49 protein-coding genes, 2 tRNA genes and 1 pseudogene (2 of these 52 running past the window's edge) are annotated in these 56,980 nt (G+C 66.3%); 33 read left to right on the top strand and 19 right to left on the bottom strand.

Going from position 1 to position 56,980, the window contains the following annotated elements; genetic code table 11:
• Positions 1-39, bottom strand: the beginning of a protein-coding gene (gene pilV, locus AC3WT6_RS08955; RefSeq protein WP_492653232.1) for a type IV pilus modification protein PilV. Its footprint begins 606 nt before the window's first position; the window shows 39 of its 645 coding nt (coding positions 1-39); its start codon is at positions 37-39; its stop codon lies off the left edge, out of view.
• A complete protein-coding gene (locus AC3WT6_RS08950; RefSeq protein WP_492653231.1) occupies positions 30-542 on the bottom strand; it encodes a GspH/FimT family pseudopilin in 513 nt (170 codons plus the stop codon). Before AC3WT6_RS08950 ends, pilV (AC3WT6_RS08955) begins: the two co-directional genes overlap by 10 nt.
• A 407-nt stretch (positions 543-949) precedes the next feature.
• On the opposite strand from AC3WT6_RS08950, the gene AC3WT6_RS08945 reads away from it, so the two are divergent.
• Genes AC3WT6_RS08945 through AC3WT6_RS08920 form a run of 6 tightly spaced genes read left to right on the top strand, consistent with a single transcriptional unit; the run spans position 950 to position 8,926 of the window.
• The gene (locus AC3WT6_RS08945; RefSeq protein WP_492653230.1) at positions 950-1,654 is read left to right on the top strand and encodes a pilus assembly FimT family protein; all 705 of its coding nucleotides are present in this window, start codon (positions 950-952) and stop codon (positions 1,652-1,654) included.
• A 25-nt stretch (positions 1,655-1,679) separates the two neighbouring features.
• Complete coding sequence (gene pilV / locus AC3WT6_RS08940) at positions 1,680-2,123, top strand: type IV pilus modification protein PilV (protein ID WP_492653229.1); 444 nt, start codon at positions 1,680-1,682, stop codon at positions 2,121-2,123.
• A complete protein-coding gene (locus AC3WT6_RS08935; RefSeq protein ID WP_492653228.1) occupies positions 2,120-3,163 on the top strand; it encodes a PilW family protein in 1,044 nt (347 codons plus the stop codon). Before pilV (AC3WT6_RS08940) ends, AC3WT6_RS08935 begins: the two co-directional genes overlap by 4 nt.
• Positions 3,160-3,756 carry a pilus assembly PilX family protein gene (locus AC3WT6_RS08930; protein ID WP_492653227.1) on the top strand — a complete coding sequence of 199 codons (597 nt, stop codon included), beginning with the start codon at positions 3,160-3,162 and terminating at the stop codon, positions 3,754-3,756. Before AC3WT6_RS08935 ends, AC3WT6_RS08930 begins: the two co-directional genes overlap by 4 nt.
• 11 nt (positions 3,757-3,767) lie before the next feature.
• Positions 3,768-8,417: a pilus assembly protein gene (locus tag AC3WT6_RS08925; protein WP_492653226.1), complete on the top strand. Its 4,650-nt coding sequence runs from the start codon at positions 3,768-3,770 to the stop codon at positions 8,415-8,417.
• Between the two features lie 11 nt (positions 8,418-8,428).
• The gene (locus AC3WT6_RS08920) at positions 8,429-8,926 is read left to right on the top strand and encodes a type IV pilin protein (protein ID WP_492653225.1); all 498 of its coding nucleotides are present in this window, start codon (positions 8,429-8,431) and stop codon (positions 8,924-8,926) included.
• Between the two features lie 36 nt (positions 8,927-8,962).
• Here AC3WT6_RS08920 and AC3WT6_RS08915 read toward each other — a convergent pair whose 3' ends face one another.
• The 8 genes and pseudogenes from AC3WT6_RS08915 to AC3WT6_RS08880 all read right to left on the bottom strand — a co-directional run bounded on the left by AC3WT6_RS08915 (position 8,963) and on the right by AC3WT6_RS08880 (position 15,071).
• Positions 8,963-9,427, bottom strand: coding sequence for a GspH/FimT family protein (locus AC3WT6_RS08915; RefSeq protein ID WP_492653825.1), 465 nt, complete (start codon positions 9,425-9,427; stop codon positions 8,963-8,965).
• Between the two features lie 15 nt (positions 9,428-9,442).
• A pseudogene (locus AC3WT6_RS08910) lies at positions 9,443-9,577 on the bottom strand (prepilin-type N-terminal cleavage/methylation domain-containing protein); the annotation flags it as partial.
• A 140-nt stretch (positions 9,578-9,717) separates the two neighbouring features.
• Positions 9,718-10,953 carry a SufS family cysteine desulfurase gene (locus tag AC3WT6_RS08905; protein WP_492653224.1) on the bottom strand — a complete coding sequence of 412 codons (1,236 nt, stop codon included), beginning with the start codon at positions 10,951-10,953 and terminating at the stop codon, positions 9,718-9,720.
• Positions 10,950-12,089: a SufB/SufD family protein gene (locus tag AC3WT6_RS08900; RefSeq protein ID WP_492653223.1), complete on the bottom strand. Its 1,140-nt coding sequence runs from the start codon at positions 12,087-12,089 to the stop codon at positions 10,950-10,952. The genes AC3WT6_RS08905 and AC3WT6_RS08900 overlap by 4 nt, the downstream gene beginning before the upstream one ends.
• Before the next feature lie 14 nt (positions 12,090-12,103).
• On the bottom strand, positions 12,104-12,883 hold the full coding sequence (gene sufC / locus AC3WT6_RS08895) for a Fe-S cluster assembly ATPase SufC (RefSeq protein ID WP_492653222.1): 780 nt from the start codon (positions 12,881-12,883) through the stop codon (positions 12,104-12,106).
• Between the two features lie 12 nt (positions 12,884-12,895).
• On the bottom strand, positions 12,896-13,087 hold the full coding sequence (gene thmT, locus AC3WT6_RS08890; protein WP_492653221.1) for a 2-hydroxymuconate tautomerase: 192 nt from the start codon (positions 13,085-13,087) through the stop codon (positions 12,896-12,898).
• Between the two features lie 3 nt (positions 13,088-13,090).
• Positions 13,091-14,584, bottom strand: a complete 1,494-nt coding sequence (gene sufB / locus AC3WT6_RS08885) for a Fe-S cluster assembly protein SufB (RefSeq protein ID WP_492653220.1) — start codon at positions 14,582-14,584, stop codon at positions 13,091-13,093.
• The gene (locus AC3WT6_RS08880; protein WP_492653219.1) at positions 14,568-15,071 is read right to left on the bottom strand and encodes an SUF system Fe-S cluster assembly regulator; all 504 of its coding nucleotides are present in this window, start codon (positions 15,069-15,071) and stop codon (positions 14,568-14,570) included. Before AC3WT6_RS08880 ends, sufB begins: the two co-directional genes overlap by 17 nt.
• A 109-nt stretch (positions 15,072-15,180) precedes the next feature.
• On the opposite strand from AC3WT6_RS08880, the gene AC3WT6_RS08875 reads away from it, so the two are divergent.
• Positions 15,181-15,636: an acyl-CoA thioesterase gene (locus tag AC3WT6_RS08875; RefSeq protein WP_492653218.1), complete on the top strand. Its 456-nt coding sequence runs from the start codon at positions 15,181-15,183 to the stop codon at positions 15,634-15,636.
• Positions 15,637-15,643: 7 nt separating this feature from the next.
• On the opposite strand, the gene AC3WT6_RS08870 is transcribed toward AC3WT6_RS08875, so the two are convergent.
• A complete protein-coding gene (locus AC3WT6_RS08870; protein WP_492653217.1) occupies positions 15,644-16,093 on the bottom strand; it encodes a DUF3293 domain-containing protein in 450 nt (149 codons plus the stop codon).
• Positions 16,090-16,611 (bottom strand): alpha/beta fold hydrolase, encoded by a 522-nt coding sequence (locus AC3WT6_RS08865; RefSeq protein WP_492653216.1) that lies wholly within the window; start codon positions 16,609-16,611, stop codon positions 16,090-16,092. Before AC3WT6_RS08865 ends, AC3WT6_RS08870 begins: the two co-directional genes overlap by 4 nt.
• A 54-nt stretch (positions 16,612-16,665) precedes the next feature.
• Here AC3WT6_RS08865 and AC3WT6_RS08860 point away from each other — a divergent pair, with 54 nt between their 5' ends.
• The 21 genes from AC3WT6_RS08860 to AC3WT6_RS08760 all read left to right on the top strand — a co-directional run bounded on the left by AC3WT6_RS08860 (position 16,666) and on the right by AC3WT6_RS08760 (position 40,061).
• Positions 16,666-16,980, top strand: coding sequence for a hypothetical protein (locus AC3WT6_RS08860; protein ID WP_492653215.1), 315 nt, complete (start codon positions 16,666-16,668; stop codon positions 16,978-16,980).
• Positions 16,981-16,993: 13 nt separating this feature from the next.
• Positions 16,994-17,296, top strand: a complete 303-nt coding sequence (locus AC3WT6_RS08855) for a hypothetical protein (RefSeq protein ID WP_492653214.1) — start codon at positions 16,994-16,996, stop codon at positions 17,294-17,296.
• Complete coding sequence (locus tag AC3WT6_RS08850) at positions 17,293-17,868, top strand: NADPH-dependent FMN reductase (RefSeq protein ID WP_492653213.1); 576 nt, start codon at positions 17,293-17,295, stop codon at positions 17,866-17,868. The genes AC3WT6_RS08855 and AC3WT6_RS08850 overlap by 4 nt, the downstream gene beginning before the upstream one ends.
• Positions 17,865-19,286, top strand: a complete 1,422-nt coding sequence (locus tag AC3WT6_RS08845; protein WP_492653212.1) for an alpha/beta hydrolase family protein — start codon at positions 17,865-17,867, stop codon at positions 19,284-19,286. The genes AC3WT6_RS08850 and AC3WT6_RS08845 overlap by 4 nt, the downstream gene beginning before the upstream one ends.
• 90 nt (positions 19,287-19,376) lie before the next feature.
• Positions 19,377-20,498 (top strand): beta-ketoacyl-ACP synthase III, encoded by a 1,122-nt coding sequence (locus AC3WT6_RS08840; RefSeq protein ID WP_492653211.1) that lies wholly within the window; start codon positions 19,377-19,379, stop codon positions 20,496-20,498.
• Positions 20,499-20,580: 82 nt separating this feature from the next.
• Positions 20,581-21,273, top strand: coding sequence for a phosphate regulon transcriptional regulator PhoB (gene phoB, locus AC3WT6_RS08835; RefSeq protein ID WP_492653210.1), 693 nt, complete (start codon positions 20,581-20,583; stop codon positions 21,271-21,273).
• 21 nt (positions 21,274-21,294) lie between these two features.
• Complete coding sequence (gene phoR / locus AC3WT6_RS08830; RefSeq protein WP_492653209.1) at positions 21,295-22,620, top strand: phosphate regulon sensor histidine kinase PhoR; 1,326 nt, start codon at positions 21,295-21,297, stop codon at positions 22,618-22,620.
• Positions 22,621-22,736: 116 nt separating this feature from the next.
• Entirely contained in the window at positions 22,737-23,699 is a 963-nt protein-coding gene (locus AC3WT6_RS08825; protein WP_492653208.1) for a PstS family phosphate ABC transporter substrate-binding protein, read from the top strand.
• 103 nt (positions 23,700-23,802) lie between these two features.
• Positions 23,803-25,080 (top strand): OprO/OprP family phosphate-selective porin, encoded by a 1,278-nt coding sequence (locus AC3WT6_RS08820; protein WP_492653207.1) that lies wholly within the window; start codon positions 23,803-23,805, stop codon positions 25,078-25,080.
• 130 nt (positions 25,081-25,210) lie between these two features.
• A complete protein-coding gene (locus tag AC3WT6_RS08815) occupies positions 25,211-27,475 on the top strand; it encodes an ABC transporter permease subunit (RefSeq protein WP_492653206.1) in 2,265 nt (754 codons plus the stop codon).
• A gap of 3 nt (positions 27,476-27,478) precedes the next feature.
• A complete protein-coding gene (gene pstA / locus AC3WT6_RS08810) occupies positions 27,479-29,206 on the top strand; it encodes a phosphate ABC transporter permease PstA (protein ID WP_492653205.1) in 1,728 nt (575 codons plus the stop codon).
• A gap of 84 nt (positions 29,207-29,290) precedes the next feature.
• Positions 29,291-30,097, top strand: a complete 807-nt coding sequence (gene pstB, locus AC3WT6_RS08805; protein ID WP_492653204.1) for a phosphate ABC transporter ATP-binding protein PstB — start codon at positions 29,291-29,293, stop codon at positions 30,095-30,097.
• Positions 30,098-30,177: 80 nt separating this feature from the next.
• Positions 30,178-30,900, top strand: coding sequence for a phosphate signaling complex protein PhoU (gene phoU, locus AC3WT6_RS08800; protein WP_492653203.1), 723 nt, complete (start codon positions 30,178-30,180; stop codon positions 30,898-30,900).
• A 64-nt stretch (positions 30,901-30,964) separates the two neighbouring features.
• A complete protein-coding gene (gene mrcB, locus AC3WT6_RS08795; protein WP_492653202.1) occupies positions 30,965-33,283 on the top strand; it encodes a penicillin-binding protein 1B in 2,319 nt (772 codons plus the stop codon).
• Positions 33,280-33,873: a tetratricopeptide repeat protein gene (locus AC3WT6_RS08790; RefSeq protein WP_492653201.1), complete on the top strand. Its 594-nt coding sequence runs from the start codon at positions 33,280-33,282 to the stop codon at positions 33,871-33,873. Before mrcB ends, AC3WT6_RS08790 begins: the two co-directional genes overlap by 4 nt.
• Entirely contained in the window at positions 33,870-35,816 is a 1,947-nt protein-coding gene (yoaA, locus tag AC3WT6_RS08785) for a DNA repair helicase YoaA (RefSeq protein WP_492653200.1), read from the top strand. Before AC3WT6_RS08790 ends, yoaA begins: the two co-directional genes overlap by 4 nt.
• Positions 35,817-35,868: 52 nt before the next feature.
• Positions 35,869-36,891: an SRPBCC family protein gene (locus tag AC3WT6_RS08780; protein ID WP_492653199.1), complete on the top strand. Its 1,023-nt coding sequence runs from the start codon at positions 35,869-35,871 to the stop codon at positions 36,889-36,891.
• A 280-nt stretch (positions 36,892-37,171) separates the two neighbouring features.
• Entirely contained in the window at positions 37,172-39,058 is a 1,887-nt protein-coding gene (gene uvrC, locus AC3WT6_RS08775) for an excinuclease ABC subunit UvrC (protein WP_492653198.1), read from the top strand.
• 83 nt (positions 39,059-39,141) lie between these two features.
• Entirely contained in the window at positions 39,142-39,708 is a 567-nt protein-coding gene (pgsA, locus tag AC3WT6_RS08770; protein ID WP_492653197.1) for a CDP-diacylglycerol--glycerol-3-phosphate 3-phosphatidyltransferase, read from the top strand.
• Between the two features lie 150 nt (positions 39,709-39,858).
• Positions 39,859-39,934 (top strand) — tRNA-Gly (locus AC3WT6_RS08765).
• A 53-nt stretch (positions 39,935-39,987) separates the two neighbouring features.
• A tRNA-Cys gene (locus tag AC3WT6_RS08760) sits at positions 39,988-40,061 on the top strand.
• Between the two features lie 62 nt (positions 40,062-40,123).
• Here the strand turns inward: AC3WT6_RS08760 and AC3WT6_RS08755 are convergent.
• From AC3WT6_RS08755 to AC3WT6_RS08740, 4 genes are all read right to left on the bottom strand, one after another.
• Entirely contained in the window at positions 40,124-40,246 is a 123-nt protein-coding gene (locus tag AC3WT6_RS08755) for a hypothetical protein (RefSeq protein WP_492653196.1), read from the bottom strand.
• 47 nt (positions 40,247-40,293) lie between these two features.
• On the bottom strand, positions 40,294-42,975 hold the full coding sequence (fdhF, locus tag AC3WT6_RS08750; protein WP_492653195.1) for a formate dehydrogenase subunit alpha: 2,682 nt from the start codon (positions 42,973-42,975) through the stop codon (positions 40,294-40,296).
• A complete protein-coding gene (locus AC3WT6_RS08745) occupies positions 42,963-44,420 on the bottom strand; it encodes a complex I 51 kDa subunit family protein (RefSeq protein ID WP_492653194.1) in 1,458 nt (485 codons plus the stop codon). The genes fdhF and AC3WT6_RS08745 overlap by 13 nt, the downstream gene beginning before the upstream one ends.
• Before the next feature lie 319 nt (positions 44,421-44,739).
• Positions 44,740-45,015, bottom strand: coding sequence for a hypothetical protein (locus AC3WT6_RS08740; RefSeq protein WP_492653193.1), 276 nt, complete (start codon positions 45,013-45,015; stop codon positions 44,740-44,742).
• Between the two features lie 73 nt (positions 45,016-45,088).
• On the opposite strand from AC3WT6_RS08740, the gene AC3WT6_RS08735 reads away from it, so the two are divergent.
• On the top strand, positions 45,089-47,134 hold the full coding sequence (locus AC3WT6_RS08735) for a peptidase M19 (protein WP_492653192.1): 2,046 nt from the start codon (positions 45,089-45,091) through the stop codon (positions 47,132-47,134).
• Positions 47,135-47,171: 37 nt separating this feature from the next.
• Here AC3WT6_RS08735 and AC3WT6_RS08730 read toward each other — a convergent pair whose 3' ends face one another.
• The 3 genes from AC3WT6_RS08730 to AC3WT6_RS08720 all read right to left on the bottom strand — a co-directional run bounded on the left by AC3WT6_RS08730 (position 47,172) and on the right by AC3WT6_RS08720 (position 52,222).
• Complete coding sequence (locus AC3WT6_RS08730) at positions 47,172-48,608, bottom strand: hypothetical protein (RefSeq protein ID WP_492653191.1); 1,437 nt, start codon at positions 48,606-48,608, stop codon at positions 47,172-47,174.
• A 227-nt stretch (positions 48,609-48,835) separates the two neighbouring features.
• A complete protein-coding gene (locus tag AC3WT6_RS08725) occupies positions 48,836-51,067 on the bottom strand; it encodes a CHASE domain-containing protein (RefSeq protein ID WP_492653190.1) in 2,232 nt (743 codons plus the stop codon).
• A gap of 126 nt (positions 51,068-51,193) precedes the next feature.
• Positions 51,194-52,222, bottom strand: a complete 1,029-nt coding sequence (locus AC3WT6_RS08720; protein WP_492653189.1) for an AraC family transcriptional regulator — start codon at positions 52,220-52,222, stop codon at positions 51,194-51,196.
• Between the two features lie 203 nt (positions 52,223-52,425).
• Here AC3WT6_RS08720 and AC3WT6_RS08715 point away from each other — a divergent pair, with 203 nt between their 5' ends.
• The 4 genes in view from AC3WT6_RS08715 to AC3WT6_RS08700 are tightly spaced (at most 48 nt apart) and all read left to right on the top strand, a layout consistent with a single transcriptional unit that may run on beyond the window.
• Complete coding sequence (locus tag AC3WT6_RS08715; protein ID WP_492653188.1) at positions 52,426-53,634, top strand: acetyl-CoA C-acetyltransferase; 1,209 nt, start codon at positions 52,426-52,428, stop codon at positions 53,632-53,634.
• Between the two features lie 48 nt (positions 53,635-53,682).
• The gene (locus AC3WT6_RS08710) at positions 53,683-55,845 is read left to right on the top strand and encodes a 3-hydroxyacyl-CoA dehydrogenase NAD-binding domain-containing protein (RefSeq protein ID WP_492653187.1); all 2,163 of its coding nucleotides are present in this window, start codon (positions 53,683-53,685) and stop codon (positions 55,843-55,845) included.
• 6 nt (positions 55,846-55,851) lie between these two features.
• Positions 55,852-56,565, top strand: coding sequence for an acetoacetate decarboxylase family protein (locus AC3WT6_RS08705; protein WP_492653186.1), 714 nt, complete (start codon positions 55,852-55,854; stop codon positions 56,563-56,565).
• 3 nt (positions 56,566-56,568) lie between these two features.
• A protein-coding gene (locus AC3WT6_RS08700; protein ID WP_492653185.1) for an acyl-CoA dehydrogenase family protein crosses the window boundary here: on the top strand, positions 56,569-56,980 show its beginning. It continues 728 nt past the right edge of the window; 412 of the gene's 1,140 nt are visible here — the first part of the coding sequence; the start codon lies at positions 56,569-56,571; its stop codon lies off the right edge, out of view.

Here is a 56,980-nt window from a genome sequence, read left to right as displayed (position 1 = left end):
GGTATAGCCGCGTGCGCTGACCGTGCGGCTCAGCTGCATGTGCTGGCCTCTTCAAGCGTAATGCCGCCGCTACGGCTCAGGCGCACCAGCCGGGCACGGTCGTCGCGGGCGCCGGCCGGCGCGCAGACCGAGAACTGGGCCTCCGCCGTGGCCCGGCCGCCAGCGTCAAAGGCGATGCTGCCGCTGGGGGCTTGCTGCAGGCGCAGCTGGTCGGACACCGGCCGCTGCACGGCGATGGCCTCAATGCCGCCGCCATCGAGTTCGATATAGGTGATCCAGCCATTCAGCCAGTTGCCGGCGCTGGCGCAGCTGGGCGTGCTCGCCGCCAGATCCTGCGCGCAGACCTTGACCGTGCGGTTGCGGGCGATCGCCTCCGAGCGCGCGCGGTTGAGGCTGATGTAGAGGCCGGTGGAGGCCTCGCGGCGGGCAGCGCTGATCAGAAATTCGCGAAAGCTCGGCAGCGCCATGCCCAGCAGCAGGCCGGCGATGGCGAGCACGACCAATAATTCCAGCAACGAGAATCCTCGACTTGGATTTTTCATTAAGAGGCTCCGAACCCGTTTGGGTATAGCAAGCCTGCTTTCGAGCTTGGACGCGGACCGATGGACGGCGAAGGAGGATGAGATGGGAGGCGTCATTTTTTTGACAGCACTTATCTCAGTGGTTGGGTTCTGTCCAAACCGACGGCAAGCCCGTGCCCCGCGGCCTGCCATTGCGTCGCGTTAGGTTAACAACATTGCCCCGCCGACTTTGACCGCCCCAAGGCTTTGGGACTAGGTGCGCCTTAGTAGATCGGCGCGGGAGCCGCGCCGCGCCGGTGCGCATGCAAGGGCGGTGGCGCGAGCGGGCGCCAGCAGCCGCTTAGCGGAGAAGAGGCCCCGATGGATTTGGATTATTCATTTACTAGTTGTGTTACCTTCAAAAACGAGTTTGGACTCGTAAATTTACGATGCTCGGAGTCGGAGATCGCTCGCAGATGAGTGGTGGGGAATCGCCCGGAGTTAGTCAGTCCCTTGGCTGGGTCAGGGATCTTGCTGGACCGTCGCCGGCCGGTCTTGTCAGTCGAAGGGCAGGCGGGCAGGCGGAGACCGGATTTTCTCTGTTGGAGCTGCTCATCGTGATTTCCATGAGCGGCATCATTCTGGCCTTCGGCATTCCCAGCTTCCGCACCGTCATCGTATCCAATCGGCTGTCGACAGCCGCCAATGCCTATGTGAGCGGCTTCAACGAAGCTCGCCTGGAGGCGATCCGGCGCAACCGGGCCACCCAGTTCTGCAGCAATGTCGCGACCAAGAACGGCACGGATGCGCTTGGCGCTGCCTGTGGCACCTCCGCCGGCGCGGCCTATGCCTTGAATGCCAACGGAACCAGCGTCACCCAGATCTACGATGCCCCGACGGTCCCGGAGGGGCTGACGCTGGGGACAGGAACCTCGGCGGTCGCCGCCCTCCGCTACAACGCTCAGGGATTCGCGCGTGCCGCGGTCGGCGGGACGGGCCCTTACACCGGGCTGTTGCTTGACCTGTCCGCCAGTTCGATCGCCACCAATAATCGTCGCTGCCTGTACCTGACCACCGGTAGCATCATCAGCAGTTGCACCGTAACCGACAGTGGAGCCTGTCCGTCCAGTGAACCCGCTTCCTGCCAGCAATAGAGAAGGCCGCTCGCGAGTGGCCCCGGTGTTCCAGAAAGGAGTGGGCCTGATCGAGGTCCTCGTCGCTGTGCTGATCCTGTCGATCGGCCTGCTTGGCATCAGTATGGTTCAGGGTCGGGCGCTGTCCGCCAACAACAACTCGGTCGGGGTTTCCATGGCCGTGATTGCCAGCTATTCGATATTGGAGGCAATGCGCGCTGATCGGCTGAATGCGCTTGCGGGCTCCTACAACCGCACCGTGACTGGCGATAGCGATTGCACACTGTCCGCGACAACGACGACCTTCGCGACGGCGCAGCTTTCCAGTTGGTGTGCGGAGCTTAGAACCGCCCTGGGCGTCGCTGATACCACGATCGGAACCATCGCCTGCGACGCCGGAGACTGCACAATCACCATCCAGTTTGATGATAGTCGCCTGGGTGCTGGCAGCAGCAATGCCCAGCAAGTCATCACTAGAGCGGTGCTATGAGCACGACGCAGTCTGCCATGTCCACCATACCTGCCCTGACCCAGATGCCGCGTGGGCGCCAGGGGGGATTCAGCCTGGTCGAGTTGATGATCGCGCTGGTGCTGGGTTTGGTCGTCGTCCTGGGCGCCAGCACGGTGTTCCTCTCCAATAAGCAATCCTTCCGGACCAACCTGGCGCTGGGCGAGGTCCAGGAGAACGCGCGGATCGCCTTTGAGCTGATCGCCCGTGACATCCGCCAAGCCGGAGTGACCGGCTGCGGCAACTTCGGGCGCGTTGGCAATGTGCTCAACAATGGAACCAATGCCGGTGGCACCGTGGCTTGGTGGGCGGATTTTGGCAACGCGATCCGTGGTTACGACGCCGGAACCGAGGATCCGGTGGTGGCCAGCGGCAGTGCCAGTGCACAACGGATCTTGGCGACCAGTTCGCTGACGCTGATCGGGGCGGCGACCACCGGGGGAAGTATCGCCGCCTACGACGCCAGCACGTTCAGCTTCACCCTCATCGGGGCCAATCCGGGCATCCAGGCCGGCGATACCGTCATCGTCTGCGACCCGGACCACGCCGCCATTGTCCAGATCAGCAGCATCGACGGCAGTGACCTGTTCGTCGATACCAATACCACCACGCCTGGCAACTGTTCGCGAGGCCTGGGCTTTCCGACGACCTGTACGACCGCCGGCAACGCCTACTCCTTCGTTCGGAACTCACAAATGTCGCCGTTGACGGCGACCGACTGGTACATCGGCAACAACCCTGTGGGCGGCCGCTCGCTATACCGGCGGACCTTGGTGAACACCGCTGGCACACCCACTCCCACTGCCCAGGAGATGGTCCGCAACGTTACCGACATGCAGCTTGCCTTCCACATCGCCGGGGCCGACAGCTTCGTGAGCGCGGCCGCGGTGGCGGGCAACTGGGCGACCGTCGATGCCGTCCGCATGACTCTGAGCCTGCGTGGTTCGGATCGTGCGACTGGTACTGACGGGCAGCCGATCACCCGTCTGATGACCGCCACCGTCAACCTGCGCAACCGATGAAGCCGACACTGCAAGATTCAGCATCGCACCTGCCCGCCCGGACAGGGGCACCATCAGGGCGGCTTGGGCAGCGCGGCGTCGCCTTGGTGGTGTCGCTGGTGCTGCTGATTCTGGTCACTCTGATCGGCTTGGCAGCGGTGCGCGGCACCACCTCTCAGCAAAGGATGACGGCGAACTTCTATGATCGTTCGGTCGCGTTCCAGAGCGCAGAGGCGGGGCTGGCCGCTGGTGCCGCCGCGCTGGAGGCGGGTACCACCAACATCCGCAATTGTGGGCAGGGCGGTGGCGCCTGCGGCGCCAATCCCTTCGAGGATTCCACCCTGCCTACCGCCAACATCGTCACCGTCGATGCCGCCGTGTTCCTTAAGGCCGCGAATGCCGTCAGCCAGCCGCAGTATGTGATCGAGAATATGGGCACGTTCATCGACCCCAGTTCCAGTACCGGTTTCGGGCAGACCGCGAACGCCGCACAGTACGGCGCCCAGGGCGCATCCACGACCGCGATCTACTATCGCATCACCGCCCGCAGCGGTAATCCCGCAGTGATCGGGGACCGCGCGGTTGCGGTACTGCAGGCGATGTACAAGCAGTGAAGGAAAACGTCATGAACCAGCGCGTTTGGTCCTCTAGCAAGTCCGTCGAATTCCGACTCCGGATCGGCGTTGCCGTCGCCCTGCTCGCGGCCTTGGTGACAACACCGGCCGCAAGGGCTGTTGACATCGAGCAGGCGCCGCTGACTTCGCAGCTGCAGCTGCAGCCGAACATGGTGCTGATGTTCGACGATTCGGGATCGATGCGATGGAACGCCATGCCCGATGAAATGAGCAACACCAATGTCAACGAGGGTTTCATCAGTTCCAGCATCAACGGCGTCTACTACAACCCGGCGATAAGCTACGAGCCGCCCTACACCGAAACTGCGGAGCCGCCAACGGTTTCCACGCGCTTCCCCGCCAGTTCGTTCGCCGATGCGCCCTTCGACGGCTTCAACTCCGCGCAAGGAAGCACCAACATCGGGACCTATAACACCGGCACCAATCCCATCCCCGGGTCCGACAACTGCGGTTCCAGCAGCAGCCGCTGCTATTACGAAAGTGTCAATTTTGGCCAGGTCAATCCGGCTTTCACGCACACCTTCCAGATCAGCGTGCCTGAAACCTACGGCTACGCGAGTGCGGTTTGCGCTGCGGGCCAGACCCAGGACTTTGCCGATACTGCGAATCCCGGGAAGTGCCTGGCTCGTAGTCTGGTCGATCCGACTTGTGCCAGCGGCACACTGACCGGAGCGGGAACCGCGAACGTTGCCTGTTTCGAAAGTCAAGTGCCGTCTTGCACTGCAAGCTTTCCCAACCTGCAGACGGTGGACGTTGACGTCGCTAGCGATAGCAACAATCAGAAGGGAATGTGCCGCAAGGGAACCGGTCGCGATACCAGCTCCGGCACCAACTGTAACGGCGGCACAAGCCGCAGTTACCGCAGCCAGTGTTTCAGCAATGTCGCGTCCTGCGCCGGCGGATTTACTCTCAACAAGCACACGGGCTCCGGGGATTCCGCTAGCCCGGCTTGCGAACGCACTGGAACCGTGACGCCGCAGTGCCCCGCCGGCTACACCGCGGATTTTTCCGACTCTGCGAATCTCGGCAAGTGCGTGGGGTCTGTTCCCGTCAATCCGATCTGCCCGAGTAGCCGGTTCTCCTACACGCCGAACCTGCTCAGCGATTCCTCGGGCTCCCTCGTCGACCAGAACACCACTTCGGTCCGTTGCCGCGGGGTGGCGGTGCAGGGCTCCACCAAGTACCGCTCGCTGTTCGTCTACGCGGTCAAGAATGGCGACACCTATACCCGCCACTACATCGGGGCGGCGAGCCCGGATACCTCTGGCGATGGCACCTCCTCGAATCCCAAGGCGGGCACCTGCGCGGAAGTCACTGGCAACCCGGTGACGATCAACAATACCAGTGAGTCATTTTCGGGCGGCTTACCCGCCGATCGCTGCGACAGCACGGACGCCGCACGACAGAACGTCGCCAACTGGTTCTCCTATTACCGCACGCGCCTGCTCATGGCCAAGAGCGGCTTGATGAATGCCTTCGTCGATCTGGGCGAGGAAATCCGCTTCGGTTTCAGTTCGATCAACGCGGGCACCAATAGCAGCGCCAACGGTTCTGGCCTGCCCACGCCGACAACCAACAGCAGCTTTCAACAATCCATCAGCAGCGCGAGCTACTCCCCGCCTATCGCCAAGGTCAGGCGGTTTGGCGACGGCGGATCGGGCACGCGCCGGGGCGAGTTCTGGAACTGGTTGAAGGTCGCGGCGGCGCCAGGGAGCACACCTTTGCGCGCCGCACTTAAGGCCACTGGCGATTACTATCGAGGCGACGCTCAACCCTGGACTTCCGGTACCGATGCTCCGGAGTGCGTAGGCAAGACCGGCGCCGACCTGACCAACTGCGGCGACCAGATGCTCGCCTGTCGCCAGGCCTACACCATTCTGGTGACCGACGGTTTCTGGAATAGCGATAGCGTCACACTCAGCGGAACTAGCTATCAGATTGATGGCAACGACTACGGCGGCAACTGGGACGGCGGGCCAGGCCAGGAGACGACGACGGTCGAACAGGCCACACCGGTCTGCACCGACCCTTATCCCAGCTTGCAGACGCGTGATGGCTCCACCTACAAGGGGCAGTGCCGGAAGAGCAGTTGCTCGAGTAGCAGCACGACGGCCAGTTGCTTCCAGGATTCCGCGTCCTGCGGTGCCTCCTATGTCTTGAACAAGCACCTGTCGGACAGCCCCGATCCGGTGTGCGAGCGGACTGTGACCGCGACCTCGTCGTCGGTCACCAATAACGGCCCCAACAGTCTGAGCTACATCTACTCCGGGTTGCCGCCGTACTCTGGAGGTCAGGCTTCGAATGGCTCCAGCACCCTGGCCGATGTCGCGATGTACTTCTGGCTAAAGGATTTGCGTGATGACTTGGCCAATTCGGTGCCGACCAACACCGACGATCCGGCGTTCTGGCAGCACATGACCACCTTCACGGTCGGCATGTTCGGGCAGGAGGCGGCACTGCCCGGCGTGACTCCCAGCGGTACCACCGCCGATGCAATTTTTGCATGGGCGAAAGGAGGGACCGCGATTCCTGGCTTTGCCTGGCCTTCGCCAAGCACCAGTGGCACCTCCGCCAATATTTCCGACTTGGTGCATGCGGGTCTCAATGGCCGCGGCGGCTTCTATTCGGCAGGAAATCCCGAAGCTTTTGCTTCCGGCATCAAGGATGCGTTGCGGCGAGTGAAGGATCGTGTCGGATCAGGCGCCTCTCTGGCGGCCAACAGCACCAAGCTCGACACTGGCACGACGACCTATCAGGCGGTCTATTTCACCGGAGAGTGGAAGGGCAATCTCAGGGCATTCGCGGTAAATCCGGACGACGGCAGCATCTCGACCTCGCCGACTTGGGAGGCTGCGGCCCAGTTGCCAGCGGCGGCCAGCCGCAACATCAAGACTTGCATGAACACCTGCACCGGCGACGGTGACAAGGTCAACTTCAATACCACCGATGCCACCGCTGCGCAGCGGACGGCGCTCGGTACTTCCGCTGAGCAGGACGATGTCATCAACTACCTGCGAGGGAGTTCGGCGCGCGAAGTGCGGAATGGTGGGACGCTGCGCAATCGCTCCAGCCCGCTGGGCGACATCGTCAATTCGCAGCCGGTGTTTGTTGGATCAGCCGATCCCAACCTGTTCTTCAACAAGTCGTTCCCCGGGTCGGATAGCTACTTCAGCTTCACTGCCGGCAGTACCAGTCGCAAGAAGCGCATCTACGTGGCCGCCAACGACGGCATGCTGCATGGCTTCAGCGCCGAGCAGGTGGCGGAGGACGGCCAACCCACTCCAGGGCAGGAGACTTTTGCCTATCTGCCGAACGCGGTGATTCTGGGTGGCATCAAGAACCTCGGCAGTCCTGCCTACGGTTTTGGTGTTCCGCACGAGTTCTACAATGACGGAGAACTGACCGTCTCCGACGTGTACCTGAGTGGTCTGAACAGTTGCACTGGTGCTGCGTGCTGGAGGACAGTGCTAATCGGCACCACCGGTCGTGGTCTTTCCAAGGCTATTTACGCGCTGGATGTGACCGACCCCGCCGACGTGAAACTGCTCTGGGAGCGCGACGCCAGCGATAGCAGCTACATCGGCCAGATTGTCGGTAAGCCGGTGGTCGCGCAGACCTCCAGCGGGGTCTGGTCGGTGTTGGTTGGCAACGGCTACAACAGCGCGCACAACAAGCCGGCACTCCTGCAGTTCAACATCAGGACCGGCGCGTTGACGGTCTACGAGACGACTGGCAGCGCTTCCGGAGACGGGCTCGCTCAACCAGCGGTATGGATCGGCAATGTATCTGAGAACATCAGCACCGAGGCCTACGCCGGTGACCTGAACGGCAACGTCTGGAAGTTCGATATCAGTTCGTCTGGAGGCAGTGGCGCCAAGGTCTATACCGCCAGGGATGCCGACGGGAATGCTCAGCCGATTACCGCAGGCCTGATCGCGGGAAGAAACCCCAAGGTCACTTCCGAAGCCGAGGTCTGGGTCTTCTTCGGTACCGGGAGTAGCTTGAATGAGTTTGCTCCCAGCAGTCGCGTTCAGACCTGGTACGGCCTCATCGTCAAAGGCAGCAACAAGGTGGTTTCCACCAGCACGCGCAGCAGTCTCAAGCAGCGCACCATTGACGTCGAGGCTGGAAGCGGGAGTTCTTTGCTGGCCACGCGCGGCATTTCCAGCGCCACCGCAGGCGATATGGCCGGCAAGAAGGGCTGGTATCTGGACCTGGTGAAACCGAACCCAGACAAGGACCACCCCCTGGCCCAGGGTGAACGAATGGTGACCCCCAATCAGTTCCAGGGCACCCTGCTGCTGGGCACTTCGCGCGTACCAGCCGACTCGGCCAACTTCGATCCCTGCAACCCGTCCGGGTCTGGTTGGATCATGGCCCTGGACCCATTTACCGGCGCCCCACCGGGATCGAACTTCTTCGATGTCAACAACGACGGCGACTTCAACACCGAGGACAACGTGGGCAGTACCAGCTACGTTTCCGCAGGCGTCGGTTTTGGCACCATCCCGAACAACCCGATCTTTGTCGGCAATACCATGCTGATCAGCTTCGACAATGCCACCACCGGTTCCGTCAATACCCGCGGTACGGCTGGCGCCCTGCAGCGCCAGTCCTGGCGCGAACTGGTGGCGCAATAGAATCTGGAGCGATGATGAAAACCAAGTGCGCAAATTCCCCTCGCGCGACTTCGACTTGCCCTCGCAGACGCAATGGCGGGTTCACGCTGATGGAGTTGATGGTCACGGTGGCCATCGTCGGGATACTGGCGGCCATCGCCATACCGTCCTATTCCAAGTCCGTAACCAAGACCAACCGCCGAGCGGCGGAAGTCTGCCTGGCCAGTTTCGCCACGCATATGGAGCGCTTCTACACCACCAATCTGCGCTATGACCAGACGGTGGCCGGGGTGGCGATGAACACCGCCGCGCTGACGGCGCTGGGCCTGGATTGCGCGTCGAACGCCAACACCGGAAGTACCTACAGCTATGCCTTTGGCACCGGCTCGCCGACCGCATCGACCTACACCCTGGTTGCGGCGCCAAGTGGAACGCAGGCGACCAGAGACGCCAAGTGTGGTTCATTGACGCTCAACCAAGCCGGTGTCCGCGGCGTCACCGGCACGGCATCGGTCGCCGACTGCTGGTAACCGGTCGGGGTTGGCGAGAAGACGCCGAGGCTGATCTCAGGGCTCGGGGCAGGCCCCGGCAAAATCATGCCGTTCGGGTTCGATGCGGCCGCTGCCGATCAGCACCAGGTCGATGGCATTGTCGGGAATCGGTTCGTTCACGCAGATGCGCAGCCGGCCGGCGGCGAAGGCCCCGGTTACGGTCTGCGCCGCGCCGCTGGGCTTGAATACCACGGCATTCCGGAATGGACCATTGCCAGCAATGCTCAAGCGCGTGGATGCTGGCAGCAGGTCGGCCAGCTTCACCGCCTCGCCGGTGTCGAGGTTGCCGTCGTGATCGGCGTCCTCGAATACCAGCCATTCCTGCCGGGACCAGTCGCCATGGCAGCCGACCTCGATACTGCCGGCGCAGAAGGTCATCGAGACATTGCGGCTGATCGCGCTTTGCCTGGCCGCGATCGCTGCCGTCAGCAGTTGGTTGTGGCTGACCGCCAGTTGATTCTGCGTCATGACCCGGCCCATCGCCGGCAGTCCGTAGCCGAGAACGGCAGCGCCTATCGTCAGCGCGATCAGCAGTTCCAGCAGGCTCAGGCCACATTGCCTGCGTGGACATCGGCGCAGATCCGGACGCCAGGGTCGACAGACACCGCAACGACCAAGTCGAGTGCGCATCAGCAGTCCTCCCTTCCCATGCCGCATGGAGGAAGTGCCGGTAACGCCCCTTGGGCTTTATGAAGCCCTTTCGTCGCCGGCCATTGCGGCTAGTAATGGCTGGATGCTAGCTCTCTCCACTGCGTTCGGAAAGCCGAGCGCTAACCTAGCATCCGTGCCGCCTTGTGCAGGGCGGAAACCAGCTGGTCGATGTCGTCCTCGCCGTTGTAGCAGGCGAGCGAGGCCCGAGTGGTGGCGGAGACGCCGTAGCGCTCCATCAGTGGCATGGTGCAGTGATGGCCGGTACGCACGGCGACACCTTCCATGTCGAGGATGCTGCCGACGTCCTGGGCGTGGGCGCCATCCAGTACGAAGGACAGAATGCCGCCCTTGCCTGCGGCGGTGCCGATCAGACGCAGGCCGGGGATCGCCTGCAGACGCGGGGTGGCGTATTCCAGTACCCGGTGTTCCTGCGCGGCGATCTGCTCCAGGCCCAGCGCCTCGACATAGTCCAGCGCCGCCGCCAGGCCGATGGCGCCAGCCATGTCCGGCGTGCCGGCCTCGAAACGGTAGGGCGGTTCGGCCCAGGTGCTGCCGGCAAAGCTCACGGTCTTGATCATGTCGCCGCCGCCATGCCAGGGCGGCATCGCTTCCAGCCGCTCGCGACGGCCAAGCAGGCAGCCGAAGCCGGTTGGGCCATAGAGCTTGTGGGCGGAGAGCGTGTAGAAATCGGCGCCGAGTGCGGCGAAATCGATGGGCAGATGAGCGACCGCCTGGGCGCCATCGACCAGCACCGGGATGCCGCGCGCCCGCGCCTCGCGGACGATGTCCGCCACCGGGTTGACCGTGCCCAGGGTGTTGGAGACGTGGACCACGGCGATGAAGCGGGTGCGCTCGCTCAGTAGGTTCTTCCAGCCCTCGAAGTCGAGGCTGCCGTCGTCGAGCACTGGCGCCGCCAGCACGCGCGCGCCGCGCTCGGCGGCGATCAGCTGCCAGGGCACGATGTTGGAATGGTGCTCCATGCCGGTGACCAGAATCTCGTCGCCGGCGCGCAGCAGCGGCCGCAGAAAGCTGTAGGCGACCAGATTGATCGCCTCGGTGCAGCCGCGGGTGAACACCACTTCCTCGCGCTGGGCATTGAAGAAACGGGCGATGCGGTCACGCGCGCCTTCGTACTGGGTGGTGGCACGCTCGGCCAGCTCGTGCACGGCGCGGTGCACATTGGCATTGCTGGTTTCGTAATAGCGGCTGATCGCCTCGATCACCGCGCGCGGCTTCTGGGTGGTGGCGGCGTTGTCCAGATAGGCCAGGCGCTTGCCGCGCACCCTCTGCGCCAGGATCGGGAAGTCGGCGCGGATGCGCTCCAGCGGGTAGCTGCCGTCGGGATGGTGGCTCATGCGGCTTGCTCCGCCAGCAAGGCGCGGACCTTTTGCTCCGACCAGGCGCGCAGGCCGTCCAGCGGCAGTTGGTCGAGCACCGATTGCGCGAAGGCCAGGGTCAGTAGCTGCTGCGCCTGATCGGCGCCGATGCCGCGGCTGCGCAGGTAGAAGGCGGCCGCCTCATCGAGCTGGCCGAAGCTGGCGCCGTGGGCGCACTTCACGTCGTCGGCGTAGATCTCCAGCTCCGGCTTGGCGTCGATCTCGGCGCCGGCACTCAGCAGCAGGCTGGCGATGCGGGTTTCGGAGTCGGTCTTGGCCGCGCCCGGCTGTACCTGCACCTTGGCGTTGAGCACCGCCTTGGCCTTGCCGGCGGCAATCAGGCGGGCGTCGCTGCGGCTCTCGCAGCCCGGTGCGCTATGCCAGACATGGCTGCGCTGATCGACCTGGCTGCGGCCGCTCAGGGCGCAGAGCCCGGCCTGACGGAACGCCGCGCCAGGCGCATCGAGGTGGATGTCCAGTTCCTGGCGCACGCGGCGGCCGCCAAAGTCGAGCTGGATCAGTTCCAGCTGGGCATCGGCTGCGAGCCTGGCGCTGAGGTGCAGGGCGCGGATCGCGGCGGCGTCGGCTTCCTGCAGGCAGATCAGCCGCAGACGGCTGCCGGCGGCCAGCTCCAGCTGCAGCACTGCCGTGAGCAGGCTCTCACCGTCGCCGGTGCCGGGGGCATCCCAGAGCAGCACGGTGGCGCTGGCGCCGACATCCAGGGCCAGCCGGTGACGCAGATGGCGCATGGTCTGCGCGCCCGCGACCTGTTGGACGATGGCGAACGGCCGCTGGGCCTGGCCCTGCAAGGTCTTGTCGACCCCCTCGGTGGCGAACGCCAGATTCAGTGCGTCCAACGCGAAGGCCGGGCAGGGCGTCGGCGCGGTGACCGGCAGCAGGGGCAGGGGCTGCACGGTGTCGAGCGTGAAGCTGGGGGCGGGAGCTGCCGTTGCTAGCGGAAAATCGCGCTCCGCGAGCACGGTCCAGTCGCTGTAGTGCCAGCTCTCCAGCCCCGGGCCGGGGAAGCCGCTGGCCGCGAACTGCTCCAGCGCGGTCTGGCGCCGGTCCTGCTCGTCCGCCGGCAGCGCCAGGCGGGAGGTCTCGAAAAAGCTCATGGTCGGACCGGAGCTCAGGCGGCTTCCAGCCAGCCGTAGCCCTTTTCTTCCAGCTCCAGCGCCAGTTCCGGGCCGCCGGTCTTGACGATGCGGCCGCCGGCCAGCACGTGCACATAGTCCGGCTTCACGTAGTCGAGCAGGCGCTGGTAGTGGGTGACCAGCAGGGTGGCGCGTTCGGGGCTGCGCAGGGCATTGATGCCATCGGCGACCACCTTGAGGGCGTCGATATCGAGGCCGGAATCGGTTTCGTCCAGCACCATCAACGTCGGCTCCAGCACCAGCATCTGCAGGATCTCGTTGCGCTTCTTCTCGCCGCCCGAGAAGCCCTCGTTGACGCCGCGCTGCAGCATCTTGGTCTCGATGCCGACCTGCTTGGCCTTGGCCTTCACGTAGGCGAGAAAGCTGCCGGCGTCGAGTTCCGGCTTGCCCTCGTGCTTGAGCTTGGCGTTGAGCGCGGTCTTCAGCAGGGTCATGTTGGAGACGCCCGGAATCTCCACCGGGTACTGAAAGCCCAGGAAGATGCCGCTGCGCGCGCGCACCTCCGGCTCCAGCGCCAGCAGATCGGCGCCCTGATAGCGCACGCTGCCGGCGGTGACGATGTAGTCCTCATGGCCGGCCAGCACCTTCGAGAGCGTCGACTTGCCGGCGCCATTGGGGCCCATGATGGCGTGCACCTCGCCAGCCTGGATGCGCAGGTTCAGACCCTTGAGGATGGACTTGCCGGCCCCAGCGAGACGCGAAGCGGGATCGCGATCCGAGGATATTTCGGCGTGCAGGTTTTCGATGGAAAGCATGGGAGGACTTGTTCAGGATTTCTTGTCGGCCAGCAGCTGTCCGCCACTGGCCCAGTTGTGCTTGGCGACGTCTTCGATGACGACGGTGACGCTGCTCTCGCTGCAGCCGCAGATGCGGGCCAGCTCGCGGGTGTAGACCGCCACCAGTTCGCGCTTCTGTTCCAGGCTGCGGCCTTCCAGCATTTCGACGCGGACGATGGGCATGACTTAGCCCACCGCGCCTTCGAGCGAGACGGCCAAGAGCTTGCCGGCCTCGACCGCGAATTCCATCGGCAGCTCGCGGAACACGTCCTTGCAGAAGCCGTTGACGATCATGCTCACCGCGTCTTCTTCTCCGATGCCGCGCGAGCGCAGATAGAAGAGCTGATCCTCGCCGATCTTGCTGGTGGTGGCCTCGTGTTCGAGCTTGGCGCTGGGGTTGCGCACTTCCGTGTAGGGGAAGGTGTGGGCGCCGCAATTCGGGCCGATCAGCAGCGAGTCGCACTGGGTGTGGTTGCGCGCGCCGGCCGCTCCGGGCAGCACTCGCACCAGGCCGCGATAGGACTGCTGGCCGTGGCCGGCGGCAATGCCCTTGCTGACGATGGTCGAGCGGGTGTTCTTGCCGATGTGGATCATCTTGGTGCCGGTGTCGGCCTGCTGGCGATGGTGGGTCAGCGCCACGCTGTAGAACTCGCCGATGGAGTTGTCGCCACGCAGCACGCAGCTCGGGTATTTCCAGGTGATCGCCGAGCCGGTCTCGACCTGGGTCCAGCTGATCTTGCTGTTGGCACCCCGGCATTCGCCACGCTTGGTGACGAAGTTGTAGATGCCGCCGACGCCGTTCTCGTCGCCGGGATACCAGTTCTGCACCGTCGAGTACTTGATCTCGGCGCGCTCCAGCGCCACCAGCTCCACCACCGCCGCGTGCAGCTGGTTTTCGTCACGCTGCGGCGCGGTGCAGCCTTCCAGATAGCTCACCTGCGCGTCGTCCTCGCAGATGATGAGGGTGCGCTCGAACTGGCCGGTGTTCTTCTCGTTGATGCGGAAATAGGTCGACAGCTCCATCGGGCAGCGCACGCCCTTGGGCACGAACACGAAGCTGCCGTCGGTGAACACTGCCGAATTGAGCGCGGCATAGTAGTTGTCGTTGATGCCGACCACGGTGCCGAGATACTGCTGCACCAGCTCCGGGTATTCGCGCACTGCCTCGGAGATGGGGCAGAAGATCACCCCCGCTTCCTTGAGCTTGGCCTTGAAGGTGGTGGCGACCGACACCGAGTCGAACACCACGTCCATGGCGATGTTGCTGGACTGCACGCCCGCCAGCATCGCCTGCTCCTGCAGCGGAATGCCGAGCTTCTTGTAGGTCTCCAGCAGCTTGGGGTCGACCTCGTCCAGCGATTTCGGGCCGTCCTTGTGGCTTTTCGGCTGCGAGTAGTAGCTGATCGACTGCAGGTCGATGGCCGGCACCTTGAGCTGTGCCCAGTCCGGCGGCGTGAGCTTCAGCCAGTTGCGGTAGGCCTTGAGCCGCCAGGCCAGCAGCCATTCCGGCTCATGCTTGCGGGCCGAGATCAGGCGGATCACGTCCTCGGAAAGCCCGGGGGCGACGGTATCGGAGGCGATGTCGGTGACAAAGCCGGCGCTGTACTCGCGGCGGGCGGCGATGGCTTCGGCGACATCGGCCTGGATGGCTTTGGGCTTGAGTTCAGCGGCGGCGGACATGGGCACTCACCTGGCGGGCAGCTGGGTGAAAAAAGATCGGAACCTCGGTCATTGAGACCTCGGCGGGGCGCCGTGGTGCGGCGTTCAGTGAGGCGGCCATGTCGGCCAACGTCACCGCTTCCAGCGCCTGGGTGACGGCGGCGTTGATGAGCCGGAACGGCGCCCGGGCGGCGCAGCCGACCTCGATGGCGCAGCCGCCGTCGTGCACGGCGCAGTCGGTGACCGCAATCGGGCCTTCCAGCGCCCGGATCACGTCGGCGACGGTCACCAGCGCCGGTGCGCGGGATAGCCGGTAGCCGCCGTGGGCACCGCGTGCGGACTGCACCAGGCCGCCTTTCTGCAACTGCTTCAGCAGCTTGGCGACGGTGGGCGCCGCTACCGAGGTGCGCCCGGACAGCTCCAGCGCGGCGTGCAGGCGCTCCGGCTCGGCGGCCATGGCCGCCAGCAGCACGGTGGCGTAGTCGGTGAGTTTGCCGAGCTTGAGCACGTAAAGAAGACTAAAGCAGTCCGGTTTGCGGGGCGCGCAGTGTAGGCCGCTGGTCCTCGGGCTTCAAGCGGCCGCCGATCGGCAATTTGAGCGTGGCTATCATGGCCGCATGAGCACTTCCGAAAACCTCGCCTGGGATGTCCTGAGTCCCTACACCGAAACTGTGCTGGTCGGCCCCGAGCATCTCGACGCCTTCGGCCACACCAACAATGTGGTTTACCTGCAATGGCTGGAGCGGGTGGCCTGGGCGCATTCCACCGCGCTGGGCCTGGATTGGGCTGCCTACCAGCGGCTGGGCGCCGGCTGCGTGGCGCGGCGCCACGAGCTGGATTACCTGGCCGCCACCTTCGCCGGCCAGACTCTGCGGCTGGGCACCTGGATACACGAGAACGACGGTCGCCTGAGCATGTGGCGGCGCTACCAGATCATCCGCGTCGACGACGGCAAGACCGTGCTGCGCGGCCAGACCCACTGGGTCTGCATCGACCCCGCAACGGGCCGGCCCAAACGCCAGCCGCCGGAGTTCGTCGAGGCCTATCGTGCCGGCCGCGGTGCGGTCGACTGAGCGTTGCCTAGACCAGCCAGACCAGACGCGGCGCCTCGCCCAGCTTGGCGGCGACAAAGGCGTTCTGGTGAAAGCGGGCGGCCAGATCATGCAGCCATAGCAGCTCGGCGTCGGCGACCAGAAAGCCCGGTTCATCCGGCCAGCTGCCGGAGGGGTCATGGTTGATCGCTTGCAGCCAGCGGTCGTCCTTGCCGACCAGGGCATCGCGCAGCTCGTGGTAGTAGAAGCTGTTCAGCTCCTCGGTGGCTTCCTGCGAGCGCGGATTGCAGGGGGTGAGAATCGCCCACTCGCGGCGAACCGGCAGATTCAGCCGCAGCAGGGCCTCGGCGGCCGGGTCGTACTCGCCAATGCGAAATACGATCTGGCGGTCGGGCAGGGCAACCTGGTATTCGGTCTTGCGATAAACCTGCTCCAGGCGCAGGCGATGGCTGCGCGGCAACAACAGGGCCTCGCTCATGCCGCCTCCATGGTGCTGGCGCGCAACAGCAGCGCGTCGAACAGCAGGCCCAGCATGCCCAGCTGATCGTTGAGGCCGTGGTCTGAGTCCAGCAGGTGCAGGGCGGCGCGATGGCGCTGGGCAAAGCGCAGCCCGCGCTCCACCGGCACGATGTCGTCGCGCCAGCCGTGCACCACGCTGCACAGGGCGGGGATGCCCTCGGGCTCTTCCTCCCAGCCGGGGAAGTACAGCGCCGGCGCCATCAGGAACAACGCCTGCGGCCGTAGTTGCGCACAGGCCATGGCGCTCACGTACCCCCCCATGCTGGAGCCGACCAGCACCAGGCTGCGACTGGCCTTCGGAGCCAGGGCGTGCAGCTCCCGCAGGCGCTGGTGAGGGTCATGGCTGTGGCTATAATCCGGACTGATCACCGCATAGTCGCGGCGTTTCGCCACTTCGGCGAGGTGGGTGATCTTGGTCCCCCAAGGCCCGCTTTCCTTGCCATGCGCGAACACGACCAGACGTTCGGGCAGCGGCATGGTTATGGTCCTCGCGGGTGGTGATGGGCGGTAGTTCAGGAGTCAGCCACCGAGATGATAGCCAAAGTGCGCAAGTCCACGGCAGCGACCGCGAGCGAACCCGCCCCCAGCCGTCTGCGCCGCGGTGCGCCATTGGAAGTGCGCCTGAGCCTGAAGGTGAAATTCGGCGACGAGCCCGGTGAATCGGTGGTGCTGATGACCGAGCGTCGGGTGCCGATGGTCAATAGCGTGTTCGAGAACCGCGACCGCATCCTGCGTGGCTTCACCATGCTGCTGCTGAAAGCCTCGCTGGCCCAGCCGAAAGTGGTCCGCGAAGTGTTCCCCGCGCTCAAGCTGATGGGGCGGCTGCGCAACAAGAAGAAGAACTGAGCCCCTTAAACCCATGCTGCGTTATCTGTTCATCCTTGATGTGGCCCTCGCGGTGCTGGGCGGTTCCATGGTCATCGGCGTCGGCGTCAGCGCCCTGCTGCTGGGCTGGTATCTGGACAGCGCGCCCGAATACCGTGACCAGGTGCTGACTCTGCTGAAGCTGACGCTGGCCTATCTGTCGGTGACCGTGGCGGCTGGCCTCGCCGCCTGGGGCCTGCGCGGTAAGCGTCGCTGGCATTGGCTGGCGCAGGCGGCGGTGCTGCTCACCGGCCTGGGTTCCTATCTGATCTCCCTCACCAGTCTGAGTGCGCAATGACGATTCAATTGCTGGCCATTTCCGGCAGTGCCCGCCGCGAGTCCTACAACCGCAAGCTGCTGGCGGCGATGGTCGAGGGCGCGCGCGCCGCCGGTGCCCAAGTCGAGGTGCTGGACTGGGCGGCGTATCCGCTGCCGATCATGGACGAAGACCTTGAGGCCGCCGGCATCCCCGAGCCGGCGCGACGCCTGAAGGCGGCGCTGCGGGCGGCGGATGGCTATCTGATCGCCACCCCGGAGAACAACAGTGGCTATCCGGCCCTGCTGAAAAATGCCCTGGACTGGGGCAGCCGCGGCCTGGGTGATCCGCCGGGTTCCGGCATGGTCTACAAGAACAAGACTGCGGTCGTCGCCGGTGCCACGCCTGGCCGCTGGGGTGCGCTGCGCTCGATCCGGCAGTTGCGCGAGGTGCTGGGCTATCTGGGCTGCATCGTGTTGCCCGATACCCTGTTGGTGATCGACGCCAGCAAGGCTTTCGATGCCGATGGTCAGCTGATCGACGCCAAGACCCGCGCCATGGCGCAGGCGGTGGGCGCGGCGCTGGTCCGTGCCACCCTCGCCCTGAAGTCATGACCCCGCCGGCCGGCCATCTGCCGCAACGCCCACCGCGCGCCCTCGAATGGCGCGCCCTCATTCCCCTGGCGGCCGCCGTCGCCTGGATCGCCGGCGGCAGCGGCTGGGCCTGGTGGCTGTGCGCGGCGCTGCCGGTGGCCTATCTGCTGGCCGCCTCGGTGGCCTTGTTCGCCAAGATTCACGATCTGCGCGTACACCAGTTGCATGCCGCTGGCGGCTTCCTGGGCGCGTTGCTGGCGATTCCGGCGCTGTTCATCGGCGGCGGCCCGGCCCTCCTGGCCGGCGCGCTCTCGGCCTGGGCCTTCGTCACCGCCGGCCGCATCGCGGTGGAGTACGAGCCGCGCTATCACGGTGCGACCGAGCCCGAGGCCAAGCTGGCCGTTGATGCCAAGGCGGCGCTGGACGAAACCGTGCTGGCCTATTTCGTGGGCGTTGCCAAGTTGCCGGCCGGCGGCTCCGCCGAGGCCATGTGCCTGGAGGCGCTGCGCCTGGAAAGCGTGCTCAAGGATCAGGGCTGGGCCGGCGACATCGACGGCTACCACCAGGCCCCGCGCGCGCCGGAGGCGGTGGTCGCCGATCCCCAGCGCTGGCGCGGCATCGACTACGAGCGCATCAGTTACCCGAGTGGCTTTCTGCCGCGGCCGGAGTTGCCGGGCGCGGCCGCCTGGTCGGCGCAGCCGCGCAACCCGCGCATGCAGCTCCGGGTGTTCCGCCATGCCGGCGCGCCACGGCCCTGGCTGATGTGCATCCACGGCTACCGCATGGGCGTCGACTGGATGGATTTCAGCCTGTTCGCCCCCGGCTGGCTGCACAAGAAGCTGGGCCTGAACCTCATCATGCCGGTGCTACCCCTGCACGGAGTGCGTCGGGTTGGCCGCCAGTCCGGCGACCATTATCTGGACGGCGACCTGCTGGAACTGCTGCACGCCCAGACCCAGGCGCTATGGGATCTGCGCCGGGCGCTGGCTTGGCTGCGCGACCGCGAGCCGGGGGCGCAGGTGGGCGTCTATGGCGTCAGCCTGGGCGGCTACAACGCCTCGCTGCTGGCGACCGCGGAAGCGGACCTGAGCTTCGTCGTCGGCGGGGTGCCGCTGGCCGACGTCGCCAGTGCGCTCTGGCGCAACCTGCCGCAGGTACACGAGCGTTTCTACGCGCAGCACGGCCTGAGCGAGGCGCGCTACCGGGAGATCCTGCGGCCGGTATCGCCGCTGGCGCGGCCGGCGCTGCCGGCGGCCGAGCATCTGCATCTGTTCGCCGCCACCGCCGATCGTCTGGTGACACCGGATCATCCGCTCAAGCTCTCGGCGCACTGGCAGCGGCCGGTGCACTGGTATCAGGGTTCGCACCTGTCGATCCGCCGCGAGCGCCTGACCCGCGAGGTGGTGGAGCAAGCGGTGAAAGGCGCCGGCTGGAAGTAACAGGAAAAAGGTAGGCGCCGTCGCACCCGGCGGCTACACTTCCGGCCTCGAAAATTCTTGCATTCGTTTTTTAAGGACCGGAAGCCTGCCATGACTCGCGTCGCCATCACCGGCTCCGGCCTGTTCACGCCGGCGGAATCCATCAGCAACGACGAGCTGGTGGCCTGCTACAACGCCTATGCCGAGCGCGAGAACGCCCGCCACGCCGACGCCATCGCCGCCGGCACCGCGCAGGCGCTGCCGATGTCGTCCAGCGAATTCATCGTCAAGGCCTCCGGCATCAAGAGCCGCCATGTGGTCGACAAGGCCGGCGTGCTCGACATCGACTTCATGCGCCCGCGCATCCGCACCCGCGGCAACGACGAGCCCTCGCTGATGGCGGAGATGGGCGCTGCCGCCGCCCGCCAGGCCCTGGCGACCGCCGGCCGCGATGCTTCCGAAGTCGATTTCATCATCTGCGCCGCCTCCAATCTGCAGCGGCCCTATCCGGCGGTGGCGGTGGAACTCCAGCAGATCCTGGGCGCCGGCGGCTATGCCTATGACATGAATGTCGCCTGCGCTTCGGCGGCATTCGGCATCCAGTCAGCCGTCGATGCGGTGCGCCTGGGTAATGCCAAGTGCGCCTTGGTGATCAATCCGGAGATCTGCTCGGGGCATCTGAACTGGCGCAACCGCGACTGCCACTTCATTTTTGGCGACGCCGCCACCGCGGTGGTGATCGAGCCACTGGAGGCTGCCAAGTCCAAGGATGCTTTCGAGGTGCTGGGCACCCGGCTCAAGACCCAGTTCTCCAACAACATCCGCAACAACTTCGGCTTTCTCAACGCCTCGGAAATCGAGCCGCGTCCCTGGAACGATGTGCTGTTCCAGCAGGAGGGCCGCAAGGTCTTCAAAGAAGTGGTGCCGATGGTCTCGGAACTGCTGCTGGGTCATCTCGCCGATCTCGGCATCGCCCCGGAGGCGATCAAGCGCTTCTGGCTGCACCAGGCCAATCTGTCGATGAACCAGTTCATTGCCCGCAAGGTGCTGGGTCGTGACGCTAGCGAGACAGAGGCGCCGGTGATCCTCGACGAGTACGCCAATACCAGTTCCGCCGGCTGCATCATCGCCTTCCACAAGCACCATGCCGACTTCGCCGTTGGCGAGGTGGGCCTGCTCAGCGGCTTCGGCGCCGGCTACTCGGCGGGCAGCGTGATTGTCCGCAAACTCTGAGCGACCGTTTTGTGACAGTCGGTCATGACGCTGTCATAAATTGCTAATAGCCTGATTTGTAGAGTTTAATCAGGCCATGGGCATGCAGAACAAACAGATTCTGGTGGTGGAGGACGAGGCGTCCATCCGCGAGATGTTGCGGTTTGCGCTCGAGCGCGCCGAATTTCGGGTGATGCTGGCGGCCAATGCCCAGGAGGCGCGGCTGAAGATTGCCGAGTCCCAGCCCGACCTGATCCTGCTCGACTGGATGATGCCCGGCCTGTCCGGGGTGGAGTTCGCCAAGGAGCTGAAGTCCGGCGCCACCAGTAAGGACATCCCGATCATCATGGTCACCGCCCGTGCCGAAGAGGAAGACAAGGTGCGCGGCCTCAACATCGGCGCCGACGACTACGTCTCCAAGCCGTTTTCCTTTCCCGAGCTGATCGCCCGCATCCAGGCGGTGCTGCGGCGCTCGCTGCCGGGCGGGGTGGAAGAGCGTCTGGGAGTGGCCGGGCTGGAAGTCGATGCCGCCAGCCAGCGGGTGACCGCCCGTGGCGAGCCGGTCAAGCTTGGCCCCACCGAATACCGCCTCCTGCATTTCTTCATCAGCCACCCGGAGCGGGTCTATACCCGCGAGCAGGTGCTGGACCGGGTCTGGGGCCAGAACGTCTACGTCGAGGAGCGCACCGTCGATGTACACATCCGACGCCTGCGCAAGGCGCTGGAACCCTATGGCTACGACAACATGATCCAGACCGTGCGCGGCACCGGCTATCGTTTCTCCGACAAGGTCTAAGGCCCAGTCGGCCGAACAGGCATGACCGCCGCCCTTCAGCAGGAACTCCTCAAGGCCGCGCTACGGGCACTGCTCGGCGCCTTGCTGGGTTGGCTGTTTGGCCAGTGGCTGCTCGGGCTCACTCTGGGCCTCGCGCTGTATCTGCTGATGCACCTGCGTTATCTGGCGGCGCTGCGCCGCTGGTTTGACGCGCCCAAGCAGGTCGAGCTGCCGGAGCCGGGCGGCATCTGGGGCGAGATATTTGAGAGCCTGCTCAACCTGCAAAGGCGCAACCGCAAGCGCAAGAAGCGGCTGGCCGCCATCGTCTCCGAGTTCCAGGCTTCCACCGAGGCGCTGCCAGACGCGGCGGTGGTGCTGGGCGGGCGCGGCGAGATCGTCTGGCTCAACACCGCGGCACGCACTCTGCTTGGGCTGCGCACTCCGCAGGATCTCGGGCAGCGCCTGCCCAACCTGATCCGCCATCCGGCGTTCACCGAGTACTTCACGCAGGGTGAGTACGAGGGCGAGGTCGAGGCGCCGTCGCCAATCCACGCCCAGCTGACCCTGGCCTACCGCATCGTCCCCTACGGCAACGGCCAGCGGCTGCTGGTGGCGCGCGATGTCTCCGAGATGCGTCGGCTGGAACTGGTGCGCCGCGACTTTGTCGCCAACGCCAGCCATGAGCTGCGCACGCCGCTGACCGTGCTGCGCGGCTATCTGGACATGATGGGGGCGGATGCCGCCAGCGGACCGCTGGCCGCCTGGCGTGGCCCGATCGAGGACATGCGCGCCCAGGCGCAGCGCATGGAATCCCTGATCAACGACATGCTCAAGCTGGCGCGCCTGGAGGGAGACAGCCCGCTGTCGCGCCAGGATCTGGTCGATGTGCCAGCGCTGTTGCGCCGGGTGATCGACGATGCCCGCGCGCTGTCCAAGGGTGAGCACCGCTTCGAGGCCGAGATCCAGCCCGAGCTGTTCCTGTTGGGGCGCGAGGCGGAGCTGCAGAGCGTGTTCTCCAACCTGGTCGCCAATGCCGTGCACTACACGCCTGCGGGTGGGGTCATACGGTTGCGCTGGAAGGTGGACGGCGAGGGCGCTCAGTTCAGCGTCGCCGACACCGGCATCGGCATCGCCGAGAAAGATATCGCCCGCCTCACCGAGCGTTTCTATCGGGTCGACGTTGGCCGCTCGCGCGCCAGCGGCGGCACCGGCCTGGGGCTGTCCATCGTCAAACATGCGCTGGAGCGGCACGACGGCCGGCTGCGGATCGACAGTGAACTGGGAGTGGGGAGTACCTTCAGCTGCTACTTCCCCCTGCACCGGGTGCAGCAGGGGCCGGTGCTGAACGAAAAGATCGCACTGTCCTAAGGTTCTGGGTGCTCCTGGCCGGGCTTGTCACAAATGCTTCATCCCGGCTTCATACCCTATACATGCCGGCTGCCCAGAATCGCCGGCGCTAACACTCTTACCAGAGGCTTATCCGCATGAAACTGAAGTCATTTCTCGTTGCGCTGGGTGTTTCTGCCGGTGCTTTTGCTACCTCCGCCGTCGCGGGGGTCGATGCCAGCCTGCCCGAGTACAAGGCGGCCTCTGGCGTCTCCGGCAATTTCAGCTCGGTGGGCTCCGACACCTTGAACAACCTCATGACCCTCTGGGCCGAGGAGTTCAACAAGTTCTACCCGAACGTCAACGTGCAGATCCAGGGTGCGGGTTCTTCCACTGCGCCGCCGGCGCTGACCGAGGGCACCGCCAACTTCGGCCCGATGTCGCGCTTGATGAAGGATCAGGAAATCCAGGCCTTCGAGAAGAAGTACGGCTACAAGCCCACCGCCATTGGCGTGGCCATCGACGCTCTGGCGGTGTTCGTCAACAAGGACAGCCCGATCAAGAGCCTGTCGATCCCGCAGGTCGACGGTATCTTCTCGGCCACCCGCAAGTGCGGCGGCAAGGACGTCAAGCGCTGGGGCGACCTCGGCCTCACCGGCGACTGGGCGAGCAAGCCGGTGCAGCTCTACGGCCGTAACTCGGTGTCTGGCACCTACGGCTATTTCAAGGAACACGCGCTCTGCAAGGGCGACTTCAAGAACAGCGTCAACGAACAGCCGGGCTCGGCCTCGGTGGTGCAGTCGGTGGCCGGCAGCCTGAACGCCATTGGCTACTCGGGTATTGGCTACAAGACCTCGGGCGTGCGCGCGGTGCCGCTGTCCGCCAAGGACGGTGGCCCGGTTGAGGAAGCCACTGAAGAGAACGCAGTGTCCGGCAAGTACCCGCTGGCCCGTGTGCTCTACGTCTACGTCAACAAGGCTCCCAACAAGCCGCTGGCGCCGATGGAGTCGGAGTTCTTCAAGATGGTTCTGTCCAAGACCGGCCAGAACGTGGTGGTGAAGGATGGCTACATCCCGATGCCCGCCGCGATGGTCGCCAAGGAACTCGCCAAGCTGCAGTAAGCAAACCAATGGAAGGCCACCACTGCGGGCAGGCCCGCGGTGGGCGGCTGCCCGCAACCCTTTCGCAAGTGCAACACCGAAACCCCCACGGGAGACCTCAAAGATGAACAACACCCTCAAGTACGCGGCCCTGGCTGCTTTCATCGGCGCCACCGGCGCTGCTCACGCTGACCCGGCCGAGACCAAGGGCGGCATCAAGATCAAGACCGACGACGGCCGCTTTGAAGCCAGCGTCGGCGGTCGCATCCAGTTCGACTACTACAGCTTTTCCGAAGACGACGGCGCCTTGATCGGCAGCACCGCCTTTGGTTCCGGCGTCGCTGCCAACGACAACCGCGGCGGCGCTGCTTTCCGTCGCGCCTATCTGACCCTGGCTGGCAAGGCCTATGGCTGGGACTACAAGTTCGAGAACGACTTTGCCGGCAATCCTGGCACCGGCGGCGGCACCTTCCGCGAAATGTGGATCGGCACCAAGGTGGGTCCAGGCAAGCTGATGATCGGTCAGCACAAGGGCTTCCGCGGCATGGAAGAACTGACCAGCTCCAACGAGATCACCCTGATGGAGCGCCCGAACACCACCGCCACCGGCATCTATAAGGATCGCCAGTTCCTGCGCGGCCTGTTCTACAAGGGCAACACCGACAGTTTCGGCTACGGCATCCATGCCGCCACGCTGACTGGCGAGGCGGGCGATCCCACCGAAGGTACCTCCTTCGGCGCGCGTGCCTACTGGTTCCCGATGTCGGATGACGGCCAGACCCTGCATTTCGGCCTCGCCTACAGCACCGATCGCGAAGACACCAATTCCAAGGGCGCTTCGGCGGTGTTCCAGTACGGCGGCCGTCGCGGTATTTCGTTGGGTCTCGCTGGCGCCGGTGAGGCACTGGCCAGCAAGTTCGGCACCCAGAACACTATCCACGGTGAAGTCGCCGGCTCCTTCGGTTCCTTCTTCGCCCAGGCCGAGTACGCCCAGGCGACGCTGGAGAACGCCTACGCCGGCCCGTCGGATGCCGACGTGACCGCCTACTACGTGCAGGCTGGCTACTTCGTCACCGGTGAGAAGAAGGTGTACAAGAAGGACCGCGGCGCCTTCGGCTCGCCGAAGCCGATCAACAGCTACGGCGCGGTCGAGCTGGTCGCCCGCTACGAGGCTTCCGAGAACACCGAGACCACCACGGCCGCCAAAAATGGCTGCTCGCTGACCGGCGTCGCCGACGGCAGCTTCCAGACCTGCGAAGGTTCGCAGATCACCGTGGGTGCCAACTGGTACGTGAACCCGAACGTCCGCTTCATGCTCAACTACTACCTCGCCCAGGCCGATGTCGGCGCGGGCAAGGACGAGCCGGAAGCGCTGTCGATGCGCGCCCAGTTTGGTTTCTAAAGCCCAGCTGTAAGAGAATGCGCCCGGCCGTCTCGGCCGGGCGTTTTCTTCAAGCTCTCCCTTGTGGTGAGGGCTTGAAGAAGACGAGTAGGGACCATGCCTCGCCCGGGGCATGCCAACGAGCGATTTCATGAGCGAACCCACGACTCCCTCCGCCTCAGAGGCCAGTCGGCACAACATTGTTGCCGGCGGCATGGGCTTTCAGATCCGCGCCTTCAAGGACAATCTCGCCCGCTGGGTAGTCTGGGTCGGCGGCCTCGGCGTCATCGCCGCGCTGATGCTGATCTTCTTCTACCTGGTTTCCGAGGTCGCCCCGCTGTTCGAGCCGGCCGAGTTCAAGCCGCGCCCGGAATACGCCATCCCGGGAACCGGCAAGACGCTCTACACCGCGGTGGAAGAGCAGGGCGAGATCGCCATGCGGGTTTCCGATGGCGGTCAGGTGAGCTTTTTCGACCTCACCACCGGTGCCATGCGCGCCCAGCAGCAGTTGCCGGTGGGCGAGCTCAAGCTGGTGTCGATCACCGAAGTGGCCGCCGAGCGTGGCGTGCTGGCGGCGGCGTTGTCCGATGGCTCGGTGCTGCGCTTCGCACACGAGTACGAAGTCAGCTATCCGGGCGACAAGCGCCTGATTACCCCCGGCCTGAGTTTCCCGCAGGGGGAGGCACCGATGCCGTTCATGCCGGTGCCGGCCAGCAGCCTGGTGGTGCGCGACGAGGGCGACAAGGCGGTCTTCCTCGGGGTCGGGCCTGACAAGGTCGTGTACATGAAGGCCTTCGAGACCAGCACCAACATGATCACCGGCGAGTCCAGCTCGGAGGTCTCCGGCGAGCTGAGCTTCACGCCGCCGGTGAGCGCCGACATTCTGCTGGTCGAGCCCCTGCTGTCCTGGCTGTACGTGATCGACCAGAAGAAGGGCAAGATTGCGTTCTACCGTCTGAGCGGCGGCAGCCAGCCGGAGCTGGTCGAGATCAAGGACGTCGGCAGCGAGGTGACCGCCGCGCACTACCTCGCGGGCGGCATTTCCATCGTCGTCGCGCAAGCCGACGGCAAGGTCTCGCAGTGGTTCCCGGCGCGCAAGCCGGACGGCGAGTCCTATCTGGCGCGGGTGCGTGAATTCGATCCGCCGGGCGAGGCCAAGCTCACCGCCTTGAGCGTGGAACTGCGCCGTCGCAGCTTCGCGGTGGGCGACGAGACCGGCCGGGTCAGCGTGTTCTACGCCACCTCCAGGCGTCTGATCCACAGCGAGCAGGCCCTCACCAGCGCGGTCTCGCAGCTGGCCTTCAACCCGCGCGCGCAGGTGCTGATCGCCGAGAGCAGCGACGGCAAGGTGCACGCCTACGACGTACACAACGAGCATCCGGAAGTGTCGTTCGGCTCGCTCTGGTCCAAGGTCTGGTACGAGAGCTATGACGAGGCCAAGTGGCTGTGGCAGTCGTCCTCGGCGAGTGCTGACTTCGAACCCAAGTTTTCGCTCACGCCGCTGGCCTTCGGTACGCTCAAGGGTGCCTTCTACGCGATGATCTTCGCGGTGCCGCTGGCGGTGATGGGCGCGATCTTCGTCGCCAACTTCATGTCCGCCGAGCTGCGCCAGGTGGTCAAGCCGACAGTGGAACTGCTGGCGGCGCTGCCCTCGGTGATCCTGGGCTTTCTCGCCGGCCTCTGGCTGGCGCCGTTCATCGAATCGAACCTGCCGGGTGTGTTCCTGTTGCTGATCCTGCTGCCGATCAGCATTCCGGTGTTCGGCTATCTGTGGCTGAACATGCCGGCGCGGGTCCGCTACTTCGTGCCCGCCGGCTGGGAAGGCGCGCTGCTGGTGCCGGTGGTCGCGGTGGTGGCCTGGTTCTGCTTCGCCATCGCCAAGCCTATCGAGGCGCTGGCCTTTGCCGGCAACATGCAGGCCTGGATGGACCACAGCCTGGGCATCCACTACGAACAGCGCAATGCGCTGGTGGTGGGCATCGCCATGGGTATCGCGGTGATCCCGACCATCTTCTCGATCGCCGAAGACGCCATCTTCTCGGTGCCCAAGCAGCTGTCGCTGGGCTCGCTGGCGCTCGGCGCCAGCCCCTGGCAGACGCTGACCGGCGTGGTGCTGCCCACCGCCAGCCCCGGCATCTTCTCGGCGATCATGATCGGCCTGGGTCGCGCGGTGGGCGAGACCATGATCGTGCTGATGGCCACCGGCAACACACCGGTGACCGACGCCAGCCTGTTCAGCGGCATGCGCACGCTCTCGGCCAATGTCGCGGTGGAAATGCCGGAATCGGAAGTGGGCTCGACGCACTTCCGGCTGCTGTTCCTGGCCGGCCTGGTGCTGTTCATCTTCACCTTCTTCTTCAACACGCTGGCGGAAGTGGTCCGCGCCCGCCTGCGCAAGAAATACGCGAGCATCTAAGCCATGGCTGCCACCGAAGCTTCCAGCTCCAACAAGCCGCTGAACCTGACGGCCGGCGATACGCAGTCGGTCGCCAGCTATGTGAAGTCCGGCCAGCCTTACGTCTGGCTCACCGCGGCCGCCATCTCGGTGGCCTTCATCATCACCGTCGCCCTTTTGTGCCTGACCGCGGCGCGCGGCCTGCCGCACTTCTGGCCGGCGGATGTGCTGAAAGGCGAGTACCAGGAGCCGGGTGCGGCACCGGTGCCGATGCTCGCCGAGCTGGTCAGCGAAGAAGAGGTGAGCACCGCACGCCTGATATCCGCCGGTTTGAAGCTGGACGAGAGCAAGCCCTTCCATACCCGCGATCTGGTCAAGGTCGGCAACCGCGATCTCTACGGCGCCGACTTCCGCTACCTGCTCGACGAATGGATCCTCAATCGCAGCTATCCCGCCGACGCGGTGGTGCTGGAGCGCATGGAGTGGGGCAATTTCCACGGTTTTCTGGAGGCGCTCAAGGAGAACGGTGCGGTGATCGCCACCGGCGAGGAGGCCTGGCAGGCCTACGCCGAGCGCCAGCAGCGGGCCGACCGCCTGCGTGAGGAATTGCGCGAGATCGAGAAGGGCGAGATCGGCCGCATCAACTATGGCCTGGAGCGCATCCGCCTCGACACCCGCCGCCTGGAGCTGGCCGGCAAGACCCGCGAAAACGCGAGTGCCGACTACCAGGCGCTCGATGTCCGCAAGGCCGATCTCGACGCCGCTTACGAGAAGCTGCGCGCGCGGCTGGTCGAGATCAAGACCGACATGGCGCGCGACGCCCTGGTGCTGAAGTCGGTGGATGGCCAGGAGCTGGAGATTCCGCTGGCCAAGATCGCCCGCGGCTACCGTCCGAACGAGATGGGGCTGTTTGCCAAGCTGGGGCTGTACTTCAAGAAGCTGTGGGAATTCGTCTCCGCCGAGCCGCGTGAGGCGAACACCGAGGGCGGCATCTTTCCGGCCATCTTCGGCACGGTGATGATGGTGCTGCTGATGAGCGTGTTCGTCACCCCCTTCGGCATTCTCGCCGCGCTCTACCTGCGCGAGTACGCCAAGCAGGGCGTGGTCACCCAGATCATCCGCATCGCGGTCAACAACCTGGCCGGCGTGCCGTCCATCGTCTACGGCATGTTCGGCCTGGGCTTCTTCGTCTACTTCATCGGCGGTTCGCTGGACCAGCTGTTCTACCCGGAGTCGTTGCCTTCGCCGACCTTCGGCACCCCGGGCATCCTCTGGGCCTCGCTGACCCTGGCGATCCTGACCCTGCCGGTGGTGATCGTCGCCACCGAAGAGGGGCTGGCGCGCATCCCGCGCTCGCTGCGCGAGGCCTCGCTGGCGCTGGGCGCGACCAAGGTCGAAACCCTGTGGAAGGTAGTGCTGCCGATGGCCAGCCCGGCGATGATGACCGGCCTGATCCTGGCCATCGCCCGCGCCGCCGGCGAGGTGGCGCCGCTGATGCTGGTCGGCGTGGTCAAGCTCGCACCCAGCCTGCCGCTGGACGGCAACTTTCCCTTCGTGCATCTGGAGCGCAAGTTCATGCACCTGGGCTTCCACATCTACGACGTCGGTTTCCAGAGCCCCAATGTCGAGGCGGCGCGACCCCTGGTCTACGCCACTTCCTTCTTACTGGTGCTGGTAATCGTGCTGCTCAATGTGTCGGCGATCCGCATCCGCAACCGTCTGCGCGAGAAGTACAAGGCCCTGGACGGCTAGGCCGTTCAAGGAAGCTTCGCGTTCCGACAGGAATCCAGGACAATGACTATGACCGGTGTACAACCCACTTCTTCCCTACGCGCCATGGATATCGACGCTCTCAGTGCCTCCCGCCAGCCGTCGCGCATCGAGGACGACGTCCACGCCATCACCGTGGAAAACCTCAATCTGTTCTACGGGGCCAAGCAGGCCCTGCGCAACGTCAACATGAAGATCGCCAAGAAGAAGGCGACCGCCTTCATCGGCCCTTCCGGTTGCGGCAAGTCGACGCTCTTGCGCTGCTTCAACCGCATGAACGATCTGGTCGATGGCTGCCGGGTCGAGGGGCATCTGAACCTCGAAGGCAAGAACATCTACGACAAGGATGTCGACATCTCGGCCCTGCGCCGCAACGTCGGCATGGTGTTCCAGAAGCCCAACCCGTTCCCGAAGTCGATCTACGAGAACGTCGCCTACGGCATGCGTCTGGCCGGTGTCACCAAGAAGCGCGAGCTGGATGAAACCGTCGAGTGGGCGCTCAAGGGCGCCGCGCTCTGGGAGGAAGTGAAGGACAGGCTCGATGATTCCGCCCTGGGCCTCTCCGGTGGTCAGCAGCAGCGCCTGGTGATCGCCCGCGCGGTGGCGATCAAGCCGCAGGTGCTGCTGATGGACGAACCCTGCTCGGCGCTGGACCCGATCTCTACCCTCAAGGTCGAGGAGCTGATCAACGAGCTGAAGAAGGAATTCACCATCGTCATCGTCACCCACAACATGCAGCAGGCCGCGCGCGTGAGCGACTACACGGCCTTCATGTACGTGGGCGACCTCATCGAGTTCGGCAACACCGATAAGCTCTTTACCAAGCCGTCGATGAAGCAGACCGAGGACTACATCACCGGCAAGTACGGCTGAGTCGAGGCGGACCCGCCGCTACACCGCGCCACGGATGGCTGCATCACACTATGACTATGCGCTGCACCAGGTAAGACGCCATGCACACCCCGACTTACAAATCCCACATCTCCAGCGTCTTCAACGCCGAGCTTGAGGACGTGCGCCAGCGCGTGCTGGCGATGGGCGGCCTGGTGGAACAGCAGATCGTCGATGCCACCCGGGCGCTGACCGAGGTGGATGGCGAGCTGGCCGCCGAGGTGATCCGCAACGACGAGAAGGTGAACACGCTCGAAGTCAGCATCGACGACGAGTGCAGCCGCATCCTCGCGCGCCGCCAGCCCACCGCCTCCGACCTGCGTCTGGTCTATGCGGTGATCAAGACCATCACCGACCTCGAGCGCATGGGCGACGAGGCGGAGAAGGTGGCGCGTATGGCCGCCGACCTTTCCGAGCAGGAGCGCGGCATCACTCCCCTGGTCGAGGTCGGGCATCTGTCCCGCCACGTCTCGCAGATGGTGCGTGACGCGCTCGATGCCTTCGCGCGCATGGATGCCGAATCGGCGCTGGCCTGCGCCCACGAAGACGTCAACATCGATCGCGAGTACGAGGCGCTGATGCGCCAGTGCATCACTTTCATGATGGAAGACCCGCGCACCATCCGCCGCGTGCTGGACGTAATCTGGGCGGTGCGCGCCCTGGAGCGCATCGGCGACCACGCCCGCAACATCTGCGAGTACGTCATCTACTTCGTGAAGGGCAAGGACGTACGCCACATCTCGCTGGAAGCGATGAAGAGAGAAGTCCAGGAAGACGACGAGTAGCCCGGCGGCAGCGGGGGTTTTCTTTTAAACTGCCCGCTGCTCTCACGCCCCCTATCGAAGATCCGTGCTGCCGCCCCGTCTGGCGTCCTGGTTTACCCGTCGCAATCTGCTCCGTTCCGGCCTGACCGTGCTGGTGCTGTTGCTGAGCGCCCTGCTGGTCGTCGCCGCCTTCCAGATCGCCAGTCTCGACCGCGAGATCCGCAGCCGCTTCGCCGGCGTGCGCTGGACGCTGCCGGCCCAGGTCTACGCCGCGCCGCAGGAGCTCTACCCCGGCCTCAACCTGCCGCTCGCCGACCTGAAGCACGAACTGCTGCGCCTGGGCTATCGCCCGGTGGACGCTCTGGAGGGCGCGGGCAGCTTCGTCGCCCGCGCCGACGGCCTGGACATCGCCACCCGCGCCTTCAGCTTCTGGGACGGCGCCCAGCCGGCGCTGCGCATGCTGGTGCGCGGCGGCCCCGAGGGCATCGAGTCGATCAGCGACCTCGCCAACAGTCAGCCGCTGGACCTGATCCGCCTCGACCCGATGCTGATCGGCAGCATCTACCCCAGCCGCGGTGGTGAAGACCGGGCGCTGATCAAGCTCGCGGATGCACCGGAACTGCTGGTGCAGGGGCTGCTGGCGGTCGAGGACCGGGCGTTTTACCAACACTCCGGCATCAGCCTGCGTGGCATCGCCCGCGCCGCCTTCGAGAATTTCACCTCCGGCCGGGTGCGCCAGGGCGCCTCGACCATCACCCAGCAGCTGGTGAAGAACTTCTTCCTCTCCAGCGAGCGCACTTTCCGGCGCAAGGCGAAAGAGATCGTGATGGCCCTGCTGCTGGAGGCGCATTACGACAAGGACGCCATCCTCGAGGCCTATCTCAACGAGATCTACATGGGCCAGGACGGCTCCCGCGCCGTGCACGGCTTCGGGCTCGCCAGCTCGTTCTACTTCAACAAGCCGCTGGCGGAGTTGAAGCCGCACGAGATGGCCCTGTTGGTCGGCATCGTCAAGGGCCCCAGCCAGTACGATCCGCGCCGCCGGCCGGACGTGGTGCGTGCCCGTCGCGACCTGGTGCTCCACACCTGGGCCGAACGCGGCCTGCTGCGCGAGGACGAACTCGAACGCGCGCTGGCGCAGCCGCTGGGGCTTTCCGGCGGCGCCCGTGGCGGCGTCGAGCGCTACCCGGCCTTCGTCGAGCTGGTGAAGCGCCAGCTGCGCGACCAGTACCCGGAAGAGGCGCTGACCAACGAGGGCCTGCGCATCTTCACCACCCTGGAGCCGCGTGCCCAGGAGGCGCTGGAACTGCGCCTGCTGGCCGATCTGCCGGAGCTGGAAAAGGCCCGCAAGATGGCGCCCGGCACGCTGGAGGCCGCGGGTGTCATCACCAGCGCCGAAGGCGGCGAGGTGCAGGCGGTGGTGGGCGGCCGCAGCATCCGCTACGCCGGCTTCAACCGCGCGCTGGACTCGCGCCGCTCGATCGGCTCGCTGGCCAAGCCCTTCGTCTACCTGGCGGCGCTGATGCAGCCGGAGCGCTACAACCTGGCGACCGTGCTGCCGGACGAGCCGATCAACCTGAAGCTGTCCAAGGGCAATGTCTGGAGCCCGGCCAATTACGACAAGAAGCTGCACGGCAGCATGCCGCTCTACGTGGCGCTGGCGCAGAGCTACAACCTGCCGACCGTGCGCCTGGGCCTGGATGTCGGCGTGAAGAAGGTGCAGGAGGCTTTCGCCGGCGCCGGTTTCGCCGGCGCGCCGGCCTTGCCCTCGATCTTTCTGGGCGCGGTAGATATGTCGCCGCTGGACGTCGCCCAGTCCTACAACACCCTGGCCGCCTCCGGCTACCAGACGCCGCTGAGCGCGATCCGCGAAGTGCTCACCAAGGACAACCAGCCGCTCAAGCGCTATCCGTTCAAGGTCAAGCAGACCTTGCCGGAAGGCCCGGTGTTCCTCGCCAGCTGGGCGATGGCGAAAGTGCTGGAATTCGGCACCGCGCGCTCGGCCTACAACGTGATTCCGGCCGGCACCCGACTGGCCGGCAAGACCGGTACCACCGACGATCTGCGCGACAGCTGGTTTGCCGGCTATTCCGCCGACCGGGTGGCGGTGATCTGGGTCGGCCGCGACGACTACAAGCCCACCGGCCTGACCGGTGCCACCGGCGCGCTGCCGGTCTGGTCGCGGCTGATGCGCGATCTCAAGGTGCGCGGGCTTGACGACACGCCGCCGGCCGACGTCGAGGAAGCGCTGATCGACCCCGCCAGCGGGCTCAAGGCCGACGAGCGCTGCGTCGGTGCGGTGAGCATTCCCTTCGTCGCCGGCTATGTGCCCAGCGAGTCCGCGCCCTGTGCCGGCGGCTTGCTCGACAAGCCGGCGGAATGGCTCAAGGAGATTTTCCAGTGACCCGATTGCTGCTCGTCCTCGTCGCCGGCCTGTTCGCCGCCGGTTGCGCCAACATCCAGCCGCAGCCGGTGGGGCAGGTGTATCCCGAGCCGCCCGGCCAGCCGACGACACCCGGCGGCAGTCCGGTCCCTGGAGGAGCTACCGGCCAGCCGGTCTCGCCGGGTGAGCCGGTGCCGGTGCCGGAAGTAAAGCCACCGCTGCTGCCCAGCTATCCGCGCAACATCGAGGCCTCCGGCGCGGCCGCGCCGGTACTGTCGCTGGTGCGCCAGGCGCGCGAAGCGCGCAAGGCCGGCAAGCTGGAGCCGGCCGCCGCCGCGCTGGAGCGGGCGCTGCGCATCGAGCCGCGCAACCCCTGGGTTTGGCAGGCGCTGGCCGGCCTGCATCTGCAGCTGGGCCAGGCCGAACAGGCCGAGAGCGAGGCGCAGAAGTCCAACTCCCTGGCCCGCCGCAATCCCTATATCGAGGTCGAGAACTGGCGCCTGCTGGCCGCCGCCCGCAGCCAGCGCGGCAATGCCGCCGGCGCCGCCCAGGCCGAAGCGCGCCACGAGGAACTGCAGCGCCTGCTGACCCAGCCGCCGTTGGCGCCTTGAGCGAGGCGCACGCCCTGGTGGCGGAGCTGGACGGCGTCTTCGGCGAAGACGGCGCGCTGGCGCGGGCGATCCCTGGCTTCGCGCCGCGCGCCGCCCAGCAGACCATGGCCACGGCGGTGGCCGAGGCCTTCGCCAGCGGCGAGAGCCTGATCGTCGAGGCCGGCACCGGCACCGGCAAGACCTACGCCTACCTGGCACCGGCGCTGCGCTCCGGCAAGCGGGTGGTGGTCTCCACCGGCACCAAGAACCTGCAGGACCAGCTGTTCGGCCGCGACCTGCCGCGTCTGCTGCAGGCGCTGGAGGCGAAGGTGCGCGTCAGCCTGCTCAAGGGCCGCGCCAACTACCTCTGTCTGCACCGCCTGGCGAAGGCACAGATGGACGTGCGCGCCCGCCCGCACTGGCCGCGGCTGGCGGAAGTCGAGGCCTGGGGCCGCCATTCCGTCAGTGGCGAACTCGCCGAGCTGCCGGGCGATCCGCCCGACGACGGCCTCAACGCCCGCATCACCTCCACCGCCGACAACTGCCTGGGCGCCAAATGCCCGGACTTCGCCGACTGCTTCGTGGTCAAGGCGCGCCGCGCCGCCGCCGCCGCCGATCTGGTGGTGGTCAACCACAGCCTGCTGTTCGCCGACCACCTGCTGCGCCAGGAAGGTTTCAGCGTGCTGCCCGGTGCCGACGCGGTGGTGATCGACGAGGCGCACCAGCTGCCGGAACTGGCGCTGCGCCACTTCGGCCAGCGGGTCTCCACCCAGCAGGTGCAGGCCCTGGCGCGCGACGCGATGACCGAGGCCGAGCACTACGGCGACCTGCCGGCGCTGATGCAGGCGATCGCCGAGCTGGGCGAGAGCAATGCCCGGGTCGAGGCCAGCTTCGGCGGTGGCTTCCGTCAGCGCTTAAGCGAGTACGCGGCGCGCTTCGGCGTCGCCGACAGCCTGCGCGCCCAGACCCAGGCGCTGGAAACCCTGGTGGACTGCCTGAAGCCCTTGGAGGAACGCAGCGCCGAGTTCGGCGCCTGCCTGGAGCGGGCGCTGCGCCTGAACGAGCGCTGGGCGCTGGTCGCCGACCTCGATGCGCGCGATTCGCAGGTGCGCTGGGTGGAGCCGGTGGGACGGGGCGGGGCGCTCAATGCCACGCCGCTGGAGGTCGCCGAGAGTTTCGGCACCATGCGCGCTGCCCATCCCGGCGCCTGGATCTTCACCTCGGCGACCCTGGCCGCCGGCGAGGACTTTGCCCACTTCACCCGGCCGCTGGGCCTGGATGCGGTACGCACCCTGCGCCTGGACAGCCCCTTCGACTACCGTCAGCAGGCGCGGCTGTGGCTGCCGCCCGGTCTGCCGGAACCCAACGACCCCGCCTACACCGGCGCCGCCGCGCAGGCGATGCTGCCGGTGATCCGCGCCAGCGCTGGTGGCGCCTTCGTGCTCTGCACCAGCCACCGCGCGCTGCAGCAGCTCTGCGGCCTGCTGCGCGCGGCGCTGCCGGAACTACCGGTGCTGGCCCAGGGCGAGTGGCCCAAGCCGGAGCTGCTGCGCCGCTTCGCCGAGGCCGGCAACGCCGTGCTGGTCGCCACCGCCAGCTTCTGGGAGGGCGTGGACGTGAAGGGCCCGGCGCTGCGGCTGGTGATCATCGACAAGCTGCCGTTCGCCGCGCCTGGCGACCCGGTGCTGGACGCCAAGCTGGAGGCGATCCGCCAGGCCGGTGGTAATCCCTTCAACGACGACCAGCTGCCGCGCGCCATCGTCACCCTGCGCCAGGGCGTCGGCCGGCTGATCCGCGATGTCAGCGACCACGGCCTGCTGATGCTTTGCGACCCGCGCCTGCGCAGCAAGGGCTATGGCCGCAAGGTGCTCGCCAGCCTGCCGCCGATTCCGCTGCTGTCCAGCCTCGCCGAGGCCGAGGACTGGCTGCGCGCGCTGCGTCCGGAGTCGCGCGAAAACGCTTGAGTCGATCCCTGCAGCGGCGTAGCTTGGCGGCTCCACTGGAGGGGGAAGAATCATGAAAGCACTCAAGATCGTGATCTCGGTGATTGTCGGCCTGGTCGTACTGATGATCGCCATCGGGTTCGCGCTGCCCGACCGCGCGCGCATCGAGCGCAGCATCCTGGTGCAGGCCAAGCCGCAGGCGGTCTACGCGGTGGTGAACGGCTTCAGGCAGTTCCGCAAATGGTCGCCCTGGGAGGGGCTGGACCCGAACGCCGAGCAAACCCTTTCCGGCCCGATCTGGGGCGTCGGCGCCAGGCAGGCCTGGAGCAGCAAGGACCCCAGTGTCGGCAGCGGTTCGCAGGAGATCATCGCCACCGAGCCGGATCGCAGTGTCTCGGTGCGCCTGGTGTTCGAGGGCTTCAACAGCGAGAACACCGCGATCTATACGCTGACGCCGGAAGGCGAGGGCACCCGCGTCGTCTGGAGCTATGACTCGGTGTTCCACGGCGATCTGCTCGGGCGCTACTTCGGCCTGCTGCTCGACAAGATGCTGGGGCCTGACTACGAGAAGGGCCTGGCCCAGCTCAAGACCCTGGTCGAGTCCCTGCCCAAGACCGATTTCAGCGGCGTCGGGATCGCAGTGGTGGAAACCCAGGCCCAGCCCATCCTCTATGTCTCCGACAGTGCTACTGCCGCCGAGGCCGGTGCCAAGCTGGGCGCCGCCTATGGGCAGATCAGCGCCGCCATGCAGGCTCTGGGTCTCAAGCCGGCCGGCGCGCCACTGGCGATCACCCGCAAGTTCGACGAGGCGAGCAAGTTCTGGGAATTTGACGCTGCGATCCCGGTTGATCGCCTGCCATCGGAACCGCTGAACGAGGGCGCGGTGAAGCAGGGCAGCAACTACGCCGGCTGGGCCTTGCGTGCCACTCATACCGGGCCCTACGAGGCGATGGCACCGACTTACGAGAAACTGCTGGCCTACAAGGCGGTGGCCGGCTTCGAGGACAACGGCAATTCCTGGGAGCACTACGTCACCGACCCGACCACGGTGCCGCCGGAGCAGGTCAAGACCGAGGTCTACTGGCCGATCAAGTAGTGAGGTCGGCCCGCTACGCTGGCCTGTGAGGGCGCCGCCCGCTGCGCGGGCTGGCTGTGAGGTCGGGCCGCAAGCGGCCCTGTAAGGGAAAGGCCGGTAAACGGGGCTGCCCGCTTCCGCTGTTCCCTCACAGCGATGCGCAGCATCGCGCCCTCACAGCCGACGCGCGAAGCAAGGCGGCGCCCTCACAGGCCCGCGCAGCGGGCCGACCTCACTCCGAAGCAGGCCGCCGACCTCACCTATAGAACCCGCAGCAACGCCCAGCGGCGACAATAAGGGCATGGCCGCCGAATTCGACTCCCGATCCTTCCTCCAGCAGCTCACCACCGCCCCCGGCGTCTACCGCATGTACGGGGCGCAGGACGAGTTGCTGTATGTGGGCAAGGCCAAGAATCTGAAGAAGCGGGTCAGCCATTACTTCCTGCGCGCCTCCGGCGATGCCCGCATCGAGGCGATGGTCAGCCAGATCCAGCGCATCGAGGTGACGCTGACCCATACCGAGGACGAGGCGCTGATCCTCGAAAGCAACCTCATCAAGGAGCTGGGGCCGAAGTACAACATCGTCTACCGCGACGACAAGAGTTACCCCTACGTGCGCTTCAGCGCGCACCGCTTTCCGCGCATCGGCTACTACCGGGGCCAGAAGACCGGCGAGCACCGCTACTTCGGGCCCTTCCCCAGCGCCGGCGCGGTGAAGGAAACGCTCTACACCCTGCAGAAGCTGTTCAAGCTCAGGCCTTGTCGTGACAACTTCTTCGCGCACCGCCAGCGCGCCTGCCTGCAATACCAGATCAAGCGCTGCTCCGGCCCCTGCGTGGGCCTGATCAGCGAGGCCGACTACCAGCGCGACGTGCGCAATGCCGTGCGCCTGCTGGAAGGCAAGGCCGACGCCCTGGCCGGCGAGCTGACGGTGGAGATGGAGCAGGCGGCCGAGGCCCTGGAGTTCGAGCGCGCCGCCTCGCTGCGCGACCAGATCGCGGCGCTCAAGCGGGTGCGCGAGAGCCGCTCGCTCACCGGTGGCGCCGAGGACCTCGACGTGGTGGTGGTGGCACCGCACCAGTCCAGCAGCTGCGTGGTGGTGATGAGCGTGCGCGACGGCATGAACCTCGGTCATCGCAGCCACTTCCCGCGCCATCCGCCGCACGCGGCGCCGGAGGAACTGCTGGAGAGCTTCCTCTCGCAGCACTACCTCGACCAACCGGCGCCGCCGGAGATCCTGGTCAGCCACGAGGTGGACGAGGAGGCGATGATCGAGGCGGCGCTGAGCGCGCGCGCCGGCCGCAAGGTGACGGTCAACCACCCGCAGCGTGGCGCCAAGGTGCGCTTGCTGGAGATGGCGCAGGCCACAGCCGCGCAGGCGCTGTCCACCCGCCTGGTGGAAGCCGCAAGCATGGACGAGCGCATGCTGGAGCTGCAGCGCGCGCTGGATCTGGAGCATCCGCCGCGCCGGCTGGAATGCTTCGACATCAGCCACACCCGTGGCGAGCGCACCGTCGCCAGCTGCGTGGTGTTCAACGAGGACGGGCCGCTGAAGAGCGCCTACCGCAAGTTCAACCTCGAGACCGGTGAGGCGGGAGGCGTGAAGGCTGAGGCGTCCACCGACGTTGCCTCAGGCCTTAGCCCTCACCCCTTGCGCGCCGCGATCACCGGCGGCGACGACTACGCGGCGATCCATCAGGCGGTGAAGCGCCGCTATGCCCGCATCAAGGGCGGCGAGGTGGCCGCACCGGATGTGCTGTTCATCGACGGTGGCCTGGGTCAGCTCAATGCCGCGCTGGAGGCGCTGGACGAACTGGAGTTCAGCGACCTGAAGGTGGTCGCCATCGCCAAGGGGCCGACCCGCAAGCCGGGGCTGGAGGAGCTGATCCTGCCCGACCGCGAGCTGCCGCTGCGGCTGCCGCCGGATTCGCCGGCGCTGCATCTGATCCAGCGCATCCGCGACGAGGCGCACCGCTTCGCCATCACCGGCCACCGCGACCGCCGCGAGAAGGCGCGGGTCAGCTCCAGCCTGGAAGAGATCGAGGGCCTGGGCCCGGCGCGGCGCCGTGCCCTGCTCACCGCCTTTGGCGGGCTGCCGGCGGTGAAGCGCGCCAGCGTCGATGAGCTGGCCAAGATTGAAGGCGTGAACCGGCCGCTGGCGGAGCGCATCTACGCGCATTTCCACTGAGGCGCGCGGCGGGCCACATTTTTTGCCTTGCCGGGGACGGGGCGGGGCAGTGGCCCGGATGCTTTCGGCTATCCTTCGGAGCCATGCGCATCAACTTTCCACTTGCCTTGACGCTGGGCCGCGTCGCCGCCATCCCTCTGGTCCTGGGCCTGTTCTATGTGAACTGGCCGCACGCCCGGCAATGGGCCTGCGTGCTGTTCACCCTCGCCGGCATCACCGACTGGCTGGACGGCTACCTGGCGCGCAAGTGGAACCAGACCAGCAAGTTCGGCGCCTTTCTCGACCCGGTGGCTGACAAGCTGCTGGTGGCGATCTCGCTGGTGATGCTGTTGCGTGACGAGCCGGGCGGGGTGATGGCGATCCTGGTGGCGGTCATTATCGGCCGCGAGATCACCATCTCCGCGCTGCGGGAATGGCTGGCGGAACTCGGGCAGCGCACCACGGTGGCGGTGAGCATGGTCGGCAAGGTCAAGACCGGCTTCCAGATGACCGCCATCGGCCTGATGCTCTGGCAGCAACCCTTTCTCGGCCTGCCCATCTATGAAATCGGCTATCTGTGCCTGTTCGTCGCCTCGGCGCTGACCATCTGGTCGATGGTGGTCTACCTGCGTGCCGCCTGGCCGCTGCTGCGTGAATCGATGCCGCAATGAGCCCGGCCAGAGGCCCCGGTACAGGGCGCTTCGGCACCGGTGATGATGGGGATGAGCGAGCGATGCCGGGCCGGGCTCCAAGCAGTCTTTCAGGACGCGGGATTTTTCCTTGACTCTCCGAGCTTCCCCCCTATAATGCCGGCCACGCAAGCGGGAATAGCTCAGTTGGTAGAGCGATACCTTGCCAAGGTATAGGTCGCGAGTTCGAATCTCGTTTCCCGCTCCAAAGATTCAAAGCCCCGCTCAGCGGGGCTTTTGATTTTTATCGCTAGCGCAAGTGGCTGGGTGGCAGAGTGGTCATGCAGCGGACTGCAAATCCGCGTACGCCGGTTCAATTCCGACCCCAGCCTCCAATTCTTTCAACGCCTTAGAGCGTTCTCAGGATTGGTCTCTGCCTACTATTGCCTGGTACTTTTCAGCGCAGCGCCTTCAGGAGCTTGCCGCGACGCCGGCGGATGTAGCCCTCGATGGCTCGCATGTTCTCCTGGCCGAGCAGGTTCTTGGCGGCTTCGGTGCCATCGGAGTCGCTCTGGAGCAACCGTCATATGCTGGGCGAAGGCAGCCCATTGCCGCTTTCAGCCAGCCCTAGGCAACCGGTTGAGGCTGGGCTGGCCCCAACACCTCGACCCTCACCGCAGTCACCTTGTATTCCGGCGAATGCACCATCCGGTCGCGTTCGCCAGACGTCACGCGGTTGAGGAAGATGTCTGGCCGATGAAAGCTCGCGAAGAGCTCGCCGGGCTTGACCGTAGCGGTGATCCGCACCGGCAACTCGGCGCTCCCATGTCGGCTGACGATCCGCACGATCTCGCCGTCGCCGATCCCCAGGTGCGCCGCGTCGGTTGGCGAGATGTCGAGCGTATCGCTCGCTTCGAGCCGGGCGTTGGGCGTGCGATAGGTCATGGTCCCGGCGTTGAAGTGATATAGCCGGCGTCCAGTGTTCAGCAGCAGAGGAAAGTCGGGGTCGCAACGCTCGCGAGTCGGTGCGAAGTCGATGCATTTCAGGGCTGCGGTGCGGCTACCCGCGAAGCTCTCCGCGTGCAGCGACGGCGTCCCTGGATGGCGCTCGTCGGGACAGGGCCAGTGCAGGCTCTCGCGCTCGAGGCGCGTGTAGGTTAGGCCTGCTCCGGCCGGCCACAGCGCGCGCACCTCATCCCAGATGCCTTCGGCCGAGCCGAAGGTGAAACCTTGCTGATAGCCCATGCGGCGCGCGACTTCCTGGATGATCCACCACTCGGGACGAGCCTGCCCCGGCGGCTCGACGGCCTTGCGGATGCGCTGCACTCGGCGATCGGAATTCATGAAGGTCCCGTCGCGCTCGAGGAAGCTGGCGACCGGCAGGAACACCGTGCCGAAGGCCTTGGCCGTCTCGTTGAGGAACAGGTCCTGGACCACGACGAGGTCAAGCCGGCCGAGCGCCTGCTCGGCACTACCGGCGTTGGCGAGCGTCAGATACACGTCGTAGCCCATCACCCAGAGTGCGCGCAGCCGGCCGGCCGCGGCGGCGTCGATCATCTGCATCAGGTCGAGGCCGTGCGCCTCCGGCACCGGCGCACCCCAGACGGCCTCGAAGCGCGCGCGGGCCTGCGGGATCGACTGGCTGCCGGTAAGCGAACTGGGCTCGCAACCCATCGTCGCCGAGCCCTGCACATTGTTTTGGCCGCGTAGCGGATTGATGCCGGTGCCCGGCCTGCCGAGGTTGCCGGTCAGTAGCGCGAGATTGATCAGCGTCATGACGCCTTCCGTGCCCTGTACATGCTCCGTCATGCCGAGGCCATGGAAGCAGATCGACGCACCGCTGCCCGCGTACAGGCGCGCCGCCCGGCGGATGTCCGCTGCCGCGACGCCACACTCACCCGCCGCGCGCTCAGGCGCATAGGCGCCGATGAACGCGGCGAAGGCCTCGAAATCGGTGACGCGCTCGCGCAGGAACGCCGGGTCGACCAAGCCCTCCTCGACGATGCACGCCGCCATCGCGTTGAACAACGGCAAGTTGGTGCCGGGCCGTGGCGCCAGGTGCAGGTCCGCGTACTGCGCGAGCTCGATGCGGCGCGGGTCGATCACGATCAGCTTTGCACCCTGGCGCACCGCCTGCTTGATGCGTGCGCCGACGATCGGATGGTTCTCGGTGGGATTGCAGCCGCAGAGCATGATCAGCTGCGCCTGCTCGATGTCGTCGAAGCTGCTCGTCGCGGCGCCGGTGCCGAGCATCGCTTTCAGCGCCTTGGCCGACGGCGCGTGGCACACGCGCGCGCAGCAGTCGACATTGTTGGTGCCGATGACCACGCGCGCGAACTTCTGCGCGAGGTAGTTCTCCTCATTGGTAGCGCGGGCGGAGCCGAGCACGCCGATCGAATCCGGGCCCGCCTGCTCACGGATCGCCGCCAGACGCGAGGCCACATGGTCGAGCGCGGCGTCCCAGCTGACCTCGCGCCACTGCCCCTGATCGCGAATCATCGGCGTGGTGATGCGGTCGCTCGCCGTGCCGAACTCCCAGGCATAGCGGCCCTTGACACACAGGTGGCCACGGTTGACGGGGCTGTCCGCGGGCCGCACCTGCACCACGCGCCCGTCGCGCGTGCCGACTTCCATCTGACAGCCGACGCCGCAGTACACGCAGGTGGTGCGTGTCCAGTTCGTTGCCGGCTGGGGGCTGCGCTTGTCGAAGATCGCCCCGGTCGGGCAGGTGTCGGCGCAGGCGCCGCAGGACACGCAGCCGCTGTCGAGCAGCGTCACCCCGTGGGCCGGGGCGATGCGCGTGTGCTCACCGCGCTGCCAGGTCTGCCAGACGAACTGCCCCTGCACGTCCTCGCAGATGCGAACGCAGCGGTTGCAGTGGACGCAGCGATCCATGTCGAGGCCGAGATACGGATGCGTGTCGTCGACGAATCTGGACGACGACGACGTGCCGCGCGCGGCGACGCCATGCTCGGCGAGGAGGCGGTGAAACGGATGTTCCGGGGTGTCGGCTAAGGCCTGTGCCGGATAGTGGTCGGCGATCAGCTGCAGGTTGGTACGGCACAGCATCTCGAGGCGCCCGCTGCGCGTGTGCACCACCATGCCTTCACTCGCCGGCAGGCTGCAGCTGGCCACCGGGCGCGGCTGCCCGTCGATATCCACCAGGCACAGGCGACAGGCGCCTTGGGGCGCCAGCCGTGCGTCATGGCACAGGTGCGGCACGGAGATTCCGGCTGCGGTCAGCGTCTCGAGCAGTGTCGCGCCGGGGGCGAACCTGATCGCGTGGCCATCGGCGGTTAGCGTAGACATGCCGCCACCTCGTCGGGGAAATACCGCTTGAGCGACTGCGCGAACTCGGCCAGGCCGCGCCCGTGTCCGCACAGGCTCGTCGCGGCCAGCGCCTCGACCAGCGCGTCGAACTCGCGCGGGCCTTCCGGGCGGTCACCTTGCCCGGGGCTAAAGCGCCGCGCCAGCAGCGGCACGCCCAGGTGGCAAGGCACGCACTTGCCGCAAGATTCATCGGCGCCGAAGCGGAATAGCTCTGCGGCGATGTCGCGGATCGAGGTATCGTCGCAAAAGGCAATGACCCCACCGTGCCCGACTGCCCCGCCCACGGCCTGCATCTCCTCGAAGCCGAGCGCGACATCGAGTTGCGTCGGCGGCAGCAGGCCCGCCAGCGGGCCGCCGACCATCAGCCCCCGTAGCGTCCCGCGCCGCAGCCCGCCACCCAGCCGTTCGACGATGTCGCGCAGCGTGATGCCGAACTCGACTTCGTAGAGTCCGGCTCGGCGGAACAGCGAACTGAGCGACAGCAGCTTGGTGCCGCGACTGTGCGAGAAGCCCAGCGCCGCATAGCGCCTGGCGCCGTTCTCGACGATCCACGGGACGGAGCACAGCGTTTCGACGTTGTTGACCAGCGTCGGAGCGCCGAACAGCCCCCGCTCGAAGATCTGCGGCGGCTTGACACGAACCTCCGGGCGGCGGCCCTCGATCGCGTTGAGCATCGCAGTCTCCTCGCCGGCCAGGTAGCTGCCTTCGCCGATGTGCAAAGTCAGGTCGAAGTCCGCGCCGAGCCAGCCCGCGCCGCGCGCCTCGGTCAGCGCGCGCCTGAGGCTGGATGCCGCCGCCGGATATTCGCAGCGCAGATAGATGACCCCGGCACAGGCGCCGACGGCGTGCGCGGCAATGCGCAGTCCTTCGATCAGGCGAAACGGATCTTCCTCCATCAGCAGGCGGTCGCTGAACGCGCCAGGGTCGCCTTCGTCGGCGTTGGCCACCACGTACTTGCAGCTTGCCGTCTGGCGCGCCACGGCGCGCCATTTGGCCCCCGTCGGAAACCCGGCGCCGCCGCGACCGCGCAGCTCTGAGGCCTCGACCTGCGCCAGTACTTCCCCGGGCGGCTGCGCCAGTGCGCGCTGCAGCGCCACACCGCCACCGAGTGCCAGGTAGCGCGCCAGCGTGCCGGCGCCACCCGCGCGGATGCGCTCCAGCAGTACCGGCTCGCGGGCCTGCACTTCTACGCGTGGCCGCACATCGTCGCCGCCGTGGGCCGGCGCAGCGTGGCATCGGCCGAGGCAATACACCCGCGGCTCGGCCTGGGCCTGGAGCCAGCGCGCGGGGTCGTCCTGGCGCGCGGCAAAGCAGGCCAGGCCCGCGCAAGCGCGGTCGGCAACCGCGATGTCGCGAAGATGGTAGAAGCTGCTCGCTGCGGCGCAGGCAGCGAGGTCTGCCCGCCGCGTTGGCTCAGTCGGCACGTCGCACCTGCTCGCGCCGAGGCTTCGCCTGCGCCACCTGCCGCGGCACCTTGACGAAGCGGTCCGGCGTCACCGAATCGCCCCGGCGTTTCGTAGCGGAGAGTTCCTACGCATAGGTGGACACCCCTTGGTTATGCGCATTGGGCTTCAAACCCGGTGGGAGATCGCTAGCCAAGTGCAGAGTGTAGGCGCTGGGTGTGGTGGAGATCGATATCGCTTTTGATCGATGTGCGGAGTGCTTTTCCGCAGGCGAATCGTTCACGGCACCTGTCTGTTGGCACCGACGCTGGATCGACCACTTTTCGGCGCAAACCCCGATTTAAACAGGCGTTCCCGGTTGTCCCCGTCTTGCTGAATCTCCGTTCAGAGCTTTTTTTACCGGGGCGTGACAGGAATGTTGCAGTAATTTTCTGGCACGCTTCTTGAACCAAGCGATCAGGTGTTCACTCAAGGACAGCGGTATGAAGCTAAAGGGATTTTTCGGCATTGCTCTTTCTATTGCTTGCGCCGCCTGCGGCACCAGCAGCAAGCCGGAAGAGGGCAGTTTGCCGCCGGATTCTTCCGCGGCTCCTGCTGGAGGTGGTAGCTGCGCCAACGCGCCAAGTCCGCACGTCGCCTCCACGCGGGATCGCTACTCCCTCGCCAACGGCTGCTTCGTAATCAAGTCGGTGGCGTCCAAGGGCTATGCGCTGAAGGACGGCAATGGCAACTACGCTGCGACCGCGTCCGCGGCCTCGGGTGGCGAACCCTTACTGCTGCGACCGACCGGTCTGGGCAAGTACCTGTTCTATGCCAAGGATCAGAGCTTCCTCGCCGCCACCAGTGCGGAGGAAGTGGGCAGCGTGGATGCGCCCGAGGATGCGGTGGTGTGGACGGTGGACAAGTCCGCCGACGGTCACTTCAGCCTCGTCTCCGAGCAGGAAGGTCAGCCGCTGGCGGTGGATGGCTCGGGTGCGCTGGTACTCGCCAGCAATGGAGCGACCGCCTTCGACTTCGAGCCCAGCACCGGCTGTACTCCGTATCCGGAAATGCCGGTCGGCATCCAGGGCCGCACCTACAAGGGGCAGGGCATCGACAAGCCGGTGATCGGCTACGCCGACGCGCACACCCACATGGCGATGGGCAGCGAACTGTCGGATGGCAGCGGTGGTGTTGGCCCCTCGGCGGCCGGCATCATCTACGGACAGATGTTCAATCGCTTTGGCGTGACCGAAGCGCTCGGCAACTGCCAGGCCTTCCACGGTCCGAACGGCATATTGGACGGCGAGTGGATCGTTGCCGGCACCGCGCCCGGCACCCACGACACCCAGGGTTGGCCGAGTTTCGTCGACTGGCCGAAGATTCCCAACATCAGTCATCAGGCGATGTACTACAAATGGGTCGAGCGCTCCTACATCGCCGGCCAGCGCCTGATGGTCAATCTCGGCACCAATATCGAGGCGCTCTGCCAGTTCGGCTCGCTGACGCTGGGCACCAAGTTTGCCGACTGCAACGACATGAGCATCGGCATCAAGCAGCTCAAGTACGCCTACCAGATGCAGGACTACATCGACGCCCAGGAAGGTGGTCCTGGCAAGGGCTGGTACCGCATCGTGCAGTCGCCGGCGGAAGCCCGTCAGGTCATCAACGAGGGCAAGATGGCGGTGGTGCTGGGCCTGGAGTTCTCCAACATCTTTGGCTGCGGTACCAAGTCCATCGCCGGCATCGGCGAAGTCGCGCAGTGCACCAAGGAAGACATCGACGCCGGCCTGGAGGAGGTCTACAAGCTTGGCGTCCGCCAGCTCTACCTCTACCACGACATCAACAACGCGCTGGCCGGCACCGGCATCTTCAGTGGCGTGGTGATGGACCTGCTCGGCTTCCTGCAGACCGGCTCGTTCCGCGACACCTACACCTGCCCAGCCGAAGAGCACCAGTGGTTCGCGCAGGACAAGGGGCTGCCTCACTTCGCCGACTTCTACATCGCCGGCGCCGTGCAGGAGGCCTCGCTGCCGGTCAACACGCCGCTCACCGATTTCCTGCTGGGCATCACCAACGGCATCCTGCCGATCTACCCGCCGGGCCGGCAGTGCAATGCCAAGGGCCTGACCGATCTCGGCCGCTACGCGCTGCAGGAGGCGATGAAGAAGAAGATGGTGCTCGACACCGATCACGCCTCCATGCTGGTCAAGAACGAGATGATCGACGTCGCCCGCCACCAGGCCCCGGTGTATCCGCTGATCTCGGTGCACGGTGGCCACGGCGGCCTGACCAAGGAGATGGCCAAGGACATCCTCGATCTCGGCGGCATCATCTTCCCCTACAACCCCAACGGCGTGATGGCCAAGTCGGTGTTCGACGAGCTCAAGACCATGTGGCCCTCCGACCGTCCGCTGGGCATGGGTTATGGCTTCGACGGCAACGGCTTCGGCGGCTATCCGGAACCGCGTGGCGCCAGCCGGCCGCAGATCAGCTATCCGTTCAAGCTGTTTGAAGGTCCGGGCTGGGGCCCGCAGTTCGCGGCGGCTGGCATCAAGCCGGTGACGGTGGAGATGCTGACCATCCCCGAGAGCGGCAAGTCCTGGAACGCCGATGTCGACGGCACGCCGCACTACGGCCTGATGCCGGACATCGTCGAGGAGCTGCGCCTGGAAGGCGGCGAGGAGGCGGTGAGCGCCTTCTACAACTCCGCCGAGGCCTATATCCGGATGTGGGAAAAGGTCTACAACCGCTAAGCCCCGCGGCGTCGGGCGGCGGGCACGCCGCCCGGCCTCAGCGGCTGGTGATCGGCTGCGCCAGGATCCACAGGCCGACACCGGTAAACAGCACCATCAGCAGCAGCATCGGCAGCTGACTGAGTGCGGCGCGGCCGCGGCTGGGGAACAGCCGCAGCGCTTCCAGATGCGCGAGATAGACGCTGACGATGTGGCCGAACAGGATCAGCCCCACCTGCACATGCCAGACCAGGCCGATGTCGGGCAGGAAGGGCGCGCGGAACAGGCCGGCGGTGCCGAACAGATTCCAGCCCCGTCCGAAGGGATCGGACAGCAGGCTTAAGATCTTCACGCCCTGGGTGAGGATCAGCGTGTAGTAGTGGGTGATGTTGTAGACCAGCACGATCGGCAGCAGCGACAGCGCGAAGCGCAGCGCCAGTTCGCGCAGCGGCAGGCGGCTGCCGGTGATCAGTTTCATCAGGCCGATCGCCAGCAGATACACCGCCAGGTACACGAACGGCGAGATCAGCAGGCAGAAGCTCTGGAAGGCGAAGTACACCGGCCGCAGGGCAGGGAAGGCGTAGATCGCCTTGGTGCCGACCCAGGCTTCGAGGATGCCCCAGGGATCGCTCCAGAACAGCTGCAGCCAGGTGCGGGTCGCCATCAGGCCGTCGAAGGCGGTGGACGACAGCATGAACAGCACGAACACCAGCAGGCTCCAGCGTTCCGCCGGCTGTTCCAGCAGGCCGCTGAAGGGCCTGCGCAGCCGCAGCCGGCCCTGTTCATAGGCGAGCGGCGCCATCTTCGCGATCAGGCGCAGGAACACCGCGAAGAACTCGCCGTAGCGGAACCAGTCCCTGGCGCCGAAGGCCCAGACGCCGGCGAGCGTCAGCAGGCTGTAGACCGAGAGCATCACCGCCAGCGAGAACGGCCGGGTGTGGGCGAACAGCTCGATCCAGATGAAGGCCATGTAGAAAGCCAGCGCCGGCCAGTAGGCCAGCCGCTCGGGATAGCGCCAGCGCCCGCGCGTGTAGCCGGGGATCAAACGGCCCAGCCCGTCCGCCAGCGTCCGCCAGGGATTGATCGCCGCGTAGAGGTCGCCGACCAGGGCGGTGGCATAGGCGTAGGCCAGCACGAAGACGATCCAGAAGAAGGTCATGCTGAAATTGCGGTAGGGGTCGCCGTTGCCGAAGAAGCCGGTGGCGATCGTCAACGCCAGCCCGAACAGGGCGATCAGCCGCAGCGCGGATTTCAGGCGCGGTAGGGCGAGGGGCAGCGTTGTTTGCGGACGCGAGGCGAAGGTTTCTTCCTTCGCGGTGGCGAACCAGGCCACCAGCAGGAAGGACAGCAGCAGCGCCGCCGTCGCGCCGTAGATGTACATCCAGAACGGCACCGGCAGGTTGTAGAGCCGGCCAAAGGAATGCGCCTGCGCCGCGCCCGGGAGCCAGGCCAGGTGCCCCAGGGCGAGTGCGGTCGGTAGGCGGCTTTGCCTCATTGTCGAGTACACCGGGTTGCACCTCGGATCATCCAGCCCCGCGCTCGAAGCGATGGGTGGCTACGGCAAACGGGTTCGTCGCAGGATTGCGACCGGGCGGGCCTCGGACGGCCAAGGCGCTACCGGCTGGCGGCGCGATTTTCGCTGAAGCCAGCGTGCACCGTCAGCGGTGCCCCACCTTGCCGAACCGCAGCCTTTCTTCAGCCCCGCGTCGCATGACGCAAAATCTAGTCCGGAAACGCGAAACCGCCGCCGCGGAACAGTTTCAGACAGGCATCCGCCGCCACCGGGTCGTAGGCGCTGCCGCGGCCACGCTCGATCTCCTTCAGCGCGATCTCGACGCCCAGCGCCGGCCGGTAGGGGCGGTGCGAAGACATCGCCTCCACCACATCGGCGACGGTCAGGATGCGCGACTCCAGCAGGATCTGTTCGCCCTTGAGTCCCTGCGGATAGCCGGAGCCATCGAGCTTCTCGTGATGCTGGTGAACGATGTCGGCAATCGGCCAGGGAAAGGCGATGCCGCGCAGGATTTCATAGCCGGTCTGGGCATGACTCTTGATCAGCATCATCTCGATGTCCGAGAGCCGGCCGGGCTTGGAGAGGATCTCTGCCGGCACCTTGATCTTGCCCAGGTCGTGGATGCTGGCTGCCAGCTTGAGCCCCTGTATCCGGTCTTCCGCCAGGCCGATCTCGCGGGCGATGGCGGCGGACAAGAGGGCGACCCGATGCTGATGGCCGGCGGTATAGGGATCGCGCGCTTCCAGGGTGCCGGCGATTGCCTCGATCGACTGCTCCAGGCCTCTGCGCAGGGTTTCCTCGTGGTGACGCTGCGCGTCGGCGATGCGATCACGCTCGGCCCGCGTACGCAGGGTCTGGATGCCGAAACTCAGGTCGGCGGCCAGTTCTTCCAGCAGCCGCACTTCCTCGGCGTCGAAGGCGTCGGGAGCACTCGCGTAGATCGTCAGCGCGCCGAGTACCTTGGCATCGCAGACTAGGGGCAGGGCGACGCTGGACTGGTAGCCGCGCTCAATTGCCGCCGCGCGCCAGGGCGCCATTTTCGGGTTGGTGAGCACGTTCTGGTTGACCGTCGTCTGCGCGCTGCGGATCGCGGTGCCGGTCGGCCCCTGGCCGTATTTGTTGTCGCCCCAGGAGATGGTGATTCCGTCCAGATAGCCGCTCTCATGACCAGACCGGGCGACCGGCTTCACCGACTGCGCGGCGTCATCTGCGGCATAACCCACCCAGGCCATCACGTAGCCACCGCTGTCCACGCACAGTCGGCAGACTTCCGCCAAGAGATGGGACTCCTCGTCGACATGGACCAGCGCCATATTGCAGTCGCTGAGCAGGCGCAGGGCGCGATTGAGCCTGCGCTGCGTCGCCGCGCTTTGCCGCAGATCGCTGGTCATCGCCTCCGCCATGGCCAGCGCGCGCGCCCGCCCGGTCACCAGCAGCCAGGCCACCAGGGCCAGCAGGAGGCTGCTGAGGCTGCCGTAGAAGGCGATGATGCCGGCCTTGCCGCGCTTGAGCCGGGCATCGAACTCCGCCTTCGAGGTGACGACCAGGGTCCAGGGGTGATCGAACAGCCGCAGGTGCCGGACGGTGTGGTAGCGCCCGGAAAACGGGTGGAGCACCGTGGGTTCGGAGTCGAACATCAGTTGGGCCGGATCGGCGTCGGTGCCGTCGTAGATTTCCAGGTGCAGGCTGTTGCCTACCTCGTCAAAGTGGTTCCCGAGAATGCCGGTCATCAGGTTGCGCATGCGAAACGGCGCGTAGACCCAGCCACTCAGGCTCTGGCGGCGCTCCGCTGTGGTTTGCGGTGCTGTCTGCGGCCGATAGATCGGCAGATACATCAGAAAGCCCGGCTGCACGTCCTTCTCGGTTTCCTGCACCAGCCGTACCTTGCCGGAGATGCTGGTCTTGCCCTGATCGCGCGCGGCTTCCATCGCCGTGCGTCGGATCGGTTCGGAATACATGTCGTAGCCGATCGCGCGCTGATTGCGCCAGTCGGCGGGCTCCAGATAGATGATCGAGCTGTAGAGGTCACGAGCGCCCGGCGGGCGGATGTCGTAATTGACGAGTCCTTCGGCACGCAGCGCCTGGACGTGGCTGGCCTTGTCCTGCGGGCTCACCAGCCGGGCATAGCCCAGCCCTTGCATGCCGGGGAATTTCTCCTCCAGCTGCAGGGCCTGGAAATACCGGGTGAACTCCTGGCGCTCGACCACTTCCGAGGCGGCGAACAGGCCGGCGGCGCCCTTGAGCACCTGCTCGTAGTTCTTCAGGCGCGTGTGGACGTCGTCGGCCAGTTCGTCGGTGCGAAAATTGAACTCGGCATCCAGCGCCTCGCGCGCCGATTCCTGGACTAGGTTCTGGAGCCAATAGGTCAGCGATAGTCCAAGCAACAGCAAGGCCCAGGGCAGCATGAGAAAGCGGGCAGCCGGGGCTTTGCTGTTGAGCATGAGGCACTCTAGCAGGGCGTTTTTGGCTTGGTAGGCCGCGCGTAGGCGTGGCGGTGGTTTCCAGCCGATGAGCCAGACCTGCCGGCTTCAAAATGGCGTTTTTTCCAAATGCGGCGCCGTGCCGAATTAGGGATGCAGACCCTGCTCGCGCTGCTGCCGATAGGCGGTGGGCGACATACCCTTCCAGCGCTTGAAGGCACTGATGAAGGCCGCCGGCTCGGTATAGCCCAGGCGTTCGGCGATCTCGGCCAGTTTCATGTGCGCCGACAACAGCAGCTCCTCGGCGAGGGTCTGTCGTACCTCGTCGACCAGGGCGCGGAAGCTGGTGCCTTCCTCCTCCAGGCGCCGACGCAGGCTGCGCGGCGCCAGCAGCAACTCGCTGGCCACCGCATCCAGCGCGGGCATCTCCGAGGGGCTGCGCAGCAGGCGGTCGCGCACCTGTCCGGCGACGCCGGAGCGCACCCGCCGGCGCGCCAGCAGCTGCCGGCACTGCTCTTCGCACATGCGCGCCAGCAGCGGATTGGCCTGGGGTAGGGGGGCGTCGAGATCGCGCGCCGACAGCAGCACCGCGTTGCTGGCGGCGCCATAGCTGGGGCGCACGCCCATCAGCTTCTCGAAGCGCCAGCCGTAGTCGGGGCGGGCGAAGCGGAACTGCGCGCTCTTGGCCGGAAAGCCGCCGGGGCGCATCTCCCAGGCGGCATTGGCCCAGGCGGCGAGATCGCGCTCGACCAGGAACTGCCGAACGTCGGCTGGCAGCTGGCTGTCGTCGAGCACGATCAGGAGATCCTCGCCGCGGTTTTCCAGCCGGTAGCGGACCAGGGCGTAGCTCAGGTCCAGGTAGCGCACCGCGAGTTCCGCCGCGCCGCGGAAGGTCGGGCTGCTGAGCAGGGCGAAGCCCCAGATGCCATGGCTGGACAGGTGGTAGCGCAGGCCGGCATCCAACCCCAGGCCGGGCACCTGGCCGAGCCCGGCGAGCAGGTTGCGGACCACCTGCAGCTCCTGGCCGGCGGTGATCTCGGTGGCCGGATCGGATAGCGCCGCGGCGCCGATGCCGGTGTCGCGCAGGCAGTGCTCCAGCCCCAGGCCACGCTCCGCCGCCAGCCGCGTCAGCAGCTGCACGCTCAGCACCGGGCGGCGCACTTCCATGGTGGACATCGGGATTACCCCTTAGGGGCGACTCAACAGGCGGCCATTATTCACCGGAAGGAACGTCCGCGAGCGAGGCTGACGGCGGCCAAGCTGTCGAGGCCGTGGCCTAAAACATTAACCGACTGGCCTGCGTCCGCATGGGCAGGAGGAGGCGCCGAGGGCAGCATCCTTGACCAGTTTTCCGCTCCTACCTGACCAGGCCCACTGCGATGACCGAAGCCTATATCTACGACCACGTACGCACTCCGCGCGGCAGGGGCCGCGCCGACGGCGCCCTGCACGAGATCACGCCGCTGCAACTGGGCACCCAGGTGCTGGCGGCCCTGCGCGAGCGCAATGGGCTCGACACCGCGCTGATCGACGATGTGATCTTCGGCATCGTCTCGCCGGTGGGCGAGCAGGGCGCGGTGCTGCCGCGCCTGATCGCGCTCAACGCCGGCTATGCCGAGACCGTGTCCGGCGTACAGGTGAACCGCTTCTGCGGCTCCGGCCTGGAGGCGGTGAGCCTGGCCGCGGCGCGGGTAATGTCGGGCATGGCCGAGGCCGCCATCGGCGGCGGCGTGGAGTCGATGTCGCGGGTGGCGATGGGCTCCGATGGCGGCGCCTGGGCCAGCGATCCCAGCCTGGCGCCGAAGGTGTACTTCACCCCGCAAGGCATCGGCGCCGACCTGATCGCGACGATGGACGGCTACCGCCGCGAGGATGTCGATGCGTTCGCGGTGGAGAGCCAGCGCCGCGCCGTGCAGGCCTGGCAGGAAGGCCGCTTTGCCAAGTCGATCCTGCCGGTGCGCGATGTCATCGGTCAGGTGGTGCTGGAGCGCGACGAGCACATCCGCGCCGGCACCACGCTGGCCGATCTGGCCAAGCTCAAGCCGGCCTTCGAGCAGATGGGCCAGATGGGCGGCTTCGACGCGGTGGCGCTGCAGCGCTATCCGCAGGTGGAGGCGATCAAGCATGTGCACACCGGCGGCAATTCCAGCGGAATAGTGGATGGCGCCTGCGGCGTGCTGATCGGTAGCAAGGCCTATGGTGAGCGCGTGGGTTTGAAGCCGCGCGCACGCATCCGCAGCTTCGCGGCGATCGGCTCCGAGCCCTGCATCATGCTCACCGGCCCGGCGGCGGTGTCGGAAAAGGCTCTGAAGCTGGCCGGCATGAAGGTCGGCGACATCGACCTGTTCGAGGTCAACGAGGCCTTCGCCTCGGTGGTGATGCGCTTCATGCGCGCCCTGGACGTGCCGCACGAGAAGGTCAACGTCAACGGCGGCGCCATCGCCATGGGCCATCCGCTCGGTGCCACCGGCGCGATGATCCTCGGCATCGCCCTCGACGAACTGGAGCGGACCGGCAAGGCCACCGCGCTGGCCACGCTCTGCGTCGGCGCCGGCATGGGCAACGCCGCGATCATCGAGCGCGTCTGAGCGCGCCTCCACGAAATTCCTTATAGGACTTCCACTAGGACTTCCGACATGACTGCTTTGAAATTCGAACTCGGTGCCGACGGCATCGCCCTGCTCAGCATCGACGTGCCCGGGCGGCCGATGAACGTGCTGACCCCGGAACTGCTGGCCGAGCTGGCGCAGGCGGTGGAGCGCATCGCCGGCGATGCCGCGATCAAGGGTGCCATCCTCACCTCCGGCAAGCCCGGCGCCTTCGTCGCCGGCGCCGATCTCAAGGACCTGGTCACCGCCTTCGACCGTGGCATCGACGCGGTCGAGGCCTCCAAGGCCTCCTCGGAAATCTCCGCCCTGTTCCGGCGCCTGGAGACCAGCGGCAAGCCCTATGCGGCGGCGATCAATGGCCTGGCCCTGGGCGGCGGTCTGGAGCTGTGCCTGGCCTGCCACTACCGGGTGCTGGCCGACGACGCCAAGACCGTGATCGGCCTGCCGGAAGTGCAGGTGGGCCTGCTGCCGGGCGCCGGCGGCACCCAGCGCCTGCCGCGCCTGATCGGCATCCCCAACGCGCTGCCGCTGCTCTTGCAGGGCAAGCAGGTGAAGCCGGCGGAGGCGCTCAAGCTGGGCATCGTCCAGGCCCTGGCGCCGGCCGCCGAGGTGGTCGCCAAGGCGCGCGAATGGCTGCTCGCCACGCCCAGCGCCGAGCAGCCCTGGGACAAGAAGAACTTCCGTATTCCCGGCGGCGCCGGTCCGATGGCCGCACATGCCAGCCAGACCTTCATCGCCGGCAATGCCCTGACCTCGGCCAACACCAACGGCAATTACCCGGCGCCGCCGGCGATTTTGTCCTGCGTGTACGAGGGCACCCAGCTGCCGATCGACACCGGCCTGCGCGTCGAGAGCAAGTACTTCGGCAAGCTCTTGTCCGGCGCGGTGGCGCGCAACCTGATCCGCACCCTGTTCGTGAACAAGGGCGCGGCGGAGAAGCTTGCCAGCCGGCCGCAGGGCGTGGCCAAGTCCAAGGTGGCGAAGCTGGGCGTGCTCGGCGCCGGCATGATGGGCGCCGGTGTCGCCCATGTCAGCGCCAAGGCCGGCATCGAGGTCGTGCTGCTGGACGCGACCCTGGAGCAGGCCGAGAAGGGCAAGGCCGGCATCGCCGCGCTAGAGGCCAAGGATCTCGCCAAGGGCCGTACCTCGCAGGACCGGATCGACGCCCTCCTGGCGCGCATCAAGCCCACTGCCGACTACGCCGATCTCGCCGGCTGCGACCTGATCGTCGAGGCGGTGTTCGAGAAGCGCGAGCTGAAGGCCGAGGTCACCGCCAAGGCCGAGGCGGTGATTCCGGAGACCGCGACCTTCGGCTCCAACACCTCGACGCTGCCGATCACCGGCCTCGCCCGGGCCTCGAAGCGGCCGGCGCAGTTCATCGGCATCCACTTCTTCTCACCGGTGGAGAAGATGCCGCTGGTGGAGCTGATCGTCGGCCAGGAGACCAGCCAGGAAACCATCGCCAAGGCGCTGGACTACGTCGCCCAGATCAAGAAGACGCCGATCATCGTCCGCGACTTTCCCGGCTTCTTTACCAGCCGGGTGTTTGGCACCTTCACCCAGGAAGGCCTGCGCATGCTGCTCGACGGCATCGCGCCGGCCTTGATCGAGAACGCCGCCAAGCTCGCCGGCTTCCCGGTCGGGCCGCTGGCGGTTTCCGACGAGGTGACGCTGAGCCTGCAGCAGAGCATCTTCAAGCAGCAGGACGCCGATGGCCTGGCCGAGAGGTATCGTGGCCGCATCGGCCGGCCGGTGATCGACAAGATGGTCGACGAGCTCAAGCGCCCGGGCCGCCGCTTCGGCGCCGGCTTCTACGACTATCCGGAAGGCGGCGGCAAGCAGCTCTGGACAGGTCTGGCGCAGGCCTTCCCGGTGAAGGCCGAGCAGCCGGACGTCGAAGTGCTCAAGCAGCGCTTCCTGACCATCATGGCGCTGGAGACCGCGCGCTGCTTCGAGGAGGGCGTGGTGGTGAATCCCATCGACGCCGATCTCGGCTCCATCCTCGGCATCGGCTATCCGGCCTGGACCGGCGGCACGCTGTCCTACATCGACACCCTCGGCGCCAAGGTTTTCGTCGCGCAGTGCCAGCGGCTGGCGCAGGTCTGGGGCGAGCGCTTTACGCCCTCGCCCTGGCTGATCGCGCGCGCGGCGAGCGGCGAGCGCTTCTATCCGCTGGCGCAGGCGGCCTAGAGGCGCATGACTGGCATGGACGACGGCAAGAGCTTTGATGATTCCGCCGCCATCCTGGCGCCGGCACCCTGGCAACTGCAGGGGCGTGGCTACATCGCCATGCTGCGCTTCGACGACGGTGGGGTGCAGCAGGACCGTTTCCTGCCGCCGACGCTGCAAGGGCGGCGCAGCCGCTCGCCCTATGCCTGGCTGATGTTCGTCGACTACGCCCGCTCCGATGTCGGCCCTTACCACGAGCTGCTGTTCATCCCCGGCAGCTTTCCCTTCGAGGACGGCCGCAAGCACCTGTCGATCAGCCGCATCTTCGTTTCCTCGCAGGCCAGCGTGGACAACGGCCGGCGCAACTGGGGCATCCCCAAGGAGCTGGCCGAGTTCGAGGTGCGCTACGGCGTGCAGGGGCTGGACCGGATCAAGGTCGCGCGTGGCGGCCGGGTGTTTGCCGAGCTGGACTTCAAGAGCTATCCGCTGCCTTTGCCGTTCCCGGGCGGTCTGGTGCCGGCCGGCCTGCGCACGCTGGGTCAGCACCGCGACGGTCAGAGCTTTATCTACGCGCCTTCCGCCAGCGGTGTGCTGCGGCCGGCGAGCCTGCGCCGCGCCTGGAGTGATGCCGCCGAGTTTCCGCATCTGGCGCGTGCCAGGCCGGTGCTGGCGGTGGCGGTGTCCCGCTTCCAGATGCTGTTCCCGGTGTCGCACATCCTTTCAACTTCGACGGTCCGATAAGCCATGCAGCGCAAGTCTTCAGATTCCGAGATGGAGTTGTTCCGCGACTCGGCGCGCAAGTTTTTCCAGACCGAGATCCGGCCGCATTCCGAGCGCTGGCGCGAGGCCGGAATGGTCGATCGCGAGGCCTTCCTCAAGGCCGGCGAGGCGGGCTTTCTGTGCATGTGGGCCGACGAGAAGTACGGTGGCCTGGGGCTCAAGGACTTCCGCTACGAGCAGATTTTGATCGAGGAGAACGCCGCGCACGGTGACAGCGGCTACTTCATTACCCTGCACAGCCGCCTGGTCGCGCCCTATCTCCAGCACTTCGGCAGCGAGGAGCAGAAGCAGCGCTACTTTCCGGGCCTGATCTCCGGCGAAAAGATCCTCGCGATCGCCATGACCGAGCCGGACGCCGGCTCCGATCTCGCCGGCA

Source organism: Stagnimonas sp. FW305-C-60 (assembly GCF_058782965.1).
Note: the sequence above shows the minus strand (reverse complement) of the source record. Positions and strands in the feature narration are given on the sequence as shown.

Bases quoted from the DNA above. Each gene is read 5' to 3' on its own strand.
- AC3WT6_RS08900 (WP_492653223.1), bottom strand. From the start codon at position 12,089: ATGAGCTTTTTCGAGACCTCCCGCCTGGCGCTGCCGGCGGACGAGCAG.
- AC3WT6_RS08930 (WP_492653227.1), top strand. From the start codon at position 3,160: ATGAAGCCGACACTGCAAGATTCAGCATCGCACCTGCCCGCCCGGACA.
- AC3WT6_RS08710 (WP_492653187.1), top strand. From the start codon at position 53,683: ATGACTGCTTTGAAATTCGAACTCGGTGCCGACGGCATCGCCCTGCTC.
- sufC (WP_492653222.1), bottom strand. From the start codon at position 12,883: ATGCTTTCCATCGAAAACCTGCACGCCGAAATATCCTCGGATCGCGAT.
- AC3WT6_RS08815 (WP_492653206.1), top strand. From the start codon at position 25,211: ATGAGCGAACCCACGACTCCCTCCGCCTCAGAGGCCAGTCGGCACAAC.
- AC3WT6_RS08820 (WP_492653207.1), top strand. From the start codon at position 23,803: ATGAACAACACCCTCAAGTACGCGGCCCTGGCTGCTTTCATCGGCGCC.
- AC3WT6_RS08870 (WP_492653217.1), bottom strand. From the start codon at position 16,093: ATGAGCGAGGCCCTGTTGTTGCCGCGCAGCCATCGCCTGCGCCTGGAG.
- AC3WT6_RS08845 (WP_492653212.1), top strand. From the start codon at position 17,865: ATGACCCCGCCGGCCGGCCATCTGCCGCAACGCCCACCGCGCGCCCTC.
- AC3WT6_RS08705 (WP_492653186.1), top strand. From the start codon at position 55,852: ATGACTGGCATGGACGACGGCAAGAGCTTTGATGATTCCGCCGCCATC.
- AC3WT6_RS08855 (WP_492653214.1), top strand. From the start codon at position 16,994: ATGCTGCGTTATCTGTTCATCCTTGATGTGGCCCTCGCGGTGCTGGGC.
- AC3WT6_RS08875 (WP_492653218.1), top strand. From the start codon at position 15,181: ATGAGCACTTCCGAAAACCTCGCCTGGGATGTCCTGAGTCCCTACACC.
- pgsA (WP_492653197.1), top strand. From the start codon at position 39,142: ATGCGCATCAACTTTCCACTTGCCTTGACGCTGGGCCGCGTCGCCGCC.
- AC3WT6_RS08950 (WP_492653231.1), bottom strand. From the start codon at position 542: ATGAAAAATCCAAGTCGAGGATTCTCGTTGCTGGAATTATTGGTCGTG.
- pstB (WP_492653204.1), top strand. From the start codon at position 29,291: ATGGATATCGACGCTCTCAGTGCCTCCCGCCAGCCGTCGCGCATCGAG.
- AC3WT6_RS08860 (WP_492653215.1), top strand. From the start codon at position 16,666: ATGATAGCCAAAGTGCGCAAGTCCACGGCAGCGACCGCGAGCGAACCC.
- AC3WT6_RS08730 (WP_492653191.1), bottom strand. From the start codon at position 48,608: ATGAGGCAAAGCCGCCTACCGACCGCACTCGCCCTGGGGCACCTGGCC.
- phoR (WP_492653209.1), top strand. From the start codon at position 21,295: ATGACCGCCGCCCTTCAGCAGGAACTCCTCAAGGCCGCGCTACGGGCA.
- AC3WT6_RS08780 (WP_492653199.1), top strand. From the start codon at position 35,869: ATGAAAGCACTCAAGATCGTGATCTCGGTGATTGTCGGCCTGGTCGTA.
- sufB (WP_492653220.1), bottom strand. From the start codon at position 14,584: ATGTCCGCCGCCGCTGAACTCAAGCCCAAAGCCATCCAGGCCGATGTC.
- pstA (WP_492653205.1), top strand. From the start codon at position 27,479: ATGGCTGCCACCGAAGCTTCCAGCTCCAACAAGCCGCTGAACCTGACG.
- AC3WT6_RS08915 (WP_492653825.1), bottom strand. From the start codon at position 9,427: ATGGGCCGGGTCATGACGCAGAATCAACTGGCGGTCAGCCACAACCAA.
- AC3WT6_RS08850 (WP_492653213.1), top strand. From the start codon at position 17,293: ATGACGATTCAATTGCTGGCCATTTCCGGCAGTGCCCGCCGCGAGTCC.
- thmT (WP_492653221.1), bottom strand. From the start codon at position 13,087: ATGCCCATCGTCCGCGTCGAAATGCTGGAAGGCCGCAGCCTGGAACAG.
- AC3WT6_RS08920 (WP_492653225.1), top strand. From the start codon at position 8,429: ATGATGAAAACCAAGTGCGCAAATTCCCCTCGCGCGACTTCGACTTGC.
- uvrC (WP_492653198.1), top strand. From the start codon at position 37,172: ATGGCCGCCGAATTCGACTCCCGATCCTTCCTCCAGCAGCTCACCACC.
- AC3WT6_RS08865 (WP_492653216.1), bottom strand. From the start codon at position 16,611: ATGCCGCTGCCCGAACGTCTGGTCGTGTTCGCGCATGGCAAGGAAAGC.
- AC3WT6_RS08925 (WP_492653226.1), top strand. From the start codon at position 3,768: ATGAACCAGCGCGTTTGGTCCTCTAGCAAGTCCGTCGAATTCCGACTC.
- phoU (WP_492653203.1), top strand. From the start codon at position 30,178: ATGCACACCCCGACTTACAAATCCCACATCTCCAGCGTCTTCAACGCC.
- AC3WT6_RS08945 (WP_492653230.1), top strand. From the start codon at position 950: ATGCTCGGAGTCGGAGATCGCTCGCAGATGAGTGGTGGGGAATCGCCC.
- AC3WT6_RS08840 (WP_492653211.1), top strand. From the start codon at position 19,377: ATGACTCGCGTCGCCATCACCGGCTCCGGCCTGTTCACGCCGGCGGAA.
- AC3WT6_RS08905 (WP_492653224.1), bottom strand. From the start codon at position 10,953: ATGAGCCACCATCCCGACGGCAGCTACCCGCTGGAGCGCATCCGCGCC.
- AC3WT6_RS08720 (WP_492653189.1), bottom strand. From the start codon at position 52,222: ATGTCCACCATGGAAGTGCGCCGCCCGGTGCTGAGCGTGCAGCTGCTG.
- AC3WT6_RS08725 (WP_492653190.1), bottom strand. From the start codon at position 51,067: ATGCTCAACAGCAAAGCCCCGGCTGCCCGCTTTCTCATGCTGCCCTGG.
- AC3WT6_RS08715 (WP_492653188.1), top strand. From the start codon at position 52,426: ATGACCGAAGCCTATATCTACGACCACGTACGCACTCCGCGCGGCAGG.
- AC3WT6_RS08825 (WP_492653208.1), top strand. From the start codon at position 22,737: ATGAAACTGAAGTCATTTCTCGTTGCGCTGGGTGTTTCTGCCGGTGCT.
- fdhF (WP_492653195.1), bottom strand. From the start codon at position 42,975: ATGTCTACGCTAACCGCCGATGGCCACGCGATCAGGTTCGCCCCCGGC.
- AC3WT6_RS08935 (WP_492653228.1), top strand. From the start codon at position 2,120: ATGAGCACGACGCAGTCTGCCATGTCCACCATACCTGCCCTGACCCAG.
- phoB (WP_492653210.1), top strand. From the start codon at position 20,581: ATGCAGAACAAACAGATTCTGGTGGTGGAGGACGAGGCGTCCATCCGC.